Consider the following 57,671-nt stretch of genomic DNA (forward strand, 5'->3'; position numbering starts at 1 on the left):
TGGCACGCTGTTGAGTTCTCAAGGAACGGACACTTCCTTCGGACCGCCTTCCAGCGGGCCCTCCGGGCGCTTCGTTCTTTCGTGTTTCCAGCTTATCAGATGTTTTCCGCTCCGTTTTCCGGAGTTTCATTTACCTGATCGGCTTTCGCCTTTCGGCGCTCCCGAACTCTAGCAGAGTTTTTCGGGCCGTTTTCCGCCTGTTGTTCTCGAATTTCGTTCGAGAACTTCCGGCAGGCCGTCCCGTGGGGCAACCCGGAGAACACTACGCACCGGGTCGCCCCACGTCAAACTGGCCGTGGGGAGGCTCAGACCTCGACGACGACCGGCAGGATCATCGGCCGGCGGCGGTAGTTGTCCGCCACCCACTTGCCCATGGTCCGGCGCACGAGCTGCTGGACCTGGCGGATCTCCAGGACACCGTCGCCCGCCGAGCGGTCCAGTGCCTCCTGGAGCTTGGCCGTCACCGGGGCGAACGCCTTGTCGTCGATGCCGGAACCGCGGGCCTGGATGGTCGGACCGCCCACGATCTTCCCGTTGGTGGAGTCGACCACCACGAAGACCGAGATGAAGCCCTCCTCGCCGAGGATCCGGCGGTCCTTCAGGGATGCCTCGGTGATGTCGCCGACGGACGAACCGTCGACGTAGACGTAGCCGGCCTGCACCTTGCCCACGATGCGGGCGACGCCGTTCTCCAGGTCGACGCAGACGCCGTCCTCGGCGATGACCGTGCGGTGCTTCGGGATGCCCGTCGCGATGCCCAGGTCGGCGGCGGCGCGCAGGTGGCGCCATTCGCCGTGCACCGGCATCAGGTTGCGCGGCTTGCAGATGTTGAAGAAGTACAGCAGCTCGCCGGCCGAGGCGTGGCCCGAGACGTGCACCTTGGCGTTGCCCTTGTGCACGACCTTGGCGCCCCAGCGGGTCAGGCCGTTGATCACCCGGTACACGGCGTTCTCGTTGCCGGGGATCAGCGACGAGGCCAGGATGACGGTGTCGCCCTCGACGATGCGGATCTGGTGGTCGCGGTTGGCCATCCGGGACAGCGCCGCCATCGGCTCGCCCTGCGAACCGGTGCAGATCAGCACGACCTCCTTGTCCGGGAGGTCGTCCAGCTGCTTGACGTCGACGACCAGGTTGCCGGGGACCTTCAGGTAGCCGAGGTCGCGGGCGATGCCCATGTTGCGGACCATCGAGCGGCCGACGAAGGCGACCTTGCGCTTGTACTCGTGCGCGGCGTCCAGCACCTGCTGGATGCGGTGCACGTGGCTGGCGAAGGAGGCGACGATGATGCGCTTGTCGGCGTTGGCGAAGACGTTCCGCAGCGCGGCCGAGATGTCCCGCTCGTGCGGGATGAAGCCGGGGACCTCGGCGTTGGTGGAGTCCACCAGCAGCAGGTCCATGCCCTCCTCGGCCAGCTTGGCGAAAGCCGGGAGGTCGGTGAGGCGGCCGTCGAGCGGCAGCTGGTCCATCTTGAAGTCACCGGTGGCGACCACCATGCCGGCGGGCGTGCGCACGGCGACGGCCAGCGCGTCCGGGATGGAGTGGTTGACCGCGATGAACTGGCAGTCGAAGGGGCCGATCCGCTCGCGGTCGCCCTCCTTCACCTCCAGCACGTACGGGTGGATGCGGTGCTCGGCGAGCTTGGCCTCGATCAGCGCCAGGGTGAGCTTCGAACCGATCAGCGGGATGTCCGGGTTCTCCCGGAGCAGGAACGGGACGGCACCGATGTGGTCCTCGTGCCCGTGGGTCAGCACGATGCCGTCGATCTTGTCGAGCCGGCCCCGGATGTAGCTGAAGTCCGGGAGGATCAGGTCGACGCCGGGCTGCTCGTCCTCGGGGAAGAGGACGCCGCAGTCGACGATGAGAATGCGGTCCCCGAATTCGAGGACCGTCATGTTGCGGCCGATCTCGCCGAGACCGCCGAGCGGAGTGATGCGCAGGGCGCCCTCCTTGAGGGCCGGGGGCGCGCCGAGTTCGGGATGCGGGTGGCTCAAAAGACTCTCCTCACGACGCACGCCATACGCCTGGGGTCCTCCCCGAGAGACATATGGCGTGCGTACTCAGTGTCGGTTTCCTACTGGGTAAGTACTCTCACGCCTTCGTTCCGGTCCAGCGGCGGCCCTCCTGGGAGGTCCGGCGAGCCGGGGCGCGCACGTCTTGTCTGTTACAGGTGTACCCCGCCGGCGGCGAGATCCTTCTTCAATTGCGCGATCTCCTCGGAAGTCGCGCCGACCAGCGGCAGCCGGAGCGGGCCGGCGGGCCGGCCCTGCAGCTCCAGGGCCGCCTTGGCGAGGATGACACCCTGCGTGCGGAACATACCGCTGAAGACCGGCAGCAGGCTCTGGTGGATCGCCGTGGCCTTGGCCACATCCCCGCCCAGGTAGGCGTCGACCATGCTGCGCAGCTCCGCGGCGACCACGTGCCCGACCACGCTGACCAGACCGACGGCGCCGACCGAGAGCAGCGGCAGGTTGAGAATGTCGTCGCCGGAGTACCACGCCAGGTCGGAGCGGGCGATGGCCCAGGCGGCGGCGCCGAGGTCGCCCTTGGCGTCCTTGTTGGCGACGATCCGCGGGTGCTCGCCGAGCCGGACCAGCGTCTCGTGGCTCAGCGCGACACCGCTGCGGCCGGGAATGTCGTAGAGCATGACCGGCAGGCCGGTGGCGTCCGCGATGTGCGTGGTGTGCCGGTACAGGCCCTCCTGCGGGGGCTTGCTGTAGTACGGCGTGACGACCAGCAGGCCGTGGGCCCCGGCCGCCTCGGCCTGGCGGGCGAGGTCGGCGCTGTGGTGCGTGTCGTTGGTGCCGACACCGGCCACCACGTGGGCGCGGTCCCCCACCGCTTCCACGACGGCGCGGACCAGCCGGGCCTTCTCGGCGTCGCTGGTGGTCGGGGACTCACCGGTGGTGCCGTTGAGGACGAGGCCGTCGTTGCCTGCGTCGACGAGGTGTGCGGCGAGGCGCTGGGCGCCGTCGAGGTCGAGCCCGCCGTCAGCGGTGAACGGGGTCACCATCGCGGTCAGGACCCGGCCGAACGGCGTCTGGGGGGTGGAGGTCGGAGCCATGCGTCCAAAACTACTCGTAGGCGGTGGGGCGGTACCCAGGCCGGTCCAGGGTTCGGACAGGTGTGGCGCGCGGAGCGGCACAAAGATGGGATTCCGGTGCTGCATGCTCGGGGGTTCACGCAGCACCGGAATCCGTGTCACGAGCGTAGGGAGCGGCTAGAAAAGCCGCAATCCAGACATGCCAGGCAAGCCGCCCATATGCCTGTCACCCCAGGTCAGGGGGCGACCCGGCCGTGCTTCTCGAAGGCCGCATGGGTGAGCGGCATGAGCCGGGCCCACTGCTCCTCCATCTGCTCGGCGACCATCTCGATCTCGCGCTGCGGGAACGACGGCACCGCGGCGTTCTCCTTCTTGGTCCGCAGCGACAGGAAGTGCATCAGCGAGCGGGCGTTGCAGGTCGCGTACATCGAGGAGAACAGGCCGACCGGCAGCACGGCCCTGGCCACCTCGCGGGCGACACCGGCCGCCAGCATCTCCTGGTACGCCCGGTAGGCCCCCTGGTAGGCGGCCTCCATCTGCTCGGCGACCACGTCGAACTGCTTCGGCGTGCCCTCGACGAACTCGTAGCGCCCCGGGCGGCCCTGCTGGACGAGCTTGCGCTCCTCACCGGGCACGTAGAACACCGGCTGCAGCTCGCGGTAGCGGCCGGACTCCTCGTTGTACGACCAGCCGCTGCGGTGGCGGTGGAACTCCCGGAAGACGAAGATCGGCGCACTGATGAAGAAGGTCATCGAGTTGTGCTCGAACGGCGTACCGTGCCGGTCCCGCATCAGGTAGTTGATCAGACCGGTGGACTTCTCCGGGTCCTGCTGCAACGCCTCCAGGGACTGCTCCCCGGCCGTCGAGACCCGGGCCGCCCAGATGACGTCCGAGTCGGCGGCGGAGCTGCGGACCAGCTCCACGGTGACATCGCTGCGGAACCTGGGGGCGGTGGGTTCGTCGGTCACGCGGTACTCCTTGCGGGTTCGTTGGTGCGGTGCAGCCGGATCGCGTGCTGCATGGTCTTACGGGCGCGCGGGGTGTCGCCGGCGTCGGCGTACGCCACCGCGAGGCGGAAGAAGACCCGCCAGTCGCCGGGCGAGGCCTCCGCCTCGGCCTTGCGGCGGGCGAACACCGCGTCGGCCGAGTCCCGGTCGATCCGGCCGCCGGCGGTGCGCTTCAGCTCGTCCACCGGCAGGCCGCCCTCGGCCTCCAGCTCGCGGGCGAGCCGCTCGCTGGCCCGGCCGAAGCGGACGGTCTGGCGCAGGAACCAGACCCCGATCGGCGGGACGACGAAGGCGCACAGGCCCAGGCCGATGCCGAGCGGCTTGCCGGTGGCGATCAGCTGGACGCCCTCGCCGACGCAGACCAGGGCCACCAGCAGCAGCACGCCGGAGAGGACGAAGAAACCGGTACGGGAGGTCACCGGTCGCTCACAGGTCCAGGAAGTTCTCAAGGCCCACGGTGAGACCGTGGTTCTCGACGACCTTGCGCACCCCGAGCAGGATGCCCGGCATGAAGCTGCTGTGGTGCAGCGAGTCGTGCCGGATGGTGAGGGTCTCGCCGGTGTCGCCGAACATCACCTGCTGGTGCGCCAGCAGGCCGCGCAGCCGGACGGCGTGCACCGGGATCCCGTCCACGTCCGCGCCGCGGGCACCGGGCAGGCTGTGCGTGGTCGGGTCCTGCTGCGGCGGGCGGCCGGCCTCGGCGCGGGCCGCGGCGATCAGCTGCGCGGTCCGGGTGGCCGTACCGCTCGGCGCGTCGGCCTTGCGGTCGTGGTGCAGCTCGACGACCTCGACCGACTCGAAGTACCTGGCGGCGGTCTGGGCGAACTTCATGCCCAGCACCGCGCCCAGCGAGAAGTTCGGCGCGACCAGCACACCGAGCGGCCGCGGCTCGCCGCCCGGCATCAGCCAGCCCTCCAGCTCGCCCAGCCGCGCGTCGTCCCAGCCCGTGGTCCCGGTGACGACGTGGATGCCGTGGTGGACGCAGTAGTCGAGGTTGGCCATCACCGAGTCGGGGTGGGTCAGCTCGACGGCGACCTGGGCCCCGGCCCGGGTCAGCTCGTCGAGGTCCGATCCCCGGCCCAGGGCGGCGACCAGCTCCAGGTCGGGGGCGGCCTCGACGGCCTTGACCGCCTCGGAGCCGATCCGGCCCTTGGCGCCGATCACGGCGACACGCAGCGTCATGGTGAGAAGTCCCTTCAGACCAGCAGGTCGGCGAGCCGGGCGGCCCGCTTGTCGTTGATCGGACCGATCAGCGCCAGCGAGGGCCGGTGCGCGCCCAGCACGTCACGGGCCACCGCGTGGACGTCGTCCAGGGTCACGGCCGCGATCCTCGCCAGCATGTCGTCCACCGAGAGGTGGTGGCCGTAGCTCAGCTCGGCCTTGCCGATCCGGTTCATCAGGGAGCCGGTGTCCTCCATGCCGAGCACGGTGGAGCCGGAGATCTGGCCGATCGCCCGGCGCAGCTCTTCCTCGGTGATGCCGTCGGCGACCACCTTGGCGAGCTCCTCGCGGCAGATCCGCAGCACCTCCTCGACGCGCTTGGGCTGGCAGCCGGCGTAGATGCCGAACAGGCCGCTGTCCGCGTAGGAGGACGAGTACGAGTACACCGAGTACGCCAGGCCGCGCTTCTCCCGGACCTCCTGGAACAGCCGCGAGCTCATCCCGCCGCCGAGTGCCGCGTTCAGCACGCCCATCGCCCAGCGGCGCTCGTCGTGGCGCGGCACCCCGGGCACGCCGAGCACCAGGTGGGCCTGCTCGGTGGAGCGGTTGAGCACCTCGACCTTGCCGGCGGTGCGCACGGCCTTGACGCCGCGGCGGGCCTCGGCGGGCTCGGCCCCGGAGCGCGCCAGCAGCGCCGCGAAGGCCTTCTCGACCTGGCGGACCACCTTGCGGTGGTCGAGATTGCCGGCCGCGGCGACGACCAGGTGCTCGGGCTTGTAGCGGCGGTGGAAGAACCCGGCGATCTGGTCGCGGGTGAGCCCGTTGACCGTCTCCTGGGTGCCGAGGATCGGGCGGCCGAGCGGGCCGCTGCCGAAGATCACCTTGGCGAAGAGGTCGTGCACCACGTCACCCGGGTCGTCCTCCGCCATCGCCATCTCCTCCAGGATGACGCCGCGCTCGGCCTCGACGTCCTCCGGGCGGATCAGCGAGCCGGTGAGCATGTCGCACACCACGTCGATGGCGAGCGGCAGGTCGGTGTCGAGCACCCTGGCGTAGTAGCAGGTGTTCTCCTTGGCGGTGAAGGCGTTCATCTCACCGCCGACCGCGTCCAGGGCGGCCGAGATGTCCAGCGCGCTGCGCCGCTCGGTGCCCTTGAAGAGCAGGTGCTCCAGGTAGTGCGTGGCTCCGTTGAGCTGGGGGGTCTCGTCCCGCGAACCGACTCCGACCCAGATGCCGAAGGTCGCGGAGCGCACCGTCGGCAGGGTCTCGGTGACGACCCGCAGGCCGCCGGGGAGGACGGTGCGGCGCACCGTGCCGGCGCCGTCCACGCCCTTGAGCAGGGTCCGGGTGGTGCCGGGGCGCTGCTTCGCCGCCGAGGCCTGGGCCACGGGGTGTACCTCCGTAGAAAGCATGTGCAACAACAGGGTGCGGCCCGCACGCCGACGGGGCGTGCGGGCCGCGGCCGCTTCTATCGAACCGGGGGGCTAGCGGCGCTTCACTCGGAAGCGGCCTCGCCACCCTCTTCGCCCTCGACGACCGGGATCAGCGAGAGCTTGCCGCGCGGGTCGATCTCGGCGATCTCGACCTGGACCTTGGCGCCGACGGCGAGCACGTCCTCGACGTTCTCCACGCGCTTGCCACCGGCCAGCTTGCGGATCTGCGAGATGTGCAGCAGGCCGTCCTTGCCCGGCATGAGCGAAACGAACGCGCCGAACGTCGTGGTCTTCACCACGGTGCCCAGGTAGCGCTCCCCGACCTCCGGCATGGTCGGGTTGGCGATCTGGTTGATCGTCGTACGGGCAGCCTCCGCCGAGGGACCGTCGACCGCACCGATGTAGATGGTGCCGTCGTCCTCGATGGTGATGTCCGCGCCGGTGTCCTCCTGGATCTGGTTGATCATCTTGCCCTTGGGGCCGATGACCTCACCGATCTTGTCCACCGGGATCTTGATGGTGATGATGCGCGGCGCGTTCGGCGACATCTCGTCGGGCGCGTCGATGGCCTCGTTCATCACGTCGAGGATGTGCAGGCGGGCGTCCTTGGCCTGCTTCAGCGCGGCGGCCAGCACGGAGGCCGGGATGCCGTTCAGCTTGGTGTCCAGCTGCAGCGCGGTGATGAAGTTGCGGGTACCGGCGACCTTGAAGTCCATGTCGCCGTACGCGTCCTCGGCGCCCAGGATGTCGGTCAGCGCGACGTAGTGCGTCTCGCCGTCGATCTCCTGCGAGATGAGGCCCATGGCGATACCGGCGACGGCGGCCTTCAGCGGCACACCGGCGTTCAGCAGCGACATGGTGGAGGCGCAGACCGAGCCCATCGAGGTGGAGCCGTTGGAGCTCAGCGCCTCGGAGACCTGGCGGATCGCGTAGGGGAACTCCTCGCGGGTCGGCAGCACGGGCAGGATCGCCCGCTCCGCCAGCGCGCCGTGGCCGATCTCGCGGCGCTTGGGCGAGCCCACGCGGCCGGTCTCGCCGACCGAGTACGGCGGGAAGTTGTAGTTGTGCATGTAGCGGCGACGCGTCTCCGGGGAGAGCGTGTCCAGCTGCTGCTCCATGCGCAGCATGTTCAGCGTGGTGACACCCAGGATCTGGGTCTCGCCGCGCTCGAACAGGGCCGAGCCGTGGACGCGCGGGATGGCCTCGACCTCGGCGGCCAGGGTGCGGATGTCGGTGACACCGCGGCCGTCGATGCGGACCTTGTCCTTGATGACGCGCTCGCGCACGACCTTCTTGGTCAGCGCGTTGTACGCGGCGCTGATCTCCTTCTCGCGACCCTCGAACTCCGGCAGGAGCTTCTCGGCGGCGATCGCCTTGACGCGGTCCAGCTCGTTGTTGCGCTCCTGCTTGCCCGGGATGGTGAGTGCCTGGGCCAGCTCGTCCTTGACCGCGGCGGTCAGGGCGGCGAGCACGTCGTCCTGGTAGTCCAGGAAGACCGGGAACTCGCCGGTGGGCTTGGCGGCCTGGGCGGCCAGCTGGGACTGCGCGGCGCAGAGCACCTTGATGAACGGCTTCGCGGCGTCCAGACCGGCGGCGACGACGTCCTCGGTCGGCGCCTCGGCGCCGCCCTCGACCAGCTTGATGGTCTTGTCGGTGGCCTCGGCCTCGACCATCATGATCGCGACGTCACCGTCGGGCAGGACGCGGCCGGCGACGACCATGTCGAAGACGGCCGACTCCAGCTCGGAGTGGGTCGGGAAGGCCACCCACTGGCCCTTGATCAGCGCGACGCGGACGCCGCCGATCGGGCCGGAGAACGGCAGGCCCGCCAGCTGGGTGGACGCGGAGGCGGCGTTGATGGCCACCACGTCGTACAGGTGGTCGGGGTTGAGCGCCATCACGGTGACGACGACCTGGATCTCGTTGCGCAGGCCCTTGACGAAGGACGGGCGCAGCGGGCGGTCGATCAGGCGGCAGGTGAGGATCGCGTCCTCGGAGGGCCGGCCCTCGCGACGGAAGAACGAGCCGGGGATGCGCCCGGCGGCGTACATCCGCTCCTCGACGTCCACGGTCAGCGGGAAGAAGTCGAAGTGCTCCTTCGGCTGCTTGGAGGCGCTGGTGGCCGACAGCACCATGGTGTCGTCGTCCAGGTAGGCCACGGCGGAGCCGGCGGCCTGACGGGCCAGGCGGCCCGTCTCGAAGCGGATGGTACGGGTGCCGAAGGAACCGTTGTCGATCACGGCTTCGGCGTAGAACACGTTCTCTTCCACCTGGAAGATCTCCTCTTTCGTACGTCTCCGGGAGAGCGCCCCCGCGCATCGCTGCCGGTGGCCCGGGGCCCTCGTGCGCTCTTGCGCAGAGGAAGGCAGTCGGGCCGGTCTTCGATCGAAGCCTCCGGTGGGCCCCGCTCGGTCTGCGGGGCTTCCGGCGGCCACTACCGAGGACCGGCGCCTCTCGGCTGCCAGGCCGGGGCGGGCGGTCCGCGTCTGGACGCTCTCTCGGATGCGGGCGGCTTCCGTTTGAAGCCTTCGTCCCGCGGGGGGTCGGGGTCTTTCGCCCGGGTGGCGCGGTGTCGCGCCATCACCCGGCATGCCCACAACCCTACGGTGCAATCCTCGGCCACCAGGGGAGGTGCGCGCGAGTTGTTATACGGTGCCGGGTCGCGGGTCGGCGACCGCGGCATACGCGCGAGGGGCGGCTCCCCGGTGTGGGGAGCCGCCCCGAGCGGCGGTCTTAGCGGGCGCCACCGGCGGCACCGCGGCGGATGCCCAGACGGTCGACGAGCGTACGGAAGCGCTCGATGTCCTTCTTGGCCAGGTACTGCAGCAGGCGGCGGCGCTGGCCGACCAGGATCAGCAGGCCACGACGCGAGTGGTGGTCGTGCTTGTGGGCCTTGAGGTGCTCGGTCAGGTCCGAGATGCGGCGCGAGAGCATGGCGACCTGGACCTCGGGGGAGCCGGTGTCGCCCTCCTTCTGGCCGAACTCGGCGAAGATCTGCTTCTTGACGTCAGAGGCGAGAGCCACTGCAACTCCTTTGAGGTGGTACCGAGCGGGCCTGGTCTACGGCACAGGACTCTGCGAGAACTCGGTGTCGTGACTGAGTGCGGCCGGCGGTCGGCGACCCGCGAGGGGCGGACACCCTGCTGCACTCGAAGGGCAAGCGTACCAGTGTGCCCGGTGCGACCGGTCAGCCGGTGGCGCCGCGGACCAGGCCGTAGACCTCCAGCACGCCCAGCGCCAGCGGGACGAGGGCGATCAGGGTGAGGCTGTCGACCAGGTCCAGGATGCGCCCCCAGAACGGCGAGACGCCGAGCCGGGGCACCACCAGGGCGATCGCGGTGAGCACCGCGGCGCCGAAGGCGATCGAGGTGGCCAGCCAGATGGTGCGCAGGTCCACGTCGGTGGAGCTGGCGGCCTTCAGGATGAACAGCGGGGTGTGCAGCGAGAGGCCGACGATCAGCAGCGACAGGCCGAACAGGCCGGCGATGGTGAGGCTGAAGACCTGCGCGGTGTAGCGGAACAGCCGGGCGCGCAGCATGGTGGCGATGCCGAGGGTGAGGGCGAGCAGCTCCGGGAAGAGCTCGTCGGTGAAGCCGAGGACGGCGCAGGCGCCGACGATCACCGCGGCGCAGCCGCCGACCAGGCCGACCAGCACCTCGTGGCCGCGGCGGGCCTGGTGGGCGATGCGCTCGTACTGGACGGCCTCGGCGCGGCCGGCCTCCTCGTCGTAGTCCCGGCTGCGGGTCCGGGTCTGGCCGGGGGCGCTGAAGCCGACGGGCAGCCGGGCGAACCGGGCGGAGAGGCCGGGCAGGAAGCCGATCACGGCGACGGCGGCGACGCCGGTGACCGCGGCGATGTGGTTGGCCGGGGTCGACGGCAGCAGGACGGCCGCGAAGGTGGCCAGCGCGCCGGCGGCGGACACGAAGGCGGCGGCCACGAACAGGGAGTCCTTCTCCGGTAGCAGGCCGACCAGCAGGACGGCCACCACCAGGACGGCGACGCAGCCGGTGAGGAACTGGAGCCGGCCCGGGCCGTCCCACGGGTGGGCGACCGCGATGAGGCCGCTGCCGCCGATCAGGGCGTGCGGCAGCGCGCCGAGGCCGAGCGCGAGCGCGGCCCAGGCGTCCTGGTACACCCGGGCGCGGACGCCGGCCAGGGCGGTGAGCACGACGGCGATGACGCCGGACAGGACGCCGGGCAGGCCGTGCATGTCGTGGCGCAGGTCGGAGAACCAGAGCGCGAAGCCGAGCAGGGTGAGCAGCACGCCGGCGCCGATCAGGCCGAAGGCCCGCATCAACTCGGGGCTCCAGAACCGGCGGTCGGCCTCGACGGCGGTGGCGATGGCGTCGGCGACGTCGTCGTAGACGGCCGGCGGCAGCGACTCGGCGAACGGGCGCAGGCTGAGCAGGTCGCCGTCGCGGACCTGCTGCGCGGCGAGCGGCAGACCGCTGTCGAGCACGGTGCCGTCGCGGCGGACCAGGTGGAAGCCGGTCGGGGCGCCGTCGGGCTGGGTCTGCCCGGAGAGCCGCAGCACCTCGGGGTAGACGTCGGCGAGCGGGACGTCCTCGGGCAGGGCGACGTCGATCCGGCTGTCCGGGGCGACGACGGTGACGCGGCAGAAGCCGGTCGTGGCGGAGGTGCTCATGCCCCCACCTCGCGGACGCTCGACGCGTGCCGGGAACGGCGCGCTTCCCTGACGAGTGGCTCGTTCCGCTCGCTCACTGCGCACCCCTCGATCGCTCGACGCACTGGGCGCTCCCCCTTGTTGACGGTGCCGCTGTACCGGCGGCGGTTCCTGCTGGCTGCTGGCGCGGGCCGGTCGGGGCTGGAACTGACTCGATCCGGCCATGAGTTGGCGCGGCGTTACCCTACCCGTTCCGTTCCCGCCCACCGGCGCGCAGGGGCCGGTGGAACGGCGGCCGGCGGGGCCCCGGGCACCACGGGGCCGCCCTGGCTGATCCGCCGGAACGCGCCCCAGTAGGATCGGCCCCTGCGCAAGGCGACGGGGGCAGGGGCCGCGCTCCTCCCCGGGTGCCTGCGGTCGGCGGAGCGGGGGCGGCGTCACACGGGGCGCCCTCACCCGTACGTATCCAGTTTGCGTGAGGGCTGATGCCGAAGTGAACGATCAGACCGTTCGAAACCGCGGGGTGGGGTGCGTATGAGCGTGATCACGGTCAAGCGCCCCGCGCGGGCCTATCCCCCGGCGGTGCCGGACGAACCGGTGGAGTTGGTCACCCCACCCGAGCTGCCCCGGTCGGGCGGCGAGGACTGGATGATGAGCCTGCTGCCGATGCTCGGCATGGGCGGGTCGGCGGTGTTCTTCTTCTCGCCCGGCGCACAGGCCCCGATGAAGATCATGGGCGGCCTGATGGTCGTCTCGACCGTCGGCATGGCGCTGGCGCAGATCGTGCGGGCGCGCAAGGGCGGTTCCACCGCCACCGCCGACGAGCGGCGCGACTACCTGAAGTACCTGCAGCAGATGCGCCGCCAGGTCCGCCGCACGGCGGAGCGCCAGCGCGGCGCGCAGCTGTTCCTGAACCCGGAGCCGGACCAGCTCTGGTCGATCGTCGCGGACGGCCGCCGGCTCTGGGAACGCCGCACGGGGGACGCCGACTTCGCGCAGATCCGGGTCGGCCGGGGGCCGGTCCAGCTGTCGACCCCGCTGGTGGCGCCGCAGACCGCGCCGATGGAGGAGCTGGAACCGCTCGCCGCGGCCGCCATGCACACCTTCCTGAAGGCCCACGGCACGCTGCAGGACCTGCCCTTGGCGGTCTCGCTGCGCGCCTTCTACCACATCACGGTGTGCGGCGACCCGGACACCGTGTACGGCAACGTCCGGGCGATGATCGCCCAGTTGACGACGCTGCACTCGCCGGACGACCTGCTGGTGACGGTGGCCGCGGCGCCGGGCGCGGTGGAGGAGTGGGAGTGGACCAAGTGGCTCCCGCACAACCAGCACCGCAAGGACAGCGACGGCGCGGGTTCGCGCCGGCTGATCGCCACCGGCCTCGGTGAGCTGGAGTACCTGCTCCAGGACGAACTGGCGGGGCGCCAGCGCTTCGTGCGCGACGCGGCGCCGTCCTCGGACCAGCCGCACATCATCGTCGTGATGGACGGCGCGTCCGTCCCGCACGACTCGCTGCTGGCCGGCGCCGAGGGCGTGCACGGGGTGACCATCGTCGAGGTGGTCCCGGGCGACCTGGACGAGCCGACCGGCCACCTGATCGTGACGGTGACCCCGGACGAGCTGGTGCTGCGTTCGGCCTCCGGCGCGACGTACTCCGGCACCCCGGACACGCTCTCCACCTGGCAGTCCGAGGCCCTGGCCCGGCAGCTGGCGCCGTACCGGATCTCGGCCGGCGGCGACGACGAACCGCTGCTGTCCAACCTGGACTTCACCGAGCTGATGAACTCGGGCGACCCGGGCTCGTTCGACGTGACGCGCAGCTGGCGGACGCGGGCGCAGCACGAGAAGCTGCGGGTGCCGATCGGCGTCGGGGCCGGCGGCGAGCACGTCTACCTGGACATCAAGGAGGCGGCGCTCGAAGGCATGGGCCCGCACGGCCTCTGCGTCGGCGCGACCGGCTCCGGCAAGTCGGAGCTGCTGCGCACCCTGGTGCTGGGCCTGGCGATGACGCACTCCTCGGAGACGCTGAACTTCGTCCTCGCGGACTTCAAGGGCGGCGCGACCTTCGCCGGGATGGCGGACATGCCGCACACCTCGGCGGTGATCACCAACCTGGAGGGCGAGCTCACCCTGGTCGACCGCATGCGCGACGCGATCGAGGGCGAGATGAACCGCCGGCAGGAGCTGCTGCGCTCGGCCGGCAACTACGCCAACCTCAACGAGTACGAGCGGGCGCGCGCGGCGGGTGCGGCGCTGGACCCGCTGCCCTCGCTGGTGCTGATCATCGACGAGTTCTCCGAGCTGCTCACCGCGAAGCCGGACTTCATCGACATGTTCATCCAGATCGGCCGGATCGGCCGTTCGCTGGGCGTGCACCTGCTGCTGGCCTCGCAGCGCCTGGAGGAGGGCAAGCTGCGCGGTCTGGACACCTACCTGTCGTACCGGATCGGTCTGCGCACCTTCTCGGCGGCCGAGTCGCGGGCGGCCATCGGCGTGCCGGACGCGTACCACCTGCCGCCGGTGCCGGGTGTCGGCTACCTGAAGTTCGGCACCGACGTGATGGACCGGTTCAAGGCCGCGTACGTCTCGGGGCCCTACCGGGCGCCGGGGCAGCAGCGGTCGACCGGCGGGCGGCTGGTGACGGCGCAGCCGGTGCTGTTCACCGCGGCCGAGGTGCCGGTGCTGGAGCCGCCGGTGCAGGAGGTGGAGCCGGAGGTCGTGGAGCAGGACGACGCGCTGGTCGACACCGTGCTGGACGTCTTCGTGCAGCGGATGGCGGGGCAGGGCCCGGCCGCGCACCAGGTGTGGCTGCCGCCGCTGGACGAGGCGCCGAGCGTCGACCAGTTGCTGCCGCCGCTGCAGGCGACCGCGGAGCGCGGTCTCACCTCGCCGGGCTTCGGCGCGCTGGGCCGGCTCAACGTGCCGGTCGGCATCGTGGACCGGCCGCGCGAGCAGCGCCGCGACGTGCTGCACCAGGACTACTCGGGTGCGGCCGGTCACGGTCTGATCGTGGGCGGCCCGCGGTCCGGCAAGTCGACGCTGGTGCGCACCACGGTGGCCGGGTTCGCGCTCACCCACACGCCGCTGGAGGCGCAGTTCTACCTGCTGGACTTCGGTGGCGGCGGCTTCCAGTCGCTGCAGGGCCTGCCGCACGTCGGCGGGGTGGCCGGTCGTCTGGACGCCGAGAAGGTGCGCCGGATGATCAGCGAGGTGCACGGGGTGCTGAACCGGCGCGAGGAGCTGTTCCGGGCGACCGGGATCGACTCGATCGCGACCTACCGGTCCCGGCGGGCCAGCGGTCAGCTGCCGGACGAGCAGTTCGGCGACGTCTTCCTGATGATCGACGGCTGGAACACCTTCAAGCAGGAGTTCGAGATGCTGGAGCCGGTGATCGGGGACATCGCCCAGCGCGGTCTCGGGTACGGCGTCCACCTGATCATCACGGCGGCCCGCTACGCGGAGGTCCGCCCTGCGCTGAAGGACCTGCTGCAGAACCGGACCGAGCTCAAGCTCGGTGACGCGATGGAGTCCGAGGTGGACCGCCGGGTGGCGCAGAACATCCCGGCCCTGCCGGGGCGCGGCGTCACCTCCGGCAAGCTGCACTTCCTCTCCGGCCTGCCCCGGCTGGACGGCTCGTCCTCGGTGGACGACCTCCAGGACGGGGTGACCGCGCTGGTCGCCGCCGTGGACGCGGCCTGGACGGGCCCGCGCGCGCCGCAGGTCCGGATGCTGCCGGCGGTGCTGGACGGCCACTCGCTGCCGAAGGGCTTCGAGTACCCGGAGCGCGGGGTCGCCTTCGGCGTGGACGAGGTCGAGCTGGCGCCGGCGTTCGTCAACTTCGAGACGGACCCGCTGTTCATCGTCTTCGGCGACACCGAGTCCGGTAAGTCGGCGACGCTGCGGATGCTGATCAAGCAGATCACCGAGCGGTACACCCCGGACCAGGCCGGCATCGTGGTCGGCGACTACCGGCGCGCGCTGCTCGGCGCGGTGCCGCAGGAGTACCTGGTCGAGTACGCGGCCGCGCAGCCGGCCATGACCAGCATCGTGGAGATGCTGCGCGGGGCCTGCTCGCGCCGGCTCCCCGGTCCGGACGTGACCGCCGACCAGCTGCGCAACCGCAGCTGGTACAGCGGCAAGGACATGTTCGTGATCGTGGACGACTACGAGCTGGTGGCGACCGGTTCGGGGAACCCGCTGGCGCCGCTGGCCGAGTTCCTGCCGTTCGCCCGGGACATCGGCCTGCGCATGATCATCGCGCGGAGCGCGGGCGGCGCCGGCCGTTCGCTCTACGAGCCGGTGATGCAGCGGATGCGGGAGCTGGGCGGCCAGGGCGTGATCCTCTCCGGCAACAAGGACGAGGGCGCGCTGCTGGGCACCGTCAAGCCGCAGCCGCTGCCGCCGGGCCGGGGCGTCTTCGTCTCGCGCCGGATCACCAGCGGGCAGATGGTGCAGACGGGCTGGTTGCCGTCGGCGTAGCGGGAGCGGCCGCCCCCGGTGGCGGTGACGGAAAGTGAGGGAAGGGGTCGGGTTCCGAGGAGCCCGGCCCCTTCCGCGTCCACGTGCTGAAACGTTATGGAGATCTTTCCGGCTCTGGGCTGCGGTTCCCGCACCCCGGGCGGGCGGTGACCGGCGCCGGGAAGCCGCCTGGGCGACCTTCTCCGAGCCGGTCATCAGCCTTGGAATGAGCGCGCGCAATGCTCCGTTCACCTTTGATTCAAGCGCGATGTGCCAGAGGTAACAAGTCGGACATGCGTGACAATCACCGTCGGTGATCATCGGATCGCATGTTTATGCCCACCTTCGCAACGGATTCCGAAGCATTTCCGGCATTGACGCAGTCAATACGGCCAAGGTTCCATGACGGCCCGGGAGCGAAGGACCAGAACCCCACAGCAGCAAGCCAGCGGAGGCGATACCGCTCCCTCTCCAGGACCGAACAGAGCCGATCGGAAGCCACATGACCGACACGCTTCGCCCGCCACACGCCGTAGCCCCCACTACGGCGGCCGAGGGCGCCGCCTCCCCCCAGACGCTCAAGCGCTCGATCGGCGTCGTGGGCGGGACCCTGCTCACGCTGTCCTGCGTCACCCCGGCCTCCACGCTCTTCGTGATCGTCCCGGAGCTGTTCTCCAGCATCGGCAGCGCCACCGCGCTGGCCATCGCGATCGGCTCGGTGCTCTGCATCGCGGTCGCCTTCTGCTACTCCGAACTCGGCACCCTGATCCCCAGCGCCGGCGGCGAGTACGCGATGGTCGGCACCCTGGCCGGGCGACTGGCCGGCTGGCTGGTCTTCGTGCTCTCGCTGATCGTGGTGCTGATCGTCCCCTCGGTGATCGCCCTCGGCACCGCCGACTACCTCGCCCCGGTGCTGCACGTCGACAAGCCGATCGCCGGCGCCGCGGTGATGCTCGCCGCCACCCTGGCCGGTCTGCTGGACCTGCGTGCCAACGCCTGGATCACCGGCGTCTTCCTGGTCCTGGAGGTCGTCGCCGCCGGTGTGGTGTCGGTGCTCGGCTTCGCCCACGCCAACGGCGACGCGCCCAGCCTGCTGCACGGGGTGGTCGCCGGCGACGGCGGCGCCACCACCACGGTGAGCATCGGCGCCATCGTCGGCGCGCTCGGCATCGCCCTCTTCATCACCCAGGGCTTCTCCACCGCGGTCTACCTCTCCGAGGAGCTGGAGGACCCCCGCCGCAACGTCTCGCGCACCGTGCTGTGGACCCTCGGCATCTCCGCCGCGGTCATCCTGATCCCGGTCACCGCGATCACCATGGGCGCCCCCGACCTGGCCACCCTGACCTCCGGCGACATCTCCGGCATGGTCACCGCGTGGAGCAACTCCGCCGTCGGCACCTTCATCAGCCTCTGCGTGGCGCTGGCGATCATCAACGCCGGCATCGTCATGGTCATCCAGAACTCCCGGGTGCTGTTCGCCTCGGCCCGCGACAAGGCCTGGCCCGAGCCGGTCAACAAGGCCTTCTCCACCCTGGGCCGGTTCGGCTCGCCGTGGGTGGCCACGCTGGCCGTCGGCCTGCCGGGCGCCGCGCTCTGCTTCGTCAAGGGCGAGCTGCTCAGCGAGATCACCGGCGTCGCCGTCACCGGGATGTACCTGCTGGTCGCCATCGCCGCGCTGCTGTCGCGCCGCGATCAGCACAAGCACGCCACCGCCTGGCGGATGCCGCTCTGGCCGGCCGTCCCGGTGGTCCTGATCGTCGTGCTGGTCTACATCATCACCCAGCTGGACACCGTGCCCCTGCTGTGGACCGGCGGCATCACCGCCGCCGCCACCCTCTACTGGCTCTTCTACCTGCGCCCCCGGCAGGAGACTCGCTGGGTGATCAGCCTGCCCGAGGACCAGCAGGCCTGACCCCGGCGGGGCCGCCCCCGACCCCCACCCCTCCCCCACACGGCGGTGCCGCGGACCACTCCCCCTCTGGTCCGCGGCACCGCCGTTCCGCACGCGCCGGCGCCACCCCGGGGTCGGCCGGTCGGACGCGGGCCGACCGGCCGGCGCAGGCTCGCGGCGGGGAGAAGGCTCCGGATCAGTCCGTGGGGCGCCGGCGGTGGTCGCGGAGCACCACGCCGCCGCCGATGAGCAGCGCGACGAGCAGGGCGCCGACGCCCAGGACGTAGGTCGCGGTGCGGCCGTCGCGGTCGGCCTGGGTCTCGCCGAGGCCGAGCGGCTGCGGCACGATCGGGGCGGCAGCCAGCTGGACGGGCTCGTCCGGCTTCGCCTTGTACGGCGGGTCCTCGGGTGCCTTGGTGACGGCCTTCACCGGGTCCACCACGCCCCAGCCGATGTACGCGTTCGCCTCGTGCCCGGTGCGCTGCGCGGTCTGCTCGATCCGGGCGCGCACCTGCGCCGGCTTCCACTTGGGGTGGGCGCCGAGCAGCAGCGCGGCCAGGCCGGCGACGTAGGGCGCGGCGAAGCTGGTGCCGTTGTCCACGCACTGGCCGCCCCGGGGGACGGTGGAGAGCATGTCGACCCCGGGCGCGACGACGTCCACGAAGTCGCCGTACTGGGAGAACGGGGCACGCTCGTTGTTGCGGTCGGAGGCTCCGACGGCGAGCACGGTCGGGAACGCGGCGGGGTAGGTGTCGCCCTCCTTGCCGTCGTTGCCGGAGGAGGCGACCACCACGATGTCCTTGGCCTCGGCGGCCTCGACGGCGGCCTTCAGCTCCGCGTAGCCGCCGAAGTCGGCGTTGCCGGCGCCGCGCACGTCCTGCGAGATGTTGATGACCTTGACGCCCCGCTGGATCGCGATGTAGATCGCCTCGACCAGGGTGTAGACGTCACCGTTGCCCTCGGCGTCGTTCTGCCGGATCGACAGGATGCCGGCGTCCGGGGCGATGCCGACGAAGCCGGTCTGGTCGTAGTGGCCGGCCGCGATGATGCCCGCGACCTTGGTGCCGTGGCCGACGAGGTCGTCCTTGCCGGTGCCCTCGACCTTCTTCTTGTCCTTGTCCTTCAACAGCGAGCCGCCGTCGACCACCCGGTTGGCCAGCTGGGGGTTCTGGTCGTTGACCCCGGTGTCGATGACCGCGACGGTCACCCCCGCACCGGTGACGGTGCCGCCCTGCCAGAGCTCGTCGAGCACCATGCGCTGCAACGACCACGGCACGGCCTGCACGTTCTGGGCGTCCTTGGCGCAGTCACCGGCGGCGGCGATGCCGGGCCCGTCCGCGTGGGCCGGGGCGGCCAGCGGACCGCCGAGCACCGCGAGCGCGGCCACCGTCGCGGCCACCTTCCGGTACCTGACTACGGACACCCTGCCACCCCTCTTGTCGTCCACCCGTGTTGCGCGCCAGGGGCGGGTGCCCGGACCGGGCACCCGCCCCTTCGGCGGAATCGATCGCCCCCACGACCGGGGGCGGGATCCGTCAGCCCCAGAGCTTGGCGTTGTTGTTCTCGGTGCTGTTGTAGCTCTCGGCCGCCTTGTCCAGCGAGCCGGCGATCTGGGACAGCACCTGCTGCAGGTGGCTGGCGCGGGAGTCCCACTTCGCCTGGTGGGCCTGGTAGCCCTGCTGAGCGGCACCCTCCCAGCTGGAGGCGATCTTGGTCACGCCCGCCTTCAGCTCCTCAAGCTGGGAGTTGATGCGGTTGGCGGTGGCGCGAACCTCGCTGCCGGCGTTCCGGACAGTTTCGAAGTTGACGAGAATGTGGTCGGACACGATGTCTCCTTGTCGAGGAACCGACGCGCTCCCTCACCAGGGGCCGCCGGTGAATGACCTGGCAGAGAGGGGATCAGATCTTGCCGGCGCCGAACGCCGCCTGCTGGTCCGCGTCGGTCGCCGAGTACTGCTTGGTCGTGATCTCGATCGCGCTCTTGATCGCCTTCAGCGACTTGTTGAGCTCGACCGCGTCCTCGTTGAACTGGCCCTGAAGGGTCTTGTAGGCCGTGGCCGCCTGACCCTGCCAACCGCCGGCGATCGAACCCACCAGGCTGTCGAGCTTGCGAATCTCGCCCTCGATCTGGCCGATGACCTCGTCCATGTGCTTGGCGAAAGCCAGCATCTCCTGAGCGGTCGTCTTGAACTGACCCATGCTCTACCGTCCCCCATGAGACAGACATTGTGTCCGGACCGCCGTTCCCGGCCGGTCCGCCGCATCACCGGTGTGATGTCCAGCAGCACTGTAGTCGGCACACGCAACTCGCCCAACACCGGGGAACCGCTAGTTACCAGACCATGACACTGGGGCCAATTCCGTTGCCGGAACGGGCCGGTCAGGCGTTCTGCTGCTGGGCCGCGGTCTTCGCGTTCAGCGCCGGACCGGACGGCACCAGGGCCGACCAGGCCAGCGGCACCGGCACCGGCTGCAGGCCCTGGTAGCCGAGCCGGGCCTGGTTGCCGCCGGCCTCGTCCTGCTGCTGACCCGGCTGCCCGGCGGCCGGGTCACCGGGCTGGACGGTCGGGGTCGCGGTGACGGTCGGGAGCGGCTTGCCCGGCTGGGCGGACGGCGCGGCCTGCGCCCCCTTGCCGCCGGTGGTGTTGGCGGGGACGGCGTAGCGCAGCCCGGTCTCGGTGATCAGGTAGTCGCTGCCGGAGCCGCCCGCACCGCCGTCCAGCGCGCGGTAGAAGAGGCCCTGACCGGGGGTCACATAGGCCGAACCGACGCCGCTGCTGTGCTTCGCCGGGAAGTCCGGGCCGGCCCAGACACTGCGCCGCGGCGTCTTGCCGTCCTCGGCCATCCCGTCGAACGTGCTGCAGATCACCGGCTTCGCGTCCTTCGCCGCCTGCCAGTTGTTGGCCGGCGCCCCCGTCCTGGTCGGCCAGTCGTCGGCGTCCTTCAGCGGGGTGCTGGAGTTGAAGGCGGCGTAGTCGGCCGGCATCAGCTCGTCGATCCGCGGCGTCCGGTCGGCGTCCTGGTTGTAGAGCCCCTGCCACGCGGGGTTCTGCCGGATCAGCTCGGCCTGGAGCTGGGTGACCACGAACAGCTGGTCCTTGCCCACCACGAAGTTCCGGTCGCCGTACCGGACCAGCCGGCCGATCTTGCGGTCCTCCGGCTTCTGCAGCGCCACCGAGGAGTTGGGGCCCTTGACGTCCGGGACCAGCCCGTCGATCTTGGGGAACTGGATCACCGAGCCGGTGACCAGGGTGTCCATCCACTCCCTCTTCACCGGCTGCGGCTTCGCGCTCGCCCCGAAGATCGCCGCCATCAGCTGCTTCTTGTCGCTCTCGGAGGTCTGCGTCCCCCCGATGGCGTGCTTGCGGCCCTGCGAGTCGATCAGGTAGAGGTTCAACTTGCTCTGGTCGATCGGCGGCTGGCCCGGGCCGGGCTGCGCGGCGACCTGCTGGTCGTCGATCTCCTTCACCAGCAGCGCCTGGTCGGTGTCCAGCACCCGATCCTTGGCGGCCAGCGTCTTGGCGTCGGCACCGCCCGCGAGGAACAGCGCCTGATTGGCCGTCTCCTGCTTGTCGTCCGGACCGGGACTGTCGCAGACCGACCACTTCATCGGCTTGCTCGCGTTCTCCTTGGTCGGCAGCCGGTCCGGCGCGTTCGGGATGCCGATGGTCGGGCCGTGGCTCGGGTACTTGTCGAGCACCTCGTCGGCGACCACCACCACCTTCGCGTCCACCGGCAGCACCAGCCGCGCCGAGGACATGTTCAGCACCTGGTGCAGCCGCTTGGTCTTGCCGTCCGGATCGGTCAGCACCACGTACCGGGTGGTGCTCTTCTTGCCCTGCACGATGTTCTTGCCGCTGTCCCAGCCCACCGGGGCGCTCGGCTTGAACACCCCCCAGACCCCGAACGCGCCGACCACCAGAGCGCCCACGATGACGCTCGGCAGGATCGCCTTCACCGGCCGCGGCGCGTCCTCGTCGCTGCCGCCCCCGTTGGGCAGCAGGAACGCGCCGACCGTTCGCTTCCGCGCGAAGGTGTAGGCGTTCAGCTCGTCCCGGCGTGATGCCATGCTCGTCGTCTCCCCTGTCTGACCGACATACCCCGTGGTCCGCACCCGCCGGGCGAGAGCGGCTTCGAACCCTCTACGATGCGGCAGCAGACGGTGAGTACGGTACGGGTACGGTTCGCGAACCGGCCAACCGGGCCGCGACAACTGATTCAGAGAGGGTCACTCGGGGGATGCCAAGCCAGACCGCTCCAGGGCGCCGCAGCACCGACGAGGGCAGGGGATCGCGCCGCTCCGGCCGACGGGCCCGGCCCGAACGGGGCCAGGTCGCCGAACCCGCGGCCGCCGTCGGGCCGACGGCCCCCGTACCGGTCCGCGTCCACCCCAGGCCCGGGCTGCTCGGCGGCCGGCTGAGGCTCCAGCAACTCGTGCTGGTCGAGGTCGCGGTGGCACTCGTGGCGGTCGGCTGGACGATCAGCAAGCCGGTGGCCGGCGGCTTCGGCGCCGTCGCCCTGGCGCTGGTCGTCCTCGCGGTCATCCCGCTGCGCGGACGCACCATCCCCGAGGCGCTGCGGGTGCGCGCCGCCCTGAAGGCCCGTCGCAAGCAGGCCCGGACGAACGTCCCGCCGGTCGGCACCGACCCGGCCATCGCCCCCGCGCTGGAGCTGGAACCCGCCCTGCGCACCTGCACCCACGCCACCGAGACCGACTTCGGCGGCCGGCCGATGCGCCGGGAGACCGGCATGGTCGGCGACGGCACCTTCCTCAGCTCGGTGCTGCTCGTCCAGGCCAAGGACCAGCCGCTGCGGCCGGTGCGCACCGCGCTGCCGCTGCCGCTGGACGTGATCTGCTCGGCACTGCGGGTGGACGACATCACGCTGGAGTCGGTCCAGATCGTCCAGCACACCCAGCCGGCGCCGGCCCCGCACCTGCCCGAGCAGTCGCTGGCCGCCCGCGCCTACCAGGAGCTGCCCGACGGCACCGCCACCCCCGGCCTGCGGCTGACCTGGGTGGCGCTCAAGCTCGACCCGGAGCGCGCGGCCACCGCCGTCCGCGCCCGCGGCGGCGGCGAGGAGGGCGCCCGCAAGGCCCTGCAGCGGGTCACCGACCAGCTCGCCGGGCGGCTCAACAGCGCCGGGTTCAACGCCACCGTGCTGGACGAGCGCGAGCTGATCGCCGCACTGGCCATCTCCACCTGCGCCAACCCGCTCGCCGTGGCCGGCCGCCAGGGGACCGGCAGCGGTGGCGGCAGCGGCCGCCGCACCCAGGAGAGCAACCGCTTCTGGCGGATCGACGACCGCTGGCACAGCACCTACTGGATCTCCCGGTGGCCGCAGCTCAGCCGCCCCGGCGGCGCCCCCGGCCGGATCGCCGCGCCGGACCTCGTCAACCTGATCACCGGCTCGCCCGCCCTGGCCAGCACCTTCAGCCTGACCGCCGGTCACGGCACCGGCGGTTCGGTGGCGATCAGCGGCCACGTCCGGGTGACCGGGCGCAGCGAGAGCGAGGTCGTCCAGGTCGGACGACTGGTGGAGGCCCGGGCGCAGAGCACCGGCCTCGGCCTCGCCCGACTCGACCTGGAGCAGGCCCCCGGCATGCTCGCCACCCTGCCCCTGGGAGGTGCTTCCTGATGGCGTACCAGACCTACCCGACGCCCGGCCCGCAGCCCGGTTCCACCGAGCAGCCCCGGGTCCGGCCGCGGATCCTGCCCGGCTTCGGACTGCGCGGCCCGCGCCGCGAGAAGCACGTGCTGACCACCGAGGACCTCGGCGCGCTCTCCTTCCCGGTCGGCGACGACGGCGTGCTGATCGGCGAGGACGTCCAGAAGCAGCCCGCCGTGCTCGGCCTCTTCCGGCCCAGCGCCTACGACCTGGTCCTGGTCGGCGGCGTCTGGACGGCCCAGGTCATCGCGTTGCGGGCGGCCGCCACCGGCGCCCGGATCGCCGTCGAGACCGCGCGCGGGCAGCTGTGGGGACCGATGGCGCAGGCCGCGGGCGGCGGCCAGCCGTGCGTGACCGTCCACCAGGTCGGCCGGCTCGGCCCGCAGGGTGCCTCGGTGACCTCGCCGGTGCTCGTGGTGCGCGACCTCGGCGCCCGCCCGCCGCGCAGCCGGCTCTCCGCCGCGCCCTGGCAGACCACCCTGACCCTGCTGCCCTACCTGGGCCCGAACGCGGCCCGGGTGCTGAACGCCGCCGACCTGGTCGGCGTGCAGCGGGTCTCGCCGCAGGAGGCCGAGCTGATCGGCCGGGTGCTCTCGCTCGGCCCGCAGGACATCGCCGCGCTGCCCACCCTCGGGGACGACATGACGCTCTGGACGACCCGGATGCGCCGCCAGTACGTACGGACCGTCGCCGGGCAGGCCGAGCAGCAGGTCCTGGGCGGGGCACGACGCATGGACTGACCTGCCGGGACCCGATCGCGCCCCGGGCGAGATGAGACTCCGCCTTCAACGGGGGGTGGTGCACGGCCTAGTCTTTGATGCGGCAACGGCACCGCGACGAGCGGCGGCGAACACGAGGGAGCCCTAGGTGAGCAGCGATCGGGACGGCGTCTACGTCGGCGACAACGCGGCGGAGGACGACGACGACTGGTCCGACGCGCCCGACTACACTCCCCCGTCCTGGTACGTGCAGACGGACTCCGCGGCGGCTCCGGCCGCCGGTCCGGGCCCTGGTCCGGGCGCCGGTCCGGCACCCGTCCAGGCGGCCGGAGCACCGGACGGGGCGGACGCTCCGGCGGCGGGCGGCGGCCCGGCCGCGCCGGCACCGGCACCGGCACCCGTCGTGGCACCGGTCCCCGCGCCCGCGCCCGTGCCCGCGGCCGAATCGTTCGGCGCACCGGCCGTTCCCCCGGCCGCGGACGGTCCGGCGGCGGCGCCGGTCGCCGCACCGGCTCCGGTGCCCACGCCTGCGCCCGTCCCGGCCGCCGAGCCGGCCCCGGCCGTCGCGACCGCCCCGGAGACGGCCCCGCCGGTCCCCGCGCCGGCCACCCATGTCGAGGCGCAGCACGTCCCGTTCGCCGCGCCCACCGCCGGTGGGCCCGCGCCCGCCCCGGCGCCGGGCCCCGCCCCCGAACAGCCGCAGGCCGCGGCGGCCCAGCCGTGGCCGCCGGCCGACGTGGCCGCGCACCAGCAGCCCGGCCCGGCCGTGCCCCCGCCGCAGCAGCCGTACACCCAGCCGCAGCCCTACCCCGGGCCGCCGCAGCAGGCCCAGCCGCCGGCCTACGCCGAGCCCCAGCAGCAGGCGCCGCAGCAGGCCCAGCCCCAGCCCTACGCGGACCCGCAGCCGTACGCCCAGCCGCAGCCCTACCCGGAGCCGCCGCAGCAGGCCCAGCCGTGGCCGCAGCCGGCGCCGCCGCAGCAGCCGGCCGACCCCCAGGAGCAGCAGGCCGCCGCCTGGGCCGCCGCCCAGCAGGCACCCGGCCCGCAGGCGCCCGGCCCGCAGGCACCGCCGGTCGACCCCCGCCAGGGCGGCTGGCCGCAGCCGACCCCGTACCAGCAGCCGCCGCAACAGCAGGCCCAGCCCCAGCAGCCCCAGCCCCAGCCCCAGCAGCCGGGCCCCGCCCAGCCGTGGCAGCAGCAGTCCGGGGTCCCGCAGGCACCCGCCGCGTTCCAGCAGTCCGCCGCCCCGCAGCAGGTCTCGCACGGCGCACCGCTCGGCTACACGGCCGCCGTCGAGCTCTCCTCGGACCGGCTGCTGCGCAACCAGCCGAAGCAGCAGCGCCAGCAGCCGCGCTTCCAGTTCGGCGGCAAGGCCGCCGCGGCCGAGCGCGGCCGCAAGCTGGAGATCATCCGGACGCCGGTGATGAGCTGCTACCGGATCGCGGTGATCAGCCTCAAGGGCGGCGTCGGCAAGACCACGACCACCACCGCGCTCGGCGCGACCCTGGCCAGCGAGCGCCAGGACAAGGTGATCGCGATCGACGCCAACCCGGACGCCGGTACCCTCGGCCGCCGGGTCAAGCGCCAGACCGGCGCGACCATCCGCGACCTGGTGACGGCCATCCCGCACCTGCGCAGCTACATGGACATCCGTCAGTTCACCTCCCAGGACCTGCACTCGGGCCTGGAGATCCTGGCGAACGACGTCGACCCGGCCGTCTCGACCACCTTCAACGACTCGGACTACCGCCAGGTCATCGACGTGCTGGGCCGCCAGTACCCGATCATCCTGACCGACTCCGGCACCGGCCTGCTGTACAGCGCGATGCGCGGGGTGCTGGACCTCGCCGACCAGCTGATCATCGTCTCCACGCCGAGCGTGGACGGCGCCTCCTCCGCGTCGACCACGCTGGACTGGCTCTCCGCGCACGGCTACGCCGACCTGGTGCAGCGCAGCATCACGGTGGTCTCCGGGGTCCGCGAGACCAGCAAGATGATCAAGGTCGAGGACATCGTCGCGCACTTCCAGACCCGCTGCCGCGGCGTCATCGTGGTGCCGTTCGACGAGAGCCTGGCGGCGGGCGCCGAGGTCAACCTCGACATGATGCGGCCCAAGGTCCGCGAGGCGTACTTCGAACTCGCCACCCTGGTCGGCGAGGACATCGTCCGCGCCCAGCAGGCCGCCGCCCAGCAGTCCGGCTGGCAGCAGCAGGCCCACCAGCCCCCGCAGCCCACCGCCCCCTACCCGGGCCAGCCGCAGCCGTACGCCGACCCGCAGCAGCCCTACCCGCAGCAGGCCCAGCAGCAGCCGTACCCGCAGCCGGGCCAGGGCGGCTACCCGGCCGGCGGGCCCGCGCCCGGCGCGCCGTGGGCCCCGCAGCCGGGGCAGGCCCCGCCGCCCCCGCCCGGTTACGGGTACCCGCAGGCCCAACCGGGTGCCCAGCAGCCCCCGCAGGACTGGCAGCAGCAGCCCCAGCCGCCGGCCGGCGGGTACGGCTACCCGCAGCCCCAGCCGGGCGCGCAGCCGCCGCCCCCCGCCGGGTACGGCTACCCGCAGCAGCCGCAGCCGTAGCGAACCGAAAGGGCCCGCCGGGCCGTCCGTGGATCCAGGGGATCCGTGGACGGCCGGCGGGCCCTTCGGCATCCGCGACCGGTCCGGTCAGCCCCCGTCGGTGAGCTCGCGGGCCTGCTTCACGTCGTCGGCCATCCGGTCCAGCAGCGCGTCGATCGAGTCGAACTTCTCCATCCCGCGCAGGTAGGCGAGGAAGTCGACCGCGACGTGCAGCCCGTACAGGTCCAGGCCGACCCGGTCGATGGCGTACGCCTCCACGGTGCGGGCCGTACCGTCGAAGGTCGGGTTGGTGCCGACCGAGATCGCGGCAGGCATCAGCTCGCCGTCCGCCGTCAGCCAGCCCGCGTAGACGCCGTCGGCCGGGATCGCGCTGTGCGGCACCGTGTCCACGTTGGCCGTCGGGAAGCCCAGCTCGCGGCCGCGCTGGGCGCCGCGCACCACCACGCCCTCGACCCGGTGCGGGCGGCCCAGCACCTCGCCCGCGCCGGCCATGTCACCGGCCGCGACCAGCCGCCGGATGAGGGTGGAGGAGAACGGCTCGCCGTCCCCGGCCGCCCCGCGCACCTGGAGGTCGACCACTTCGACGTCGAAGTCGGCGGCCCGGCCCAGCTCGGCCAGCAGCGCGACGTCGCCCGCCGCGCGGTGCCCGAAGCGGAAGTTCGGCCCCTCGATGACCTGCCGCGCGCCCAGCGCGTCCACCAGCACCTGCCGGACGAAGGTCTCCGGGGACTCCTGGGAGAACTCGGAGGTGAACGGCAATACCAGGACGGCGTCCACCCCGAGCGCCTCGATCAGCTCCGCGCGGCGCGGCTGCGGGGCGAGCAGCGGCGGGTGGCTGCCCGGGCGGACCACCTCGCTCGGGTGCGGGTCGAAGGTGACCACGACCGAGCGGACGCCGAGCTCACGGGCGCGCTCGACCGCCCGGTTGATGATCAGCTGGTGCCCGCGGTGCACACCGTCGAACGACCCGATGGTGACGACGCTGCGTCCCCAGTCCCCGGGGATCTCCTCCAGGCCACGCCAGCGCTGCACCCTGACCGCTCCTTGTTCCCTACGGCGCGTACCTTCTGTACGCTCAAACGCTCAAACCCGAACCCCTATAGCGTGCCATGCGCCCGCCCCTGCTTCGGCACCGGAAGGCGGGTTGGGCGCACCGCCGGCTGTCCGGTCCCGGACACCGGGGTGGGAACCGGCTCCCGCGGGGTCGCCCGGTCCGCCTCCCGCCCGGCCTCGGCGGCTGCCTCCCGTGGGTCGCGCCCGGCCGCCGCCGGCTTCCGCGGCCGGGCCGACCGGGGGTCGGCGGGCCGGGCCGGGGTCTCGCCCTCGGGCCACCGGGCCAGCAGCAGCGCGAACGCCGCCGAACGGCCCGCGCAGCGGGCCAGCAGCTCGTCCGCGTCCGTGAGCCCGGCCGCGGCGCGGGCCAGCACCGTCCGGGCCCGCGCCGGGCGCTCGGCCGCGCAGTGCTCGGCCAGCCGCTCCACGACGGTGGCGAGCACCTCCTGGTCGCCCTCGGTGGCCAGCAGGGTGTCCAGGAGTTCGCAGCGCAGGGCGTCGGCCTCGGCATCGGCCACCGGGACCGCCAGCACCTGGGCGAACGGCCGCCGCACCGCCACCGGACCGGCCGCCAGGGCGCTGCCGAGCAGCACCCGCAGCTCCAGCCGGGCGGCCGGTCCCCCGGCGGCGCCGCGCGTCAGCCGGCGGCCCAGGTAGTCGACGGCGACCGCGCCCGCCAGCGCCGGGCGCTCCCGCAGCAGCCGGGCCGCCAGTTCGGCGCCGCGCCGGGTGGCCTGCGGCGTCCGGGCGTCGGCCAGCACCCGCAGTGTCTCGGCGACGGCCGCGCCGGGGGCCGCCAGCCGCTGCGCGAACGCGGCCAGGACGGGCTCGGGGTCGCTCTCCAGCGCCGGGGCCAGCGCCCGGGCGGTCAGGAAGCGGTCCTCGCCATGCCGGTACGCCGCCAGCGCGGCCGGGAGGTGCCGGGCCCGGGCCCGCGGGTCGCGCACCAGCAGCGCCAGCGCGGCGCCGTGCAGGCACGGCTCCTCCTCGCGGGCGAGCAGCGCCAGTGCGGCGAACCGCAGCAACTCCGGTCCGGCGCCGCGCGCGTACGGCGCGGCGCGCAACGCGTGCACGGCGGCGGCGACGTGCCGCTCGGGCCGCCGGTCGTGGCTCCAGCGGTCCACGGCGCGACAGAGCGCCGACGGCTCCTCACCGGCGAGCACGGTGAGCAGCGCGTCCGCCCGGGGGTGCGCCGCGTCGGCCAGCGCCTCCGTCAGGTCGTCCAGGGCCAGCGCGCGGTGGTGGTACAGCAGGTCGTGGGCGAGGTCGGCGACGGTGGTGCCGGGGCGGCCGGACAGCCCGCGCGGGTCGTCGAACCAGGCGCAGAGCAGCGGCATCACCCGGGCCGGGTCGGCGCGCAGCCGCTCGGCCGTGGCGGCGAGGAACGGCCGCGCCGGTCCGTCGGCGGTGACCAGTCGGCGCAGGAGTGCCAGTTCGCTCTCGACCGGCAGGCCCAGACCGGTCCAGAAGCGCGGACCGAAGCGGCCCAGACCAGCCGCCGGGAGCCGCTCGAACCCGCCGGCCGCCGGTGCCACCTCGGCGATCCGGCCGGCCAACTGGGCGAGCAGCGCCCGGTGTTCGTCCAGATCGGGGCTGGCGGCCAGCCCGGCGGCGAGCAACCGGCCGGCCCACCAGCCGGGTTCGCTGCCCGGCGGGCGCAGGTCCAGCGCCCGCCAGAGCCGGTGCAGCCACGGGTCCAGCGCGGTGGCACCCCAGGTCTCGGCCAGCCGCCCGAGCGCGGACGCCACCGGGGCGACGCGGTGCCGGGGCACCGTACGGGCCTCCCCCGGCGGCGGGGTGTCCTCGGCCTCGCCGAGGAGCAGCCGCAGCGCCGCGTCCAGGTCCAGGTGCAGGCCCTGGAGCCAGTCGGAGAACTCGCCGTGGGCGAGCCGGAAGCCCGGGCCCGCGGGCACGAACAGGCCCTCCGCCAGCACCGCGGCCGCCCAGTTGCCGGGTGGGAAGAGCTCCTCGAAGGCGGCCCGGCCGAGCCCGCCCTGCTCCGCGCCGAGCATCCGCCGGGCCGCCTCGTGCACCCGCCCGGCCACCGCGGCGGCCAGCCTGCGCACCCGGCCGGGCGACGGACCCGCCGGCCGCCCGGCACCCCGCCGGTGGGCGCCCGGGCGCCGGGGCCGCCCGTCGGCGGCGATCCGCTGGGCCACCCGCAGGCAGCAGAGGTCCAGGTGGGCCGCGAACAGCTCGCCGCGGCCCACCGGCTCCCCCCGCAGCCCCTGCGCCCACAGCTCCCCGGCCAGCCGGACGGCGAGCGGGTGGCGGGCGTCCGCGGCCGACGTCCAGTCCGGCGGCAGCCCGTAGCGGCGGCGCACCCGGTCGGCGGCCTCGGCCGGGAGCGGGCCGAGCCGGTGGACGGCGAAGCTCCCGGCCGCCCCCGCGCAGCGGCAACGGGCCCCGGCCGGCCCGGCCGTGGTGCCGCCCGCCGGTAACTCGTCACCGGCCCACGGCTCCCGGTCCCACGGCGGGCCGTCCCCGCCGTGCCGCGGACACCCCGCCGGCGCCGTACCGGGCCCGGCCGCCGCGCGGTCGTCGTCGAGGCCCGCCAGCAGCTCCCAGGCCTCGTCCCCGCAGGCGGTGAGCAGCCGGGCCCCGACCGCCGTCAGCCACTCCCCGGCCGCCCGCCGCCAGGCCCGGTCGAGCGGGACGGGCGCCTCCTCGGGGCCGTCCAGCACGATCAGCAGCGGCCGCCGCGCGGCCGCGCAGAGGGCGGCCACGGCGTCCGGCCCGGGCGGCGGCCGGGTGCCGAGGCCGGCCGCCGCCGAGGCCAGCGCCCGCCGCACCGCCGCGGCGAGCGAGGCGTCCTCGGCGCGCAGGTCGGCGCCGCGCAGCCAGAGCGTGGGAAGCGCCCGGTCCTCGCCGCCGCGCCGGACGGCGAGGGCCGCGAGCTCGGTGGTCCGGCCGGAGCCGGGGGCGCCGACCAGCGCGGTGACCGTCGCCCGCGGGTCGTCCCCGGCCAGGCCGTCCGGGCGGTCGACCCGGTCGGCGGCCAGGGCGGCCACCCGGCCGGGACCGGCCCCGGCGGCCGCCACCTGGGCGGCGGCCAGCCGCAGCACCCCCGCCAGGTTCAGCGCCGATCCGTACGCGGGGACACCGGCGGCGTTGCGCGCCAGCGCCTCGGCCAGCGCCGGCGCGCCCTCGCCCGACCCGCTGCCGTTCGCCGGGGCGGCGGTCAGCGCGCCGCCCTGCTCCGGGGCCCGCAGCGCCGGAGCGGCGACGCCGATCACGGCGCCGCTGCGGGCGTCCAGCACCGGCGCCCCGGCGGGCACCGGCCCGGTACCCGTGACGACCGGCACGTCCAGCAGCAGCACCCCGCCCAGCAGGTGGAAGCGGTCGGGCCGGGCGTAGACCGCGCCGGTGACGCCCAGCACGCCGCAGCGCAGGGCGACCGTCCGCTCCCCCTCGCCGGTGAACGCGGGCAGCAGCACCTCCCGCCCGGCGGCCACCGCGCCCGGCGCCGCGATCGGCAGCGGGGGCACCGGCAGCCCGCCCACGCCGTCGGTCCGCAGCAGGGCCAGGCCGTGCCCGGGCAGCGGCAGGACGCTGTCCGGGCCCAGCACCCTGGTCTGGCCGCCCGGGGTGTGCAGGACGATCCGGTCGAGGTCCGCGACGCTCTCGTGCGCGGTGAGGACGGTCCCCTGCGGGTCCGCGACGAACCCCAGCCCGCGCAGTCGTCCGTCGAGGTCGCGGATCCGCAGCAGGTAGCGCCCCGGATCGTCCGCCACCCCGTCGCCGTCCAGTGCTCCCGGCATGCGTGCAGCCCTCCCGGCAGGGCCGAGCGGCCCGGGAGGCGGACGCGTCGCGGCGACCTGCTCGCCGCCCGGGAGCCTGCCCGGTGCCGGGCAGGCCCGACCGCACCCGCGCCGCTCACCACCGGGGTTCACCTCGCGCGCTCCCCCGTGCGGGTGAACCTCGCCGGCCCCGCTCCGCCAGGTGCCCGCGCGGAACGCCGAGAGCCCCCCGCCGCCCCGGACGGGGGCGGCGGGGGGCTCGACCGGCACGCGGCCCGGACCTCCCGGCGTCAGCCGACGAAGACGGCCACCGGCTTCGCCTGACCGCCGTGCTCCTCCACCAGCGCGAGGAACCGCCCGTCCGGCCCGTAGACCGCGATCGGACCGGCCACGCCCATCCCGGGCGCCTTCAGCCGGGCGCCGTGCGACAGCACCTTGGCCTGCTCGGCGTCGAGGTCCCAGCGCGGGAAGGCGGCCGCGGCGGCGTCGCCGATCGGCAGCACCTCCAGCGGAGCGCCGGCGTCACCGGTCACCGCCTCCTCCAACTGCTCCAGGGTCCGGGCCGACTCCACGCCGTAGGGGCCCACCCGGGTGCGCCGCAGCGCGGTGAGGTGGCCGCCGACGCCGAGGCCGGCGCCGAGGTCGCGGGCCAGCGCCCGGATGTAGGTGCCGGAGGCGCACTCCACCGTCACGTCGAGGTCGATCACCGGGGTGCCGTCCTCGGCGACGGCGGCCCGCTGCTCGTGGACGGTGAAGGAGTGGATGGTGGTCGGCCGGGCCGCGAGCTCGAAGTCCTCGCCCTCGCGCACCCGCGCGTAGGAGCGCTTGCCGTCGATCTTGATCGCGCTGACCTTGGACGGCACCTGCATGATCTCGCCGGTGAGGGCGGCGATCCCGGCGTCGATGTCCTCCCGGCGCACGCCGTCGGCCGGCACGGACGCGGTGACCTCGCCCTCCCGGTCGTCGGTGACGGTGGTCTGGCCGAGCCGGACGGTCGCCTCGTAGGTCTTGGCGGTCAGCATCAGGTGGCCGAGCAGCCGGGTGGCCCGCTCGATGCCGATGACCAGCACGCCGGTGGCCATCGGGTCCAGCGTGCCGGCGTGGCCGACCTTCCGCGTCCCGGCCAGCCACCGCAGTTTGGCGACCACCCCGTGCGAGGTGATGCCCTCCGGCTTGTCGACGATGACCAGGCCGTCCGGGCCGGTTCCCTTGCGCTTCATCTGTTCTTTTCTCTGGAGGCTTCTCTGGAAGTGGTCAGCTGACGGGCCGCAGCGCGCCCCGGAACCGCTCCACCGCGTCGGCCACGGGCTCGCGGGTGGAGAATCCGGCCGCGAAGGTGTGCCCGCCGCCGCCGAGCCCGGCGCAGGCCGCCGCGACGTCCACCGCGCCCTTGGAGCGCGAGGAGCCCCGCAGCGTGCCGTCCGGGTCCTGCTTGAGCACCAGCGCGACCTCGGCCTCGGCCGGGCGGCGCAGGATGTCGATCAGGCCCTCGATCTCCTCGACGGTGACGCTGAACAGCGCCAGGTCCTGGTAGGGCACCCAGGTCCACACCAGGCCCAGGCCGCCGGCCGCGTCCGGCTCGTAGACGGCCCGGTCGAGCGCGGCCGCGAGCACCTTGAGGTAGCCGAAGGACGAGGTGTCCCACAGCTGCCGGGAGATCAGGTCGTGCCGGATGCCGGTGGCCAGCAGCCGCCCGGCGAGTTCGTGGGTGGCGGGCGTGGTGGCCCGGTACTTGAACGAGCCGGTGTCGGTGGCGACACCGGTGTAGAGGCAGGTGGCCAGGGACTGGTCCAGCTCGACGCCGAGCCGGCGCAGCAGCTCGTCCACCAGGACGGCGGTGGCCGGCGCGCTCGGGTCGATCAGCTGGTGGGTGCCGAAGCCGGGGTTGGAGGCGTGGTGGTCGATGACCACCAGCACCGGCGCGGCGAAGGCCTTCTCGTGCAGCAGGCCCAGCCGGCTCTCGGCGGCCACGTCGAAGCAGAGCACCAGCTCCGGGACGGCGGGCACCTCGGAGGCCGGCACGATCAGCTCCTGGCCGGGCAGGAAGGCCAGCGACTCGGGCACGATCTGCGGGTCGTCCCCGAAGGAGACCCGGACCTCGTGGCCCAGCCCGCGCAGGGCCAGCGCGGCCGCCAGGGCCGAGCCGAGCGCGTCGCCGTCCGGGCAGATGTGGCAGATGAGGTCGATCGACCGGGCGCGCCCGATCTCCGCGACCACCTGCTGCCAGACCAGCTCGAAGCCGGGCGCCTCGGCGCGCGGCCCCGGAAGCACCGCGAGGGCACCCTCCACCGTGGTGGTGGAGGACGCCCCCGCGACTGCTCCGGCCGTCGAACCGGTCGACGCCGGCTCACCTGCCATGACTACTCGTCCTCGTCGTCACGCTCGGACGCCGGGACCTTGTAGGGGTCCGCGTCACCGGCGTACTTCGCGCCCGCCGCGGTGGTGCGCACCGCGGCGTCGATGGCCCTGGCCCGGTCGAGCAGGTCGTCGATGTTCCGGGCGTTCTCCGGCAGCGCGTCCGCGACGAAGGTCAGCGTCGGGGTGAAACGCACCCCGATCTTGCCGACCTCGGAGCGGATCACTCCCTTGGCGCTCTCCAGCGCGGCGGCCGAGGCCTCGCGCTCGGCTTCGTCACCGAAGACGGTGTAGAAGACGGTGGCCTCGCGCAGATCGCCGGTGACCCGGGTGTCGGTGATGGTCACATAGCCCAGTCGCGGGTCCTTGATCCGGCGTTGCAGGGTCTCGGCCACGACCACCTGGATGCGGTCTGCGAGCTTGCGCGCCCTAGCGGTGTCGGTCACGTTGCCTCCTCGTGCAATGGGCCGGGTAACTCGGGCGTACTGCCTGCCCGTCGGGGCCCACGCCCCAAAGTACCGGCCCGCGCCCAGCCTTGTGGGCGCTCTCGGTCCTGATCTGTGTGAGAACGGCGACTCGCGCCGGTCCGTTCCGCAGACCTCATTCGTCGTCGTCGTTGTGGTAGCGCCTCCTGGCGGAGAGCAGCTCTACCTCGGGGCGGCCGGCGACCAACCGCTCACAGCTGTCCAGGATCTCGGTGACGTACCCGGCTTCGCCGGACACCACCGCCAGGCCGATCTCGGCCCTGCGGTGCAGATCCTGGTTCCCGGTCTCGGCAGCGCACACGCTGTACTTGCGCTGCAGTTCGGCCACGATGGGCCGCACGATCGAACGCTTCTCCTTGAGCGAATGTACGTCGCCCAGCAGCAGGTCGAAGGTGAGTGTTCCCACGAACATGTATGACAGGTCTCGCCGACCTGGAGGCCTCGGGGGCAACCCTGGACCGGGCTGCTTCTCGTCATCGCTGACTACCCCAGGACCCTACACAGCGAGACCGGGGCCGGTCGACGGAAATACCACCCGTCGACCGGCCCCGGACACCACCCGCTTACGCGCGCGGCTTCTCGCGCATCTCGTAGGTCTCGACGATGTCCTCGACCTTGATGTCGTTGAACGACCCCAGGGTCACACCGGCCTCGAAGCCCTCGCGGACCTCGGTCGCGTCGTCCTTGAAGCGACGCAGACCCTCGATGGTGAGGCTCTCCGCCACGACCTTGCCGTCGCGGATGAGGCGGGCCTTGGCGTTGCGGCGCAGCAGGCCCTCGCGGACGATGACACCCGCGATGTTGCCGAACTTGGAGGAACGGAACACCTCGCGGATCTCCGCGGAGCCGAGGCGCACCTCCTCGTACTCGGGCTTGAGCATGCCCTTGAGGGCGTTCTCGATCTCCTCGATCGCCTGGTAGATGACCGAGTAGTACCGGACGTCCACGCCTTCCTTGTCGGCCGCGGCGCGCGCACGGCCTTCGGCGCGCACGTTGAAGCCGATGATGATGGCGTCCGAACCCATCGCCAGGTTGACGTCGGACTCGGTGATCGCACCCACACCGCGGTGCAGGATGCGGAGCTCGACCTCCTCGCCCACGTCCAGCTTGACGAGGGCGTCCTCGAGGGCCTCGACCGAACCGGAGACGTCACCCTTGATGATGAGGTTGAGCTGCTCGATCTCGCCCGCGGCGATGGCCTTGTCGAGGTCCTCCAGGGACACCCGGACCCGGCGCTGCGCGAACGCGGCGTTGCGGTCACGGGCCGAGCGCTTCTCGGCGATCTGGCGCGCGGTGCGGTCCTCGTCGACGACGATGAAGCTGTCGCCGGCGCGGGGCACCGAGGTCAGACCGAGGAGCAGCACCGGGCGGGACGGGCCGGCCTCGGCGAGGCTGTTGCCGTTCTCGTCCAGCATCGCGCGGACGCGGCCGTAGGCGTCGCCGACCACGATCGAGTCGCCGACGCGGAGGGTACCGCGCTGCACGAGCACGGTCGCCATGGCGCCGCGGCCCTTGTCGAGGTGGGCCTCGATGGCGATACCCTGCGCGTCCTGCTCGGGGTTGGCCCGCAGGTCCAGTGAGGCGTCCGCGGTCAGGACCACGGCCTCCAGCAGCTGGTCGATGTTGAGGCCCTGGCGCGCGGAGATGTCGACGAACATGGTGTCGCCGCCGTACTCCTCGGCCACCAGACCGAACTCGGTCAGCTGACCGCGGACCTTGGTCGGGTCGGCGCCCTCGACGTCGATCTTGTTGACCGCGACCACGATCGGCACACCCGCGGCCTTGGCGTGGTTCAACGCCTCGACCGTCTGCGGCATGACACCGTCGTTGGCCGCGACCACCAGGATCGCGATGTCGGTGGACTTGGCACCACGGGCACGCATGGCGGAGAACGCCTCGTGACCCGGGGTGTCCAGGAAGGTGATCGGGCGCTCTTCGCCGTTCACGATCGTGGCCACCTGGTAGGCACCGATGTGCTGGGTGATGCCACCCGCCTCGCCGGCCACCACGTTCGACTTGCGGATGGCGTCCAGCAGTCGGGTCTTACCGTGGTCGACGTGACCCATGACGGTGACGACCGGCGGGCGCGGGGCCAGCTGGTCTTCATCGCCCTCGTTGGCACCGAAGTCGATGTCGAACGACTCCAGCAGCTCGCGGTCCTCGTCGTCGCGGCTGACGATCTCCAGGATGAAACCCATCTCGCCGGCCAGCAGCTCGAGGGTCGCGTCGGAGACCGACTGGGTCGCGGTGACCATCTCACCGAGGTTGAACATCACGGAGACGAGCGCGGCCGGGTTGGCGTTGATCTTCTCCGCGAAGTCCATCAGCGAGGCGCCGCTGGACAGGCGAACGGTCTGGCCGTTGCCGCGGGGCAGCATCACACCGCCGACGGACGGGGCCTGCATGGCCTCGTACTCCTGGCGCTTCGCCCGCTTCGACTTGCGACCACGGGCCGGACGGCCACCGGGGCCACGGCCGAAGGCACCCTGCGTGCCACCACGGGCACCCGGGCCGCCGGGACGGCCGCCGAAGCCACCGGGACGCGGACCGAAGCCGCCGCCGCCACCGGGGGCACCGCCACCGGGACGGGGGCCGCCGAAGCCACCGGTCGGACGCGAGCCCGGACCGGCCGGACGACCGGCGAAGCCCGGACGGGCGCCACCGGCGCCACCCGGACCACCGGGACGGCCGCCGGGGCCACCGGGGCCACGGCCGCCGGGGCCCGGACGCGGGCCCGGAGCCGGACGCTGCGGCATCATGCCGGGGTTCGGACGCGGCATGCCGGACGGGCTCGGGCCACCGGGACGCGGACCGGCCGGACGGGGCATGCCGTCGGGACGCGGGGCGCCGCCGGGGCGCGGCGCGCCACCGGCGCCGGGGGCACCGGCGGGACGCGGACGGTCGCCACCGGGACGCGGACGGTCACCGGCACCGGGGGCACCGGCGGGACGCGGACGGTCGCCACCGGGACGCGGACGGTCACCGGCACCGGGGGCACCGGCGGCCGGACGGGCACCGGGCGCGGCCGGACGGCGGTCGCCGGGGCGGGCCATTCCGGTCGCGCTGCCCGAGGTGAACGGGTTGTTGCCCGGGCGCGGGCCGGCCGGACGCGGGCCCGGACGGGCACCACTGCCGGCGGCGGGGCCGGCCGGGCGCTGGGCCTGCGCGGCCGGGCGCTGGGCCTGGGTCTCCTCGGCCGGGGCCGGGGAGGAGAACTCGGCCGCCGGAGCAGCCGGGGCCGCGGGCGCGGCGGCGGGGCGAGCCGCCGGGCGCGGGCCCGGGGTCGGCGCGCCGGCCGGGCGCGGAGCGGCCGGGGCGGCCTGAGCGGGTGCGGCCGGGGCGGCGGGCGCCGCGGCAGCGGGGGTGGGACGGGGTCCCGGGGTCGCGGCAGGGCGCGGACCCGGGGTCGGGGCACCCGGCCTGGGTGCGGCCGCACCGGCGGCGGAACCGCCGGCGGGCTGGGGCGCCGCGGGCTTCCGCGGGCCAGGCTTGGCAGCGCCACCGGTGGGGGCGACTCCCAGCGCGTCAGTCAACTTGCGTACGACCGGCGCCTCGATGGTCGAGGACGCCGAACGGACGAACTCACCCAGCTCGGTCAGCTTGGCCATCACGGCCTTGCTCTCCAAACCAAGTTCCTTGGCGAGTTCGTAAACCCGGACCTTAGCCACTTCACTCCTGATCTATGAGTCCGGGGTGTCTCGTCCGCCGGACCGTCGCTACTTCATGGGCGTACCCATCGCGTACTCATCGCGTACTCATCGAGTGCTCATCGCAATCTCGACCTACTTCCACATCGCGAGGTACCTGACTGGTGGCACGGCGTGCGGCTGCCCGCGCACTGTGCTTGGTGCGGTGGTTCTCCGCCGCGTGGAGCGGCGGCCGTAACGGGGAGGTGCCCGCCAGAGGCCTGAGGAAGCTCAGGGCGCCGGGGTGTCGCCTGCCCGCTCCCCGATGTACTCGCGGAGCCGCTCGGTGTCGAGTGTGCCCTGGAGCCGGAAGGCCCGGGGGAACGCCCGACGGCGGACCGCGAGGTCGAGGCAGGCCGGATCGGGGTGCAGGTGCGCGCCCCGGCCCGGCAGCGCGCCACGCGGATCGGGGACGCAAACGCCCTCGACCGCCGTGACACGCAACAGCTGGTGCTTGGCCGCGCGCTTGCGGCAGCCCACGCAGGTGCGTTCCGGGCGTGCTCGGACGTGCGTCCGGCCAGACGAAGGCAAGTCTACCCCTCCGAAGGGACATGGCGCCGCCCCGCCGATCCGGGGTGGAACGGCGGGGGGCGGTGGAACGGTGGCGCCGGGGCGCGACTACTCGGCCGAGGACTCCCGGCCACCGTCGTCGGACTGCCCCTCGGTGTCCGGGCGGATGTCGATCCGCCAGCCGGTCAGGCGGGCGGCCAGGCGGGCGTTCTGGCCCTCCTTGCCGATCGCCAGAGACAGCTGGTAGTCCGGCACGATCACCCGTGCGGAGCGCTGCTGGAGGTCCACGATCTCGACGCTCGTCACCCGTGCGGGGGACAGCGCCGCGGCGACCATCTCGCGCGGGTCCTCGGACCAGTCGACGATGTCGATCTTCTCGCCGTGCAGCTCGCCCATCACCGCGCGCACCCGGCTGCCCATCGGGCCGATGCAGGCGCCCTTGGCGTTCAGCCCGGACCGGCGCGACCACACCGCGATCTTGGTGCGGTGACCGGCCTCACGGGCGATCGCGGCGATCTCGACGCTGCCGTCGGCGATCTCCGGCACCTCCAGGGCGAAGAGCTTCTTCACCAGGCTGGGGTGGGTGCGCGAGAGCGTCACCGACGCGCCGCGCACGCCGCGGCGCACGGCCACCACGTAGCACTTGAGACGGGTGCCGTGCCGGTAGTCCTCGCCCGGGACCTGCTCCTGCGGCGGCAGGATGGCCTCCAGCTTGCCGATGTCCACCAGCACGTTCTTCGGGTCGTTGCCCTGCTGGACGACACCGGTGACGATGTCGCCCTCCTTGCCCGCGTACTCGCCGAAGGTCTGGTCGTCGGCGGCGTCGCGCAGGCGCTGCATCATCACCTGGATGCCGATGCTGGACGCGATCCGGCCGAAGCCGCTCGGGGTGTCGTCGAACTCCTTCGGCTCGACGCCCTCGTCCAGCTCGGCCGGGTCCTCGGTCGCCCAGACCGTCACGTGGCCGGACTTGCGGTCCAGCTCGACCCGCGCGCGGCGGCGCGAGCCCTCGGTGCGGTGGTACGCGGTGAGGAGGGCCGACTCGATGGACTCGACCAGCAGGTCGAAGGGGATGTTCTTCTCGTTGACCAGCGTGCGCAGGGCACTCATGTCGATGTCCACGGCTACGCCTCCTCGTCTTTCGTCACGTTCGTCATGGTGCGGTCGGTGGGCAGGTCGTCACTGCGCACCGTCGTCCCCCTCCTCGGCGCCGTCGTCCGCCGAGTCGTCGTCCACGAAGTCCTGGGCCTGGTCGAGGAGCTCGTCGTCCTTGCGGTTGAACTCCACCTGGACGCGCGCCCGGGACACCTCGGTGTACTCCAGGCGGCGCTCCTTGGGCCGGCCGCGGCCCTTCACCGGCTGCACCTCGACCAGCGCGCCGTCCTCGTCCGCCTCCAGCACCCGGGCGACGATCTCCCCGCCGTCGACCAGGTGGATCGCGGCCAGCCGGCCCTCGGCCCGGCGCCAGTGGCGGGGCTCGACCAGCGGGCGCTCCGCGCCCGGCGAGCCGACCTCCAGCACGTACGCGCCGGTGCCCATCACGTCGGAGGTGTCCAGGGCCTCGCCGACCACCCGGCTGAACTCCGCGATGGCGTCCAGATCCACGCCGCCGTCGGCGTCCACGTCGATCTGCACCTGGCGGCGGCTGCCGGCCTGGGTGACCTTGACGTCCTCCAGGTCCAGGCCCGCCTGGGCGGCCAACGGCTCCAGCAACGCACGCAGCCGGTCGATGTGGGTGGTGCTCATCCGGGTGGACTCCTCGGCCGCGTCTGCTGTTGTCAGAGGGCGCACCGCGCCGTCCGGCGCCGCTCGGGCGCAGGCCGGGTCGCGGCAGCTCGGCCCAAATCCTATCCGGTGAAGTCGCCAACCACCGATTCCGGACCACGTGCGGGCGCCCGGGCGCCACCCACTGCGAGCAAGGTCACACCGGTGGGGCGTGGTCCAGGGCCTGGGAATCCGGGGCCGGACCCGTGAGGATTCTGTAATCATTCACGCCAACGAGGGCACGCAGGCCGTCCTCCCGCACACGCCCCGGAGTGACCGCGATGCAGCCGCCCAGCCGACGGACCCTGCTGGCCCTCGGACTGTTCCTCGCCACCGGCGGCGCCCTCGCCGCCTGCACCGGCTCCCCCGACGAGGGCGGCGCGGGCGGAGGCGAGCACCGGCGGCCCGACCCGGACGAGCCGGTCCGGCTGCGCGCCGTCGACGCCACCGACGCGCTGCTGGCCGGGTACGACGCCCTGCTGGCCGGGGCCGGGGCCGGGCAGGCCGGGCAGCTCCAGCCGCTGCGGGCCGAGGTGCTCCAGCACCGGGCCGCCCTGGCCGCCGGGCTCCCGGCCCCCTCCGCCTCCCCGTCCCTGTCGCAGTCCACGTCCCTGTCGCCGTTCGCCGGCGGGTCCGGGTCCCCCTCGGGATCCCCCGGGTCGTCGTCCGCCACCGCCCCGGCCCCGCCGGTGGCCACCGTCGCCGCGCTCGCCGCGCTGGAGCGGCAGACCGCGCAGACCCGGCTCGCCGACCTCGGCGCCGCCTCGCCCGGGCTGGCCCGGCTGCTCGCCTCGGTCTCCGCGGCCGGGGTGCTGCACGCCGTCGCCCTGGGCGACACCGCTCCGGCCGCCGCCCCGCTGCCCGGGCCCACCGACCCGCCCGGCGGGCCCGCCACGCCGTCCGGCACCGCCCCGGCCTCCCCGGACGCCTCCCCCGCCGCCTCCGGCGGCACGGCGGGCACCGCCCCGGAGGCGCTCACCGCCCTCCAGGGCGCGCTGGCCGCCGAGCACGCCGCGATCTACGGCTACGGCGTGGTCGGCGCCCGGCTCCCGGAGGACCAGCAGCGCACCGAAGCGCGGACCGCCCTGGCCGCCCACCAGGCCCGGCGGGACGCCTGGCAACGGCTGCTCGGCGGCGCCGGGGCCACCCCGGGCGCGGCGGCGGCCGGCTACCAGCTGCCCTTCGCCGTCACCGACGCGGCCGGCGCCGGCCGGCTGGCCGCGCACCTCGAAAGCCGGCTCACCGCGGTCTACGCCGACCTGGTCGCCGCCGTCGCCGCCCCGCAGCGCGGCAGTGCCGCGGACGCGCTCCGCGACTGCGCGCTGCGCGCCCGCCGCTGGGGCGCCGCCCCGACCGCGTTCCCCGGCCTGCCCGACCCCGCCGGCACGCCCGCCACGACGGGCCCCGCCACCGCCGGCACCGACCCCGCCGGCCCGGCCGCCTGACCCCCGGCACCGCCCTGACCTGCGGACGCGCCGCCACCACTGCCACCCCGGATCGCTGACCTGCGGTTTCACCGCCATGGCCGACAATGGACGGGTAGCACCACGGGGGAAGCACAACCGGAAGGCCGGCATGTCGGGAGCACCAGGGCAGATCACCGTCCCCGCATGGCTGGCGCGCAGCGTCGGCGCGGACGAGGAGGGCCGGCACTGGCTCACGGGCCTGCCGGCCCGGGTCGGCGCCGGGCTGGCACGCTGGGACCTCACCCTGGAGCGGGTGGCCGACCCGGGGGGCAGTCTGAGCCTGATCGCCTACGTGCACCGCGACGACCTGAGCCCCGCCGTCCTCAAGACCGGGCTGGTCACCCCGGAGACCGACCGGGAGCACGCCGCCCTCGCCCAGTGGGCCGGCCGCGGCGCCGTCCTGCTGCTGGCCGCCGACCCCGCCGAGGGGTCGCTGCTGCTGGAGCGGCTGCACGGTGACATCCCGCTGCGCTCGCTGGCCGAGCCGAAGGCGATGCTGGAGGCCACCAGCCTGCTCCACCGGCTCTGGGTGGAGCCGCCCGGCGACCACGGCTTCGCCACCCTCGCCGACCGGACGGCCACGACCGCCGCCGGGCTGCGCCGGCGCGGCGCGCTGCCGGGCGCCGCCGAGGCGGCCCCGCTGGTCACCGAGGCGCTGGCGGTTGCCGAGGGGCTCTGCGCCTCGGCCGACGAGGAGGTGCTGCTGCACGGCGACTTCCACCACGGCAACGTGCTCGCCGCCGACCGCGCGCCCTGGCTGGCGATCGACCCCCGGCCGCTGGTCGGCGAACGCGCCTACGACCTGGCCCGGCTGGCCCTGGACCGGGCGGACACCCTGGTCGGCTCCCCGGGCGTCCCCGCCGCCGTCCGCCGGCGGCTGCACCAGCTCGCGGACGCCCTGGACGTGGACCGGGACCGGCTGCGCGGCTGGACGCTGTTCCGGGCGGCCGACCTCGGCCTGCGCGCCCTGGCCGCGGGCCGCCGGGAGGACGCCGAGCTCTACCTGGAGTTCGCCGGCGCGCTCTGAGCCGGTCCGGTCCCCCGCAGCGGCAGCTCCGCGCCCATCACCGCGTACAGGCGCTCGGTGTTGGGGAAGTGCACCGCCCGCGCGAGGTCCCGGTAGCCGAGCGAGCGGTAGAGCCGGCGGGCGGGCGTCTCGGCGTCGATCGCGGAGAGGATGGTGCGCGACAGCCCGGAGCGCGCGCAGAGGGTCCTGATCAGGGTGGAGCCGATGCCCTGCCCCTGGAACTCGGGCAGCACGTGCAGTTCGGTGATCGCGAAGACCTCGTCCAGCCACGCGCCGTGGCCGCCGGCCTCCAGATAGGGCTGGATCACGGTGCTCCACCAGTGCTCCCGGCGGTTCGGCATGCCGTAGCCGAAGCCGACCAGCCGGCCGCCGCTGAGCGCGCCCAGCGCGATCACCCCGGGCTGCTGGGCGTGCCGCCCGACGATGTGCAGCCGGACCAGGACCTCCTCGGGGGTCAGCCCGAACGCCACCGCCTGGACGTCGAGCGCCTGCGGAGCCCATGCCGCAAGGTCGATGGCCTCGATCGTCACCCCGGTCAGCTGATCCATGCCCCGGACGTTACTACCCGTCCGGCCCCCCACGCGGGCGGAGGCGGCAAGGAGCTCAGAACAGCACGCTCATGAACGCCCCGACCTCGCGGAAGCCGACCCGGCGGTAGGCGGCGCGGGCCCGCAGGTTGTAGTCGTTCACGTAGAGCGAGACCACCGGGGCGACCTCGCGCAGGGCGATGTCCAGGACGGCGGCCATGCCGGTCTCGGAGAGGCCGCGGCCGCGGTGGGCCGGGTCGACCCAGACGCCCTGGATCTGGCAGGCGCCCTCGGTGACGGCCCCCACCTCGGCCTTGAAGACGACCTGGCCGTCCTCCGTGAAGCGCGCGAACGAACGCCCGGTGGAGATCAGTTCGGCGACCCGGGCCTGGTAGAGCAGCCCGCCGTCACCGGCCAGCGGGGAGACCCCGACCTCCTCGGTGAACATCGCCACGCAGGCCGGCATCAGCGACTCGATCTCGCTCCGCCGCACCCGCCGTACCAGCGGGTCGGGCGCGATCTCGGCGGACGGCACGGCCGTGGCGAGCAGCGGCTGGTGGGCGCGGACCTCGCGGGCCGGTCCCCAGCTGCGTTCCAGCAGGGCCCAGAGGGCGGCGGTGGCCTCGGCCGGGCCGACGATCGAGGAGCAGCGGCGGCCCTGGCGGCGGGCCCGTTCGGCGAAGGCCTGCACGGCCTGCGGGCCGGCGTCCACGAGGACCAGGTTCGCGCCGGCGTAGCAGAGCGCGTCCAGCTCACCGCGCTCGTCGTACCAGCCCCACATCTCGCCGCCGAGGCGCCAGGGGTCCAGCCCGACGGCCTCCACCCTGGTCGCGACGAAGGCGTTGGCGACCGGATCGCGCCGGAGCACCGCCAGGGTGTCCGCGAGGTCGGAGGCCTCCAGGACGCGCGTGGTCGCCAGGGCGCGGACGGCCTGGAACGAGCTGGGGAGCATCACACCTCGATCGAGCATCGAGACAGCACCTCACTGAGACGACTCTGGCCGCACCCTACTCCGTGGCCCCACCCGGCTACGGCCGCGGGGCCGTCCGCGCACGGACGGCCCCGCTTCCGGAAACTACTGCCCGCCGGTCACTCCGCGGCGGTCACGGTCGGCGCACCGGACTCGACGCCCTCGGCCTGCATCTGCTCGGCCAGCTTGAGGGCCTCCTCGATCAGGGTCTCCACGATCTTGGACTCGGGGACGGTCTTGATGACCTCGCCCTTGACGAAGATCTGGCCCTTGCCGTTGCCGGAGGCGACCCCGAGGTCGGCCTCCCGGGCCTCGCCCGGACCGTTGACGACGCAGCCCATGACCGCGACGCGCAGCGGCACCTCCATGCCCTCCAGGCCGGCGGTGACCTCCTCGGCGAGCTTGTAGACGTCGACCTGGGCGCGGCCGCAGGACGGGCAGGAGACGATCTCCAGACCGCGCTGGCGAAGGCCGAGCGACTCCAGGATCTGGTTGCCGACCTTGATCTCCTCGGCCGGCGGGGCCGACAGCGAGACCCGGATGGTGTCGCCGATGCCCTCGGCGAGCAGTGCGCCGAAGGCGACCGCGGACTTGATGGTGCCCTGGAAGGCGGGACCGGCCTCGGTGACCCCGAGGTGCAGCGGGTAGTCGCAGGCCGCGGCGAGCTGGCGGTAGGCGTTGATCATCACGACCGGGTCGTTGTGCTTGACCGAGATCTTGATGTCGCGGAAGTCGTGCTCCTCGAAGAGCGAGCACTCCCAGAGCGCGGACTCGACCAGCGCCTCGGGGGTGGCCCGGCCGTACTTCTCCAGCAGGCGCTTGTCCAGCGAGCCGGCGTTGACGCCGATCCGGATCGGGACGCCGGCGCCCTTGGCGGCCTTGGCGATCTCGCCGACCTTGTCGTCGAAGGCCTTGATGTTGCCCGGGTTGACGCGGACCGCGGCGCAGCCGGCGTCGATCGCGGCGAACACGTACTTCGGCTGGAAGTGGATGTCCGCGATGACCGGAATGCCCGACTTCTTCGCGATGATCGGCAGGGCGTCGGCGTCGTCCTGGGACGGTACGGCGACTCGCACGATCTGGCAGCCCGAGGCCGTCAGCTCGGCGATCTGCTGCAGCGTGGCGTTGATGTCGGAGGTCACCGTGGTGGTCATCGACTGCACCGAGACGGGGGCGTCGCCGCCGACCGGCACGTTGCCGACCATGATCTGCCGGGAGACTCGGCGCTTGGCGAGCGGCTTGAGCGGCAGGGACGGAATACCGAGCGAGATCGCGGTCATGTGCGCAGGGTTCCCCGGGGTTGAGGTGTGGTCGGTCCGGCCGTTCGACGGCCTGGGCCGGGCGCGCCGATGAAACGCGCACCCGGCCCCCAACGGTACGGCACGGCGGTGGCCCCGGGCACACCAGCCGTACCGGGCGACTAGCTGATCTTGACCGGGTTGACCAGGTCGGCGACCAGGACGAGCAGGGTGAACCCGATGAAGACGCTGGCCACGACGTAGGCCAGCGGCATGAGCCGGGCGACGTCGAACGGACCGGGGTCGGGCCGCTTGAACAGGCTTGCGAATCGGCGGCGCACCGACTCCCACAGGGCGCCGGCGATGTGGCCGCCGTCCAGCGGGAGCAGCGGCAGCATGTTGAAGAGGAAGAGCGACAGGTTGATGCCGGCCAGCAGGTTCACGAAGTACGCGATCCGCTGGGTGCCCGGGATGTCGAGCGAGAAGACCTCGCCGCTGACCCGGGCGGCGCCGACCATGCCGATCGGCGAGTCGACATCGCGCGGGGCGCCGTCCACCACCGAGTTCCACAGCCCCGGGACCTTGCCCGGCAGGGCCACCAGCGACTTCACACCGCTCTCGGCCATGTCGTACATCCGGTCGAGGGATTGCCCGACGCCGAGCCGGACGACACCGCTGGTCGGGGTGAAGCCGAGGAAGCCCGCCTGCACCGTCTCGCCCTTGACCGGCATGCCGTTGCCGTCGTACTTCTGGACGTCGTTGACGGCGATGGTCGGGGTGAGGGTGAGCTGCTGCCCCTCGCGCTCGACCACCACCGGCACGGTCTTCCCGGCCGAACGACGGATGTCCGCCTGGAGCTGGTCGTAGTCGCCGATCCGGTCGCCGTCGAAGGAGACCACCTTGTCGCCCGGCCGCAGCCCGGCCTGGGCGGCGGGGGTCTTCGGCGCGTCGGCCGGGCAGCTGTCGGTCGGCTGGCCGGCCTTGACCACGCACTGCGCGACGGTGCCGATGGTCGGCACCGTCATCGAGACGCCGAAGCCCATCATCACGGTCAGGAAGAGCCCGAAGGCCAGGATCAGGTTCATGAACGGCCCGGCGAACATGACGATGACGCGCTTCCACGGCTTGCGGGTGTAGAAGAGCCGGCTGTCGTCACCGTCCTGGAGCTCCTCGTAGGAGGCCTCCCGGGCGTCCTCGATCATGGTCCGCCAGGGCGAACTGCTGCGCTTGGTGATCCGCCCGTCCGCGCCGGGCGGAAACATCCCGATCATCCGGATGTACCCGCCCAGCGGGATCGCCTTGACGCCGTACTCGGTCTCGCCCTTCTTCCGGGACCAGACCGTCGGACCGAACCCGACCATGTACTGCGGCACCCTGATGCCGAACAGCTTGGCCGTGGAGAGGTGGCCGAGCTCGTGCCAGGCGATCGAGATCAGCAACCCGATCGCGAAGACCAGGATGCCGACCACCGTCAAAACCGTTGCCACCGCAGGCCCTCCGTCATTGCGCTCCGCTCGTCGTCCGGTCGTCCGCCGGGAACCGTCAGCCCGACGCCAGCTCGCGGGCCCGGGCGCGGGCCCAGTCCTCCGCGTGCAGGACGTCCTCGACGGTCAGAGAAGTTCCCGCCGCGGCCCGCCCGCTGTCGTACTGTCCGTGCTCGGCCACGACCTTGGCAACAGTGTCCACGATTCCCGTGAAGGCGAGGCGGCCCTTCAGGAAGGCCTCCACGCACTCCTCGTTCGCCGCGTTGAACACCGCCGGCGCCGTCCCACCGAGCGATCCCACCTCGCGGGCCAGCCGGACCGCCGGGAAGGCCTCGTCGTCGAGCGGGAAGAACTCCCAGGTGGCGGCCTTCGTCCAGTCGCAGGCGGGCGCCGCGTCCGGGATCCGGTCCGGCCAGCCCATCCCCAGCGCGATCGGCATCCGCATGTCCGGCGGGCTGGCCTGCGCCAGCGTGGAGCCGTCCGTGAACTCCACCATCGAGTGGACCACCGACTGCGGATGGACCACCACCTCGATCCGGTCGAAGGGCACGTCGTACAGCAGGTGCGCCTCGATCACCTCCAGGCCCTTGTTGACCAGGGTGGCCGAGTTGATCGTCACCACCGGCCCCATCGCCCAGGTCGGGTGCGCCAGCGCCTCCTGCGGCGTCACCCCCGCCAGCTGCTCGCGGGTCCGGCTGCGGAACGGGCCGCCGCTCGCCGTGACCACCAGCTTGCGCACCTCGGCGCGGGTGCCGCCGGCCAGCGCCTGGAACAGCGCGGCGTGCTCGGAGTCCACCGGCACGATCTGCCCGGGCTTCGCCACCGCCTTCACCAGCGGACCGCCGACGATCAGCGACTCCTTGTTCGCCAGCACCAGCACCCGGCCCGCCCGCAGCGCCGCCAGCGTCGGGCGCAGGCCGATCGACCCGGTGATGCCGTTCAGCACCGAGTGGCACTCCATCGCGGCCAGCTCGGTGGCCGCGTCCGGGCCCGCCAGCACGGCGGGCAGCGGACGCCCCGCCGCCTTCGCGGCCAGCGCCTCGCGCAACGCGGGCTCGGCCGCCGGGTCGGCGACCGCCACGGTGTGCACGCCCAGCTCCAGGGCCTGCTCGGCCAGCAGCTCCACCCGCCCGCCGGCCGCCGACAGGGCGACCACACGGAACCGGTCCGGGTTGCGGCGCACCACGTCGATGGCCTGGGTGCCGATCGAACCGGTCGAGCCGAGGATCACCAGCTCCCGGGGAGCGGAGGGGTCCTTCACCACGGGGGTGAAGCGCAGCTGCGGGTGGGCGAGCGAAGTCATGCGCCCATTGTGTCCTGCCGGCCGGACTCCACAGGACGCCGGGACGCGTCCCCGCTACCGTCGGAGCCATGCGTACCGTCATCGCCGGAGGCCACGGACAGATCGCGCTCAAGCTCGAACGGCTGCTCGCCGAGCGCGGCGACCGCCCCGCCGGCCTCATCCGCCGCCCCGAACAGGCCGGGGACCTGGCCGCCGCCGGAGCCGAGCCGCTGCTGCTCGACCTGGAGAGCGCCACCGCCCCCGAACTCGCCCGGCTGCTGGCGGGCGCCGACGCCGTGGTCTTCGCCGCCGGCGCCGGCCCCGGCAGCGGCGCCGACCGCAAGAACACCGTCGACCGCGACGCGGCCGTCCTGCTCGCCGACGCCGCCGAACTCGCCGGGGTCCGGCGCTACCTGATCATCTCCTCGATGGGCGCCGACGCCCAGGCGCACTACCCGGCCGACCCGGTCTTCGAGACCTACCTGCGGGCCAAGGGCGCCGCCGACGACGCCGTGCGCGCCCGTACCGCGCTCGACTGGACGGTGCTGCGCCCCGGCCGGCTCACCGACGGCCCGGGCACCGGCCTGGTCCGGCTCGCCCCCTCGGTCGAACGCGGCGCGGTGGACCGCGCCGACGTGGCGGCGGTGCTGGCCGAGCTGCTGCACGAGGCGGGCACCGCCGGGCAGACGCTGGAGCTGGTCGCCGGCAACGCCTCCGTGGCGGAGGCCGTCGCGGCCGCGGCCGGCCGGGTCTGAACCTCCCCCGGACACGCCGAGGGGCCCGGTACCGCCGCAGCGCGGCGGTACCGGGCCCCTCGGCCCGTTCGGGCCCCTCGGCGTGCCGGGAGCCCTTCGGGATCGTTCGGGATCGTTCGGGCTCGTTCGGGGTCAGAGGTCGAGGCCGGTGAGGACCAGGACCTTCTCCACGGTGTAGTCGTCCATCGCGTACTTGACGCCCTCGCGGCCGACGCCGGAGTCCTTGACCCCGCCGTACGGCATCTGGTCGGCGCGGTAGGACGGCGCGTCGCCGATGATCACACCGCCGACCTCCAGCTCCCGATGGGCGCGGAAGGCGGTCTGCAGGTCACGGGTGAAGACCCCGACCTGCAGGCCGAAGGCGGAGTCGTTGACGGCGGCGAAGGCCTCGTCGGTGCCGTCCACCCGGTGCAGCGACAGCACCGGGCCGAACACCTCGGCCTTGGCCAGGATCGCGTCGGCGGGCAGCTCGGCGAGCACGGTCGGGGCGAAGGTCGCGCCCTCACGGGTACCGCCGGTGAGCACCTTGGCGCCCTTCGCCACGGCATCGTCCACCCAGGACTCCACCCGCTTCGCGGCGTTCTCGTCGACCAGCGGGCCGACGTCGGTGGCGTCGTCGTTGGGGTCGCCGGTGACCTGCGCCTCGACCTTGGCCACCACCTTCTCCACCAGCGCGTCGTACACCGACGCGTCGGCGATCACCCGCTGCACCGAGATGCAGGACTGGCCGCCCTGGTAGTTGGCGAACATCGCGATCCGGGTGGCGGCCCAATCGAGGTCGGCCTCGGAGGACCAGTCGGCGAGCACCACGGCCGCGGCGTTGCCGCCGAGCTCCAGGGTGGTGTGCTTGCGCGGCACCGAGTCCATGATCTGGTAGCCGACCTTGTCCGAACCGGTGAAGGAGATCACCGGCAGGCGCGGGTCCTGCACCAGCGCGGGCATCCGGTCGTTCGGCACCGGCAGGACGCTCCAGGAGCCGGCCGGCAGGTCCGTCTCGGCCAGGATCTCGCCCAGCACCATCGCGGAGAGCGGGGTGGCCGGAGCCGGCTTGAGGATGATCGGGGCGCCGACCGCGATCGCCGGGGCGACCTTGTGGGCGACCAGGTTCAGCGGGAAGTTGAACGGGGCGATGCCCAGCACCACGCCGCGCGGGAACCGGCGCACCACCGCGAAACGGCCCACGCCGCCCGGGTCGGTGTCCAGCCGCATGGTCTCGCCGTTGGTCCGGCGGGACTCCTCGGCGGCCCAGCGGAAGACGGAGACGGCGCGGCCGACCTCGCCGCGCGCCCACTTGATCGGCTTGCCGTTCTCGGCGGTGATCAGCTGGGCGATCTCCTCGGTGCGCTCGGCCAGGCGCTTGGCCACGTGGTCCAGCGCGGCGGCACGGACGTGCGCGGGGGTCGCGGCGAACACCGGCAGCGCGGCCACGGCGGCGTCCAGCGCCTCCTCGACCTGGGCCTCGGTGGGGACGCTGACCTTGCCGACCAGGCGGCCGTCCCAGCTGTTGTGCACCTCGAAGTCGGCGTCGCCGCTCGCCCGGCGGCCGGCCAGCCAGAAATCGTACGTGGTGGTCACCGTGGTACCGGCCCTCTCCTCGTCGTCCTCACGGCCCCACGGACGTGGAACCAGAACCGAGGGTAGGGGCGGCGGCACGCCGACCGGGTTGGCCACGAAGTAGCGTTCGCCCCCGCGCTCACTCCATCCCGTCCAGCGGACGGGCCGGGTTCCGGTGCTCCGCCACTGCTGCGCTGCTCGGCTACTGCTCCGCTGCTCCTCGCCTACTCCTCGCCTACTCTTCGCCGGAGCGAAGGGCCAGCCAGAGTTCCATCCGGACGTCGGTGTCGTCCAGCGAGCGGCCCAGCAACTCCTCGACCCGCCGCATCCGGTAGCGCAGCGTGTGCCGGTGCACGCCCAGGTCGGCGGCGGCCGCGTCCCACTGGCCGTGTCTGGAGAGCCAGGCGCGCAGCGACGCCACCAGGTCGCCGCGGGCGGTCCGGTCGTGGTCCCGCAGCGGGCGCAGCAGCCCCTCCGCGAACGCCGTCACCGCGTCCTCGCCCAGCAGCGGCAGCAGCGAGCCGGCGCCCACCTCCTCGTGGTCCACCGCGCGGCGGCCGCCGCGCAGCGCCACCGCGAGCGCCCGCTCGGCCTGCGCGTTCGCGGTACCCGCCTCCTCCAGCGCGGCCGGCGCCGAGACCCCCAGCGACAGGCCCTCGTGCTCCTCCACCGCCCCCAGGCAGGCCCGGTGCACGGCACCGTTGTCCAGCGCCAGCACCATCAGCCGGGGCCCGTGCGTGCCGCCCTCCTCGCGCGCCACCAGCAGCTTCTCCCCCACCCGGGCGCCGGCCTGCTCGGCCCGGTCGCCCAGCTCGCCGAGCGCCTCCGTGGCGTCCACTCCCTGGCCGGCACCGGCCACCATGACCCGGACCGTCCCTTCCGGCAGACCGCCGAAGAGCCCGGCCGCCACCTGCCGGGCGGTCGCCACCTCGCCCGCCAGCACCATCCGCAGCAGCGCCGCGCCCATCCGCTCCTCCGCCTGGCGCAGCTCGCGCGAGCGCTCCAGGGTGAGGGTCAGCAGCGCCACCGCCGCGTTCAGCACGTACCGCTCGGTCGGGGTGATCCGGTCCTCGGTGCCGACCGCGAGGAAGCCCCGGGCCCGGCGGTCCGCCCCCAGCGACTGGACCACCACGTAGTCCTCGTCCGCGGTGTCTATCCCCGGCGAACGCCCCTGCAGCGCGGCGCTCGACGGCGCCGGGCGCCGGCGCAGCCGGTCCACCTCGGCCGCCAGCCGGCCGGCCCGGCGGGCCGCCCAGTCCGGGGCCACCACCGAGAGCGCGCCCGAGCCGTCGTACAGCGCCGCCCAGCCGCCCAGCCGCGCCGCCAGCCGGCGCACCACGGCCGTGGTGCCGTCCTTGCCGAGCGCCGCCCGGGTCAGCTCCTCCTGCGCCTCGAAGCTGGTGGTGACCGCCTCGTACTGCTCGGCGGCCAGGGCCGCCGAGACGACCTTGCTGATCGCGATGAACGGCGTCGGCTCCGGCACCCGCAGCAGCGGCAGCCCGCGCTGGGCGGCCGCGTCCACCAGGGGCTGCGGCACCTCGGTGTGCGAGAGGCCGACACCGAGGCCCAGCCCCACCACGCCCGCGTCGGCCAGCCGGTGCACGTACGCCTGCAACCCGGCAGCGGTGCGGCCCAGCTTGATCCCGGTGGTGAGCAGCAGCTCACCGCCTTCGAGGAAGGGCGTCGGGTCGTCCAGCTCACTGGTGTGCACCCAGCGGACCGGCCGCTCCAGGTGGTCCGCACCGGCGAGGACCGTCAGATGGAGCGAGGTGTTGCGGACGACGGAGGCGAGTGTGGGAGGCATGGCACCTTCGGGGGACGACCTGACCGCGCCGTTGCGGCCGGGCGGGGAGAGGGCTGGGGAGTCTGGTGGGGGTCTCTCCCCTCATTATGGACGCTCCGGACAACCGGCACTGCCGAATCCACCTCGGAGGCGAGCTTCAGCCCCGCAGGTCCACCAGCAGCGGCGGCACCTGCTCGCCCGAGACCGCGGTCAGCGAGATCACCGCATGGCCCGCCGGCAACGCGTGCGCCAGGTCCGACGGCGACCAGCGCAGCCGCTCCACGTCCCGGGTGGTCACCGACTCGGTCTGCGCCGTCGTCCCCGACAGCGCCTTACGCCCCAGCCGCCCGGCCCGGCGGACCAGCCCGCCCGAGGTGTCCGGCGCGTGCGTCACCGCCGTCTCCCGGACCAGGTGCGTGCCCCAGGCCTCGGAGAACATCCGGCCGTCCCACGGCGCGATCCCCGGGAACACCATCCGGCAGCCGACCGCCCCGAACAGCGGCGCCCGCAGCGCCTCGGGCAGATCGACCAGGGTCCGCAGCAACAGCACGGCGCCCGCGTTGGCCGCGCGCAGCCGCTGCAGCCCCCGGACGATGTGCGCGTCCAACGCCGTCGACGCGTCGTCGACCACCAGGCCGGCGAAGAGCGAACGGTCCTCCCGGGCCGCCGCGGCCTGCACGAACTGGCCCACCAGCAGCCGCGACAGCATCCGCGCCGCCTCCGGGTGGCTGCGCTCGGGCAGCTTCACCCGCACCCGCAGCGGGTGGTCCAGCACCCGCATCGCGAACGGCGGCCGACCGGTACCGTCGGTCGCGAACGCCCCCTCGAAGGCCGGCCGGTCCAGCAGGGCCAGCCGGTCCGCCAGCAGCGCCCCCGGGTCGTCCGCCCGGCCCCGCTGGCGCTCCCGGTACTCCAGGTCCCGCTCGTACGCTGCCAGCCGGCCCGCCGCGCGCAGCGCCTTCACCAGCGCCTCCAGGGCCTCCGGCTCACCGCCGAGCAGTGCCCGCAGCTCACGCACCGCCGGGTAGCGGCCGAACCCGGCTCGGAACGGGCCGACCACCTGCTGCAGCGCCGTCCGGGCGGTCTCCGCCCGGGCCGTCAGCTCGTCCGGCAGCAGCGCCTCGGCCAGCCGGGCGGCCGCCTCGTCCGGATCCTGCACCGCCCCGTAGAGGTCCAGCCCGTACGCCGAGCCCCGGTCCCCCGGCGCGATCACCACGTCGTACCAGGCGTCCGGCCCCAGCTCCGCGTCGGCCGCGCCGATCACCACCGCGCACGCCGTACCGGCCAGCGCCTGGAGGCAGAGCGCCTCGGCGACCGGCCGGGCCAGCCGCGCGGTCTTCCCGGTGCCCGCCGGGCCGACCGCCAGCAACGAGGTGCCCAGCAGCGACGGATCCAGCGTGAAACCGGCCGCCCGGTGCGTCAACGGGTTCTTCGGCACGTCCTGCGCCGTGCCCAGCCGCACCTGGCCCAGCAGCAGATCGTGCTGCTCCTCCCGCCCGGCCAGCTCGCGCGCCTCGGAGGGGTGGGCGAACGCCGCCGCGCCCCGGGCGGCCACCTGCTCGACGAAGGCCGGCACGAACACCGGGTCGGCCTGGGCCGACTCCCAGGCCCGCTGGATCCGCACGTAGTCGACGTCCCCGACAGGCTCGCCGTCCAGCCGGCCCGCCGCCGCGGCCGCCCCGCCGAGCCGCAGCGCCGCCCACGGGTCACGCGCCCACTCGGCCTGCGCCGCCACACCCTCCTCGGCGGGCTCCTCCGTGGTCACCGTGCGCGCCATCAACGGCGCCACGTACCGCCGCCACACCTCCGGCCAGCGCCCCATCCGGCCGAACACCTTGATCACGACAGCGAGCACGAGCACGTTGACCGAAAGGCCCACGACGGTGACCGCCGTCCCCGACGGGTGCTCCACCCACACGGTCAGGACGATCAGACGAAGCACCAGCTGCGTGCCGTAGAGGAACGCCAGCCACCCCACCACCGCGTTCAGCCCCGCTCTCAGCAGCAGGGGCCAGGTCGGGACCTTGGCGTCGTCCGCCCGGTCGGGGTCGACCTGGTCGTAGCCCCGCCGGTAGACGCCCGGGGCGGCGTCGGGGCGGGGGGCGGCGACCCAGGCGGCGAGGTCGAAGGGCGGGGGTGCCGCGGGGCGGCCGGGCCGTTGGTGCGGCATGGGTGTCGCAGGTGCGGCGGCGGTCCGCTCGCCGTGGCCCCGTGCCCCGTCCAGTCCCATGTACGGCCCCGCTCCCTCGCCCGCCCGGCCCGACCACCGTCGGTCCCGCCATACCCATGCCGCCGCACCGGCGACACGCCCGCGCTCAATGTAGTGGAGCGTGGGCTGCCGGTAGTCGCACTCCCTGCGCTGGCCGCCCCGGACAAGTCGGACGGCCCAGTGCTACCGAGTGGCGCATGCCCGGCCGGGGAGGGCCGCCGTAGCCTGCGAAGCACCGAGCCGAGAAGTCTGGAGAAACCCATGAGCGCCGCAACGCCGCTCCCGCAGGAGCGCCGCCTGGTCACCGCGATCCCCGGTCCGAAGTCGCAGGAGCTGCAGGCCCGCAAGCTGGGTGCGGTGGCGGCCGGCGTCGGCACCACCCTGCCGGTGTACGTGTCCCGTGCCAACGGCGGCGTGCTGGAGGACGTGGACGGCAACTCGCTGATCGACTTCGGCTCCGGCATCGCCGTGACCAACGTCGGCAACAGCGCCGAGGCCGTGGTGGCCAAGGCGACCGAGCAGCTGGCCGCCTTCACCCACACCTGCTTCATGGTGACCCCGTACGAGGGCTACGTGGCCGTGGCCGAGCAGCTGAACGAGCTGACCCCGGGCGACCACGACAAGCGCACCGCGCTGTTCAACTCGGGCGCCGAGGCGGTCGAGAACGCGGTGAAGATCGCCCGCGCCTACACCAAGCGCACCGCCGTCGTGGTGTTCGACCACGGGTACCACGGCCGCACCAACCTCACCATGGGCCTGACGGCGAAGAACATGCCGTACAAGCAGGGCTTCGGTCCGTTCGCGCCGGAGATCTACCGGGTGCCGGTGGCCTACCCGTACCGCTGGCTGACCGGCGCGGAGAACTGCGCCGCCGAGGCCGCCGCCCAGGCGATCGACATCATCAACAAGCAGATCGGCGCCGAGAACGTCGCCGCGATCATCATCGAGCCCATCCAGGGCGAGGGCGGCTTCATCGAGCCGGCCAAGGGCTTCATGCCGGCGATCGTGGAGTACGCCAAGGCCAACGGCATCGTCTTCGTGGCCGACGAGATCCAGACCGGCTTCTGCCGCACCGGCCAGTGGTTCGCCTGTGACGACGAGGGCATCGTCCCGGACCTGATCACCACCGCGAAGGGCATCGCCGGCGGTCTGCCGCTGGCCGCGGTGACCGGTCGCGCCGAGATCATGGACGCCGCGCACGCCGGCGGCCTGGGCGGCACCTATGGTGGCAACCCGGTGGCCTGCGCGGCCGCGCTGGGCGCCATCGAGACCATGAAGGAGCAGGACCTCAACGGCAAGGCGCAGCGGATCGGCGAGATCATGCTCGGCCGTCTGCGGGCCCTGCAGGAGAAGTTCGCCCACCACGACTCGGTGCGGATCGGCGAGGTCCGCGGCCGCGGCGCGATGATCGCCGTGGAGCTGGTGAAGCCGGGTGGCAAGGAGCCGAACGCGGAGGCCACCGCGGCCATCGCCAAGGCGTGCCACGCCGAGGGCCTGGTGGTCCTGACCGCCGGCACCTACGGCAACGTGCTGCGCTTCCTGCCGCCGCTGGTCATGCCGGAGCACCTGCTGAACGAGGGCCTGGACATCCTGGAGAACGCCTTCGCCACCGTCTGAGCGGCGGCGCCCCCACCGGGCCGCCCGTGACCGGGTGACACCGACCCGCCGGAGGGATTCCGGACAGCATCGAACGGCCCGTGCGGACACCTCGTCCGCACGGGCCGTTCGGTCGCTACGGGCGGTTTCGTCCGGGTGTGCGGGGCGGGCCGCCGCACCGCCCACCAGGGGTGAAGATGCTGTGCTGAATCGCTGAAGCTCCTCAGTGCGCCGCGGCCGTTGACGTAGTGTCATGACAGATGGACAGCGAGCCCCAGCCATTGGCGGACCCGTCCGCGGCACCGCCCCCACCGGCGGATCCGCAGGTCGCCCGCGAGGACAACCAGGCCGACCCGCAAGGGCCGGCGCACACCGAAGGCCGATCGACCGACCGTCCGACCCATACCCCCCGGGGCGCGCGGAACGGCGATCATCAGAGCCGCCCCGGAGCTCTCCCCCCTGCTCCGGGGCGGCCACTTCGCGTTCCGGAGCGCCTGGCGGGCCCGGCCGGATCGGCGGCCCTGCCGGTGGCGCTGGCCACCGTGCTGGTGCTGATCTCCTGGCAGGTGGCCGTCGACGGGCCGCTGCTCGGACTGGACCGCTGGGTCCGGCACGGCGTCCGGGAGACCCGGCACGACCTCCACAGCACGCTGCTCAACCATCTCGGCGAGGCCCTGTCGGACCTCGGCAGCTCCGTCCCGGCGATCCCGGTCCTGCTGGCCGCCGGGGCATCGGCGGCCTGGCGGTCCCGCCGGGCCGGGACGGCGCGCCCGTGGCTGCCGGCGCTGATCGCGGTACTGACGGCCGGGCTGATCCCACTGCTGGTCGTCCCGGCGAAGGCCGCGTTCGCCCGGCCGGGGCCGTTCGGGATGCCCCTGGCGCCGGACCAGTGGGGCTGGTACCCGTCCGGCCACACGGCGACCGCGACCCTCTCCTACGGGGTGGCCGCGTTCCTGCTGGCCCGCACCGCCGGCGCCCGCGCCCGCCGCCGCCTGTACGCGGCCGCCGCCCTGCTCGCGGCCGGCGTCGGCCTCGGGCTGGTGTGGAGCGACTACCACTGGCTGCTCGACGTGGTGGCCGGCTGGTGCCTCGGCGGGCTGGTGCTCCGGGCGCTCGCCGGGCTGCCACCGGCCCGGAACGACAGCGGCTCCCGGCGCCACCCCTAGATGATCGCTTCCGAGGGATCACCTGCGCGTATGGGAGGAGGGAGTCCACCGTCACTGTGTGAAGACAGAGTTGGACTCCCTCGCGGCCGCGCTCTATGTGATGACCGACGACCTGCTGAAGGATTCACCGCAGTTCAGGCGTGCCCCAAGAAGGCAATTCCCGGCCACTTCCAGGGGCCGGGACAGTGAGTTTTCGGCGACACACGGAGTTCGGGGTGCACCGGGCCAGCTGGTCAGGCCCCTCGGCTCACGGTCGGCGGCCGTCCTCGCTCCCCATGCCGCAACTAATGAACAGTCAGACCGCGTTGGTGGGGGTCGGCCGGGCGACCTGGAGGCGGTAGTCCACGGAGGTGGAGAAGGTGCCTGACTCGCCCCGCAGGCTCAGCTCGTGGCTGCCGGGGGCGAGGGGGTCCAGCCGGACCCAGAGGCCGCAGGACCAGGTGTTG

The 57,671-nt window shown here is 73.5% G+C and carries 42 protein-coding genes (1 of these 42 running past the window's edge); 10 read left to right on the forward strand and 32 right to left on the reverse strand.

Features of this window, described 5'->3' with window-relative positions:
* Positions 1-305: 305 nt before the first annotated feature.
* The 9 genes from ACIF6L_RS35545 to eccD all read right to left on the reverse strand — a co-directional run bounded on the left by ACIF6L_RS35545 (position 306) and on the right by eccD (position 11,286).
* Entirely contained in the window at positions 306-1,991 is a 1,686-nt protein-coding gene (locus ACIF6L_RS35545) for a ribonuclease J (protein WP_329487690.1), read from the reverse strand.
* 170 nt (positions 1,992-2,161) lie between these two features.
* Positions 2,162-3,061 carry a 4-hydroxy-tetrahydrodipicolinate synthase gene (gene dapA / locus ACIF6L_RS35550; protein WP_396491715.1) on the reverse strand — a complete coding sequence of 300 codons (900 nt, stop codon included), beginning with the start codon at positions 3,059-3,061 and terminating at the stop codon, positions 2,162-2,164.
* 215 nt (positions 3,062-3,276) lie between these two features.
* Complete coding sequence (gene thyX / locus ACIF6L_RS35555; RefSeq protein ID WP_329487692.1) at positions 3,277-4,008, reverse strand: FAD-dependent thymidylate synthase; 732 nt, start codon at positions 4,006-4,008, stop codon at positions 3,277-3,279.
* Positions 4,005-4,466: a hypothetical protein gene (locus ACIF6L_RS35560; RefSeq protein ID WP_329487693.1), complete on the reverse strand. Its 462-nt coding sequence runs from the start codon at positions 4,464-4,466 to the stop codon at positions 4,005-4,007. The genes thyX and ACIF6L_RS35560 overlap by 4 nt, the downstream gene beginning before the upstream one ends.
* A gap of 7 nt (positions 4,467-4,473) precedes the next feature.
* Positions 4,474-5,229 carry a 4-hydroxy-tetrahydrodipicolinate reductase gene (gene dapB / locus ACIF6L_RS35565; protein WP_329487694.1) on the reverse strand — a complete coding sequence of 252 codons (756 nt, stop codon included), beginning with the start codon at positions 5,227-5,229 and terminating at the stop codon, positions 4,474-4,476.
* A gap of 14 nt (positions 5,230-5,243) precedes the next feature.
* The gene (locus ACIF6L_RS35570; RefSeq protein WP_396491716.1) at positions 5,244-6,620 is read right to left on the reverse strand and encodes a M16 family metallopeptidase; all 1,377 of its coding nucleotides are present in this window, start codon (positions 6,618-6,620) and stop codon (positions 5,244-5,246) included.
* An 83-nt stretch (positions 6,621-6,703) separates the two neighbouring features.
* Entirely contained in the window at positions 6,704-8,911 is a 2,208-nt protein-coding gene (locus ACIF6L_RS35575) for a polyribonucleotide nucleotidyltransferase (protein ID WP_329487696.1), read from the reverse strand.
* 463 nt (positions 8,912-9,374) lie between these two features.
* The gene (gene rpsO / locus ACIF6L_RS35580; RefSeq protein WP_030397713.1) at positions 9,375-9,665 is read right to left on the reverse strand and encodes a 30S ribosomal protein S15; all 291 of its coding nucleotides are present in this window, start codon (positions 9,663-9,665) and stop codon (positions 9,375-9,377) included.
* Between the two features lie 163 nt (positions 9,666-9,828).
* On the reverse strand, positions 9,829-11,286 hold the full coding sequence (eccD, locus tag ACIF6L_RS35585; RefSeq protein WP_396491717.1) for a type VII secretion integral membrane protein EccD: 1,458 nt from the start codon (positions 11,284-11,286) through the stop codon (positions 9,829-9,831).
* Between the two features lie 513 nt (positions 11,287-11,799).
* On the opposite strand from eccD, the gene eccCa reads away from it, so the two are divergent.
* Positions 11,800-15,747, forward strand: coding sequence for a type VII secretion protein EccCa (gene eccCa / locus ACIF6L_RS35590; protein WP_396491718.1), 3,948 nt, complete (start codon positions 11,800-11,802; stop codon positions 15,745-15,747).
* Between the two features lie 481 nt (positions 15,748-16,228).
* Complete coding sequence (locus ACIF6L_RS35595) at positions 16,229-17,638, forward strand: APC family permease (RefSeq protein WP_352297655.1); 1,410 nt, start codon at positions 16,229-16,231, stop codon at positions 17,636-17,638.
* Between the two features lie 175 nt (positions 17,639-17,813).
* Here the strand turns inward: ACIF6L_RS35595 and mycP are convergent, their stop codons facing one another.
* The 4 genes from mycP to eccB all read right to left on the reverse strand — a co-directional run bounded on the left by mycP (position 17,814) and on the right by eccB (position 21,686).
* Complete coding sequence (gene mycP, locus ACIF6L_RS35600; protein WP_359808463.1) at positions 17,814-19,040, reverse strand: type VII secretion-associated serine protease mycosin; 1,227 nt, start codon at positions 19,038-19,040, stop codon at positions 17,814-17,816.
* Positions 19,041-19,152: 112 nt separating this feature from the next.
* Complete coding sequence (locus ACIF6L_RS35605) at positions 19,153-19,443, reverse strand: WXG100 family type VII secretion target (RefSeq protein WP_329487701.1); 291 nt, start codon at positions 19,441-19,443, stop codon at positions 19,153-19,155.
* 73 nt (positions 19,444-19,516) lie between these two features.
* Positions 19,517-19,816: a WXG100 family type VII secretion target gene (locus tag ACIF6L_RS35610; RefSeq protein WP_329487702.1), complete on the reverse strand. Its 300-nt coding sequence runs from the start codon at positions 19,814-19,816 to the stop codon at positions 19,517-19,519.
* 181 nt (positions 19,817-19,997) lie between these two features.
* Positions 19,998-21,686, reverse strand: a complete 1,689-nt coding sequence (gene eccB / locus ACIF6L_RS35615) for a type VII secretion protein EccB (RefSeq protein ID WP_396491719.1) — start codon at positions 21,684-21,686, stop codon at positions 19,998-20,000.
* Positions 21,687-21,856: 170 nt separating this feature from the next.
* Between eccB and eccE the strand changes: the two genes are divergently transcribed.
* The 3 genes from eccE (at position 21,857) to ACIF6L_RS35630 (ending at position 26,575) form a co-directional block, all read left to right on the forward strand.
* On the forward strand, positions 21,857-23,254 hold the full coding sequence (gene eccE / locus ACIF6L_RS35620; RefSeq protein WP_329487704.1) for a type VII secretion protein EccE: 1,398 nt from the start codon (positions 21,857-21,859) through the stop codon (positions 23,252-23,254).
* Positions 23,254-24,024 (forward strand): hypothetical protein, encoded by a 771-nt coding sequence (locus ACIF6L_RS35625; protein WP_329487705.1) that lies wholly within the window; start codon positions 23,254-23,256, stop codon positions 24,022-24,024. The genes eccE and ACIF6L_RS35625 overlap by 1 nt, the downstream gene beginning before the upstream one ends.
* A gap of 127 nt (positions 24,025-24,151) precedes the next feature.
* A complete protein-coding gene (locus ACIF6L_RS35630) occupies positions 24,152-26,575 on the forward strand; it encodes a MinD/ParA family protein (protein ID WP_396491720.1) in 2,424 nt (807 codons plus the stop codon).
* Between the two features lie 87 nt (positions 26,576-26,662).
* Here the strand turns inward: ACIF6L_RS35630 and ACIF6L_RS35635 are convergent, their stop codons facing one another.
* From ACIF6L_RS35635 to rimP, 10 genes are all read right to left on the reverse strand, one after another.
* Positions 26,663-27,607, reverse strand: coding sequence for a bifunctional riboflavin kinase/FAD synthetase (locus tag ACIF6L_RS35635; RefSeq protein ID WP_396491721.1), 945 nt, complete (start codon positions 27,605-27,607; stop codon positions 26,663-26,665).
* 65 nt (positions 27,608-27,672) lie between these two features.
* Positions 27,673-31,389, reverse strand: a complete 3,717-nt coding sequence (locus tag ACIF6L_RS35640) for a trypsin-like peptidase domain-containing protein (RefSeq protein ID WP_396491722.1) — start codon at positions 31,387-31,389, stop codon at positions 27,673-27,675.
* Between the two features lie 269 nt (positions 31,390-31,658).
* On the reverse strand, positions 31,659-32,588 hold the full coding sequence (gene truB / locus ACIF6L_RS35645) for a tRNA pseudouridine(55) synthase TruB (RefSeq protein ID WP_329487709.1): 930 nt from the start codon (positions 32,586-32,588) through the stop codon (positions 31,659-31,661).
* A 34-nt stretch (positions 32,589-32,622) separates the two neighbouring features.
* Entirely contained in the window at positions 32,623-33,726 is a 1,104-nt protein-coding gene (locus ACIF6L_RS35650; RefSeq protein WP_329487710.1) for a DHH family phosphoesterase, read from the reverse strand.
* A 2-nt stretch (positions 33,727-33,728) separates the two neighbouring features.
* Positions 33,729-34,169, reverse strand: coding sequence for a 30S ribosome-binding factor RbfA (rbfA, locus tag ACIF6L_RS35655; RefSeq protein ID WP_329487711.1), 441 nt, complete (start codon positions 34,167-34,169; stop codon positions 33,729-33,731).
* Positions 34,170-34,323: 154 nt separating this feature from the next.
* Positions 34,324-34,620, reverse strand: coding sequence for a DUF503 domain-containing protein (locus tag ACIF6L_RS35660; protein WP_329487712.1), 297 nt, complete (start codon positions 34,618-34,620; stop codon positions 34,324-34,326).
* A gap of 151 nt (positions 34,621-34,771) precedes the next feature.
* A complete protein-coding gene (gene infB, locus ACIF6L_RS35665; RefSeq protein ID WP_396491723.1) occupies positions 34,772-37,876 on the reverse strand; it encodes a translation initiation factor IF-2 in 3,105 nt (1,034 codons plus the stop codon).
* 249 nt (positions 37,877-38,125) lie between these two features.
* The gene (locus ACIF6L_RS35670) at positions 38,126-38,374 is read right to left on the reverse strand and encodes a YlxR family protein (RefSeq protein ID WP_329487714.1); all 249 of its coding nucleotides are present in this window, start codon (positions 38,372-38,374) and stop codon (positions 38,126-38,128) included.
* A gap of 138 nt (positions 38,375-38,512) precedes the next feature.
* Complete coding sequence (nusA, locus tag ACIF6L_RS35675) at positions 38,513-39,526, reverse strand: transcription termination factor NusA (protein ID WP_329487715.1); 1,014 nt, start codon at positions 39,524-39,526, stop codon at positions 38,513-38,515.
* 57 nt (positions 39,527-39,583) lie between these two features.
* Positions 39,584-40,150, reverse strand: a complete 567-nt coding sequence (rimP, locus tag ACIF6L_RS35680) for a ribosome maturation factor RimP (protein ID WP_329487716.1) — start codon at positions 40,148-40,150, stop codon at positions 39,584-39,586.
* A gap of 1,013 nt (positions 40,151-41,163) precedes the next feature.
* Here rimP and ACIF6L_RS35685 point away from each other — a divergent pair.
* Positions 41,164-41,613, forward strand: a complete 450-nt coding sequence (locus ACIF6L_RS35685) for a ferritin-like domain-containing protein (RefSeq protein WP_396491736.1) — start codon at positions 41,164-41,166, stop codon at positions 41,611-41,613.
* Positions 41,614-41,743: 130 nt separating this feature from the next.
* Positions 41,744-42,661, forward strand: coding sequence for an aminoglycoside phosphotransferase family protein (locus tag ACIF6L_RS35690; protein ID WP_329487717.1), 918 nt, complete (start codon positions 41,744-41,746; stop codon positions 42,659-42,661).
* Here the strand turns inward: ACIF6L_RS35690 and ACIF6L_RS35695 are convergent.
* From ACIF6L_RS35695 to dxr, 5 genes are all read right to left on the reverse strand, one after another.
* Positions 42,634-43,209, reverse strand: coding sequence for a GNAT family N-acetyltransferase (locus ACIF6L_RS35695; protein ID WP_329487718.1), 576 nt, complete (start codon positions 43,207-43,209; stop codon positions 42,634-42,636). The two genes, ACIF6L_RS35690 and ACIF6L_RS35695, sit on opposite strands and share 28 nt — an antisense overlap.
* Before the next feature lie 55 nt (positions 43,210-43,264).
* Entirely contained in the window at positions 43,265-44,140 is an 876-nt protein-coding gene (locus tag ACIF6L_RS35700; RefSeq protein ID WP_359838451.1) for a GNAT family N-acetyltransferase, read from the reverse strand.
* A gap of 137 nt (positions 44,141-44,277) precedes the next feature.
* The gene (ispG, locus tag ACIF6L_RS35705) at positions 44,278-45,438 is read right to left on the reverse strand and encodes a flavodoxin-dependent (E)-4-hydroxy-3-methylbut-2-enyl-diphosphate synthase (RefSeq protein ID WP_329487719.1); all 1,161 of its coding nucleotides are present in this window, start codon (positions 45,436-45,438) and stop codon (positions 44,278-44,280) included.
* A 140-nt stretch (positions 45,439-45,578) separates the two neighbouring features.
* A complete protein-coding gene (locus ACIF6L_RS35710; protein ID WP_359838431.1) occupies positions 45,579-46,883 on the reverse strand; it encodes a M50 family metallopeptidase in 1,305 nt (434 codons plus the stop codon).
* A gap of 55 nt (positions 46,884-46,938) precedes the next feature.
* Positions 46,939-48,183, reverse strand: coding sequence for a 1-deoxy-D-xylulose-5-phosphate reductoisomerase (dxr, locus tag ACIF6L_RS35715; protein ID WP_359808478.1), 1,245 nt, complete (start codon positions 48,181-48,183; stop codon positions 46,939-46,941).
* A gap of 68 nt (positions 48,184-48,251) precedes the next feature.
* Between dxr and ACIF6L_RS35720 the strand changes: the two genes are divergently transcribed.
* Complete coding sequence (locus ACIF6L_RS35720; protein ID WP_396491724.1) at positions 48,252-48,917, forward strand: NAD(P)H-binding protein; 666 nt, start codon at positions 48,252-48,254, stop codon at positions 48,915-48,917.
* A gap of 132 nt (positions 48,918-49,049) precedes the next feature.
* On the opposite strand, the gene ACIF6L_RS35725 is transcribed toward ACIF6L_RS35720, so the two are convergent.
* The 3 genes from ACIF6L_RS35725 to ACIF6L_RS35735 form a co-directional block, all read right to left on the reverse strand.
* Entirely contained in the window at positions 49,050-50,492 is a 1,443-nt protein-coding gene (locus ACIF6L_RS35725) for an aldehyde dehydrogenase family protein (RefSeq protein WP_352288023.1), read from the reverse strand.
* A gap of 214 nt (positions 50,493-50,706) precedes the next feature.
* On the reverse strand, positions 50,707-52,275 hold the full coding sequence (locus tag ACIF6L_RS35730) for a PucR family transcriptional regulator (RefSeq protein ID WP_329487724.1): 1,569 nt from the start codon (positions 52,273-52,275) through the stop codon (positions 50,707-50,709).
* A gap of 136 nt (positions 52,276-52,411) precedes the next feature.
* Complete coding sequence (locus ACIF6L_RS35735; RefSeq protein WP_396491725.1) at positions 52,412-54,484, reverse strand: ATP-binding protein; 2,073 nt, start codon at positions 54,482-54,484, stop codon at positions 52,412-52,414.
* Positions 54,485-54,724: 240 nt separating this feature from the next.
* On the opposite strand from ACIF6L_RS35735, the gene gabT reads away from it, so the two are divergent.
* Both gabT and ACIF6L_RS35745 read left to right on the forward strand, forming a co-directional pair.
* Positions 54,725-56,080 carry a 4-aminobutyrate--2-oxoglutarate transaminase gene (gene gabT, locus ACIF6L_RS35740; RefSeq protein ID WP_359838425.1) on the forward strand — a complete coding sequence of 452 codons (1,356 nt, stop codon included), beginning with the start codon at positions 54,725-54,727 and terminating at the stop codon, positions 56,078-56,080.
* Between the two features lie 506 nt (positions 56,081-56,586).
* A complete protein-coding gene (locus tag ACIF6L_RS35745) occupies positions 56,587-57,225 on the forward strand; it encodes a phosphatase PAP2 family protein (protein ID WP_396491726.1) in 639 nt (212 codons plus the stop codon).
* A 295-nt stretch (positions 57,226-57,520) separates the two neighbouring features.
* Here the strand turns inward: ACIF6L_RS35745 and ACIF6L_RS35750 are convergent, their stop codons facing one another.
* Positions 57,521-57,671, reverse strand: the 3' portion of a protein-coding gene (locus ACIF6L_RS35750) for a signal protein (protein WP_396491727.1). Its footprint extends 521 nt past the window's final position; only the last 151 of its 672 coding nucleotides appear in the window; its start codon lies beyond the right edge, outside the window — the gene reads right to left on this strand; its stop codon occupies positions 57,521-57,523.

The organism is Kitasatospora sp. NPDC086009, from assembly GCF_044540385.1.
In the GTDB taxonomy this organism is placed as follows: domain Bacteria; phylum Actinomycetota; class Actinomycetes; order Streptomycetales; family Streptomycetaceae; genus Kitasatospora.

Coding starts and splice junctions, on each gene's coding strand:
- dapA (WP_396491715.1), bottom strand. CDS start 3,061: ATGGCTCCGACCTCCACCCCCCAGACGCCGTTCGGCCGGGTCCTGACC.
- ACIF6L_RS35695 (WP_329487718.1), bottom strand. CDS start 43,209: ATGGATCAGCTGACCGGGGTGACGATCGAGGCCATCGACCTTGCGGCA.
- ACIF6L_RS35570 (WP_396491716.1), bottom strand. CDS start 6,620: ATGCTTTCTACGGAGGTACACCCCGTGGCCCAGGCCTCGGCGGCGAAG.
- ACIF6L_RS35690 (WP_329487717.1), top strand. CDS start 41,744: ATGTCGGGAGCACCAGGGCAGATCACCGTCCCCGCATGGCTGGCGCGC.
- ispG (WP_329487719.1), bottom strand. CDS start 45,438: ATGACCGCGATCTCGCTCGGTATTCCGTCCCTGCCGCTCAAGCCGCTC.
- eccE (WP_329487704.1), top strand. CDS start 21,857: ATGCCAAGCCAGACCGCTCCAGGGCGCCGCAGCACCGACGAGGGCAGG.
- ACIF6L_RS35660 (WP_329487712.1), bottom strand. CDS start 34,620: ATGTTCGTGGGAACACTCACCTTCGACCTGCTGCTGGGCGACGTACAT.
- ACIF6L_RS35625 (WP_329487705.1), top strand. CDS start 23,254: ATGGCGTACCAGACCTACCCGACGCCCGGCCCGCAGCCCGGTTCCACC.
- ACIF6L_RS35730 (WP_329487724.1), bottom strand. CDS start 52,275: ATGCCTCCCACACTCGCCTCCGTCGTCCGCAACACCTCGCTCCATCTG.
- ACIF6L_RS35735 (WP_396491725.1), bottom strand. CDS start 54,484: ATGGGACTGGACGGGGCACGGGGCCACGGCGAGCGGACCGCCGCCGCA.
- gabT (WP_359838425.1), top strand. CDS start 54,725: ATGAGCGCCGCAACGCCGCTCCCGCAGGAGCGCCGCCTGGTCACCGCG.
- ACIF6L_RS35640 (WP_396491722.1), bottom strand. CDS start 31,389: ATGCCGGGAGCACTGGACGGCGACGGGGTGGCGGACGATCCGGGGCGC.
- eccB (WP_396491719.1), bottom strand. CDS start 21,686: ATGGCATCACGCCGGGACGAGCTGAACGCCTACACCTTCGCGCGGAAG.
- ACIF6L_RS35700 (WP_359838451.1), bottom strand. CDS start 44,140: ATGCTCCCCAGCTCGTTCCAGGCCGTCCGCGCCCTGGCGACCACGCGC.
- rimP (WP_329487716.1), bottom strand. CDS start 40,150: ATGAGCACCACCCACATCGACCGGCTGCGTGCGTTGCTGGAGCCGTTG.
- ACIF6L_RS35720 (WP_396491724.1), top strand. CDS start 48,252: ATGCGTACCGTCATCGCCGGAGGCCACGGACAGATCGCGCTCAAGCTC.
- eccD (WP_396491717.1), bottom strand. CDS start 11,286: ATGAGCACCTCCGCCACGACCGGCTTCTGCCGCGTCACCGTCGTCGCC.
- eccCa (WP_396491718.1), top strand. CDS start 11,800: ATGAGCGTGATCACGGTCAAGCGCCCCGCGCGGGCCTATCCCCCGGCG.
- ACIF6L_RS35610 (WP_329487702.1), bottom strand. CDS start 19,816: ATGGGTCAGTTCAAGACGACCGCTCAGGAGATGCTGGCTTTCGCCAAG.
- ACIF6L_RS35595 (WP_352297655.1), top strand. CDS start 16,229: ATGACCGACACGCTTCGCCCGCCACACGCCGTAGCCCCCACTACGGCG.
- ACIF6L_RS35650 (WP_329487710.1), bottom strand. CDS start 33,726: ATGGCAGGTGAGCCGGCGTCGACCGGTTCGACGGCCGGAGCAGTCGCG.
- dxr (WP_359808478.1), bottom strand. CDS start 48,183: ATGACTTCGCTCGCCCACCCGCAGCTGCGCTTCACCCCCGTGGTGAAG.
- dapB (WP_329487694.1), bottom strand. CDS start 5,229: ATGACGCTGCGTGTCGCCGTGATCGGCGCCAAGGGCCGGATCGGCTCC.
- truB (WP_329487709.1), bottom strand. CDS start 32,588: ATGAAGCGCAAGGGAACCGGCCCGGACGGCCTGGTCATCGTCGACAAG.